This is a genomic window from Flavobacterium sp. IB48 (assembly GCF_016405855.1).
Taxonomy (GTDB): Bacteria; Bacteroidota; Bacteroidia; order Flavobacteriales; family Flavobacteriaceae; genus Flavobacterium; species Flavobacterium ginsengisoli.
The window spans coordinates 115,343-157,288 of record NZ_JAEFCA010000010.1 but is presented as its reverse complement, the minus strand read 5'-3'; the positions used below and the strand labels follow the sequence as shown (position 1 = coordinate 157,288).

The following is a 41,946-nucleotide window of genomic DNA, read 5'->3' as shown; positions in this document are numbered from 1 at the left end:
TAAATCCTGTTACAGCGGAATGCGAAGTGGCTTCAATAGCACCTCCGACCACGACAGACAACTGCGCGGGAACGGTTACGGGAACCACTTTAACAAGTTTCCCAATCACGGCGCAGGGCACGACAGAAGTGACCTGGACATTTGATGACGGAAACGGAAACATTGAAACGGCCATTCAGCAAGTGGTCATTAAAGACATCACCAAACCTGCAAAACCTGTTTTGGATCCTGTTACGGCGGAATGCGAAGTGGCTTCAATAACACCTCCGACCACGACAGATAATTGCGCTGGAACGGTTACGGGAACCACTTTGGCAAATTTCCCAATCACGGCACAGGGCACAACAGAAGTGACCTGGACATTTGATGACGGGAACGGAAACATTGAAACGGCGGTTCAGAATGTTATTATTAAAGATGTTACAGCGCCTGTAGCGCCTGTAGCACCTGTTTTGGTAGATATTACAGATCAATGTTCTGTAACTTTAGAGCCACCAACTGCAGTTGATAATTGCGCAGGAATTATTATTGGAACAACAACAACGACGTTTCCAGTGACTGAAGCAGGAACAACATTGGTAATCTGGACATTTAATGACGGAAACGGAAATATTTCTACTGCCGAACAGAAAATAGTTATTAATACAATTGTATTAGAAGAACCAGAAAAAGCAACTTGTTTGACTAATAAACCCGAATATGTAGTTACTTTATCGGTATCTGGAAAAGCACCATTTACTGTTGTAGGAACAGGTGCTCCAGGAACGTGGTCGGGTAATAATTGGACTTCAAATGTTATAAGTGGTGGTACAGATTATAATGTAAATATCCAAGATCATTACAAATGCAATACTCTGAATGTAGCAGGTGTTTCGCCTAATTGCTGTGTTTTTGATGTTGTTTGTCCAACGTTTCCTGCTCAAACTGTTTCTTGTGCTGATGAATTGCCAACAGCAACGAGTTTAACAATTGCTCAGTTTGAAGCATTAGGAAATAGAAATGGAAAAATTACCAATAATTGTGGAATCATTGATATTACAGCTGAAAATAGTCAGAATCAAGGATGTAATACTAATGTAGTACGAACTTATACAATTACGGAATATGCAGATGATAATAATAATGGTATACATGATGCAGGAGAAAATACAATTTTAAACAGTTCAAAATGTACGGAGGTTATTACGGTAAATGATACAACAGCTCCCGTATTTACAGAAGCATTGCCACCTGCTGTTATAAATGCAGATTGTGATACTATTCCTGACCCAGTAATTCTTACAGCAACTGATAATTGTAGTATAGCAACAGTAACATATAATGAAGAAAAAACAGATGGTGATTGCAGCGGTAGATATTCGTTGGAAAGAACTTGGACAGCAGTCGACGAATGTGGCAATAAAAATGTATTTAGTCAAAAGGTCAATGTTTCTTGTATGGAAACTATTTATAATGCTTTGTCTCCAAATGGAGATGGTATAAATGATACATTTGTAATTAAGAATATTGATTGTTTTCCAAATAATACAGTTGAGATTTATAACCGATATGGTGTGCTGATTTACAGTAAAAAAGGGTACGATAATATTACTGATCCTTTTGATGGATTTTCTTCTGGACGTGCTACTGTTTTAAAGAAAGACATGATTCCTACTGGAACTTATTTCTATATTTTAGAATATGAGAATAATGGGAAACAAATTAAAAAATCAGGATATTTATATGTAAGCACTCAATAATTTTGATAATAAAAAGGACCTTAAATTTTTAAGGTCCTTTTTATAAAATATGATTTTCAATTATTTTTTAACGCAACAAGATTTTTTATCTTTTTTATCTGCTGTTTTTTTGCAGCAAGATTCTTTTTTTGTTTTGTCTTTTGTAGCTGGTTTTGTTTCTTGAGCCATTACTCCGATTGAGAATAAGGCTGCTGTCATTACTGTGATAACTTTTGTCATTTTAATTAAATGTTTTTTGTGTTAGAGATTATAATTGGTAGTCAAATATAGAAAGATTTCGTTGAGTTGATTCTTACAAAAAAGTTAATGTTTTTATAATTAATAATTCAAATTCACTCCAAATCCAATACCCATATCACTATCGTAATGTGTTGTGATTCCGAAGTTTCGGGCAACAATATATTTTAAACCAGCCATATATTCTTTATCGGTATTCCACATTAAATTCATACGAAGACGTTTTGAAAGAGGAATGTCTTTTCGTTCAAATTGCAGGCGGACATTTCCATCTGTATATACTTCGACTTGCGCTTTTATGAGCATTGGCAAAGTATATTCAAGACCAGCGCTAAAAACCGAACGATTATCTTTGGTATTTTTCTGTCCGAAAAGATTTTGTTCCTGTTCGTCTATTCCCATTCTTCGGTATCGCCAGTCAAAACCAATAAAAGGCATCAGCCATTGATTTTTTCCAATATATCTTCCAATGTGAGTTTCAGTTTCGTAACCATGTTCGTTATTATAACCCAATCTCCATTCGGTTCCAATACTCCATCTGGTATTGCTGAACATTGCTTCACCGTCGTTTCCATTAGATGCAAAATCATTTTCTGCTCTAAAATGAAACATTCTGTCGTCCATTTTCAGCATTTTAAAAGCCATTTCTGGATGATGAATTAGCGGATTTGGCGCTGAATTTTCATAACTAAAAATCCTTCCCATTCCAGCCATCATATGATATAAAATATGGCAGTGAAAGAACCAGTCGCCATCAGCATTTGCCTGAAACTCGATCGTATCGGTTTCCATTGGCATAATGTCAATTACATTTTTAAGTGGAGAATAATCTCCGTGTTCATTTAAAATTCTAAAATCATGTCCATGTAAATGCATTGGGTGGCGCATCATCGAACCATTGTATAAAACGATACGAACGTTTTCTCCTTTTTTAATTAAAATTTTATCCGTTTCAGAAACTACTTTATTATCCAAACTCCAGACATAACGATTCATATTTCCAGAAAGCGTAAAACGCAATTCTTTAACAGGAGCATCTTTTGGAAGATTGGTTTTAAAAGGAGATTTCAGCATTCCGTAATTTAAAGTCACGATTTCAGAAGTTTCTGTGCTGTCACTTTTCATTTTCATCTCTTCCATATTATGATTCGAATGATCCATTGCAGGTTTTGCATTTTCATCTTCCCCCGAAATTTCTGGATACATTACGGCGTTCATGTCCATTTTGTTCAGAGACATATTCATACCCATATCGTTCATTTCGCCGTTCATCTTCATCATATCATTCATCATTTTCATGCCTTCAAAATATTTTAATTTCGAAAGATGATGAACAGGCTGTTTTTCGCCATTTCCTAAAAATAAAGAAGCAGATCCCGTTCTGTCTTCGGCTGTAGCCAAAAAAGCAAAAGATTTATTGTCTTCAGGAATTGTAATGACAACATCATAAGTTTCAGAAACCGCAATAATCAAGCGATCAACTTCTACTGGTTCGACATCGTTTCCGTCACTGGCAACAACGGTGATTTTTCCTCCGCCATAAGTCAGCCAAAAATAACTTGATGCGCCTCCGTTGGCAATTCGTAAACGGACTTTAGAGCCTGGTTTAAAATCAGAAAGCTGTTGCTCATTTTTCCCATTAAGCAGAAATTTTTCATAATAAACATCGCTGACATCCATCGCGTTCATTCGTTTCCACTCGTTGGTCACTTTGGTCGAAAAATGTCCTTGTTTTACAGCTTCGGCATAACTTTGTGTTGTTCCTTTTTTAATTGCAAACCAATCATTGGCATTGTGCAGCATTCGCTGAATATTCTCTGGTTTTAGATCTGACCATTCACTTAAAATAACTGGAATAGTAGGTAAATCGTCAATGTCTTTTCTAATAGTTGAATCGTCTTTTTTCTTGTTGATGATAAAAAGTCCGTATAAACCAATTTGTTCTTGTAATCCCGAATGACTATGATACCAATACGTTCCATTCTGAATAATCGGAAACGAATATTTATGAGTTGTTCCAGGCTCAATTGGCATTTGAGTTAAATAAGGAACGCCGTCTTCTTTATTGGGAAGAAATAATCCGTGCCAGTGCATTGAAGTAGTTTCCTTTTTTAATTCGTTATGAACATAAATTTCAGCAATATCGCCTTCAGTAAAAGTCAAAGTCGGCATCGGAATTTGTCCGTTTACAGCAATCGCACGTTTTTCTTTACCCGAAAAATTGACGATTGTATCACGAACATACAAATCGTAACGCACTACTTTTTGCGCCTTTAGCTGAAAAGCGATTAAAAAAAGGACAAGTATATATTTGATCTTAACCATTAGCTTATAATTTTAAATTTCTTAATCGCAAAGCATTTACGATTACGGATACAGAACTCAAGCTCATTGCCACTGCAGCCAACATTGGCGAAAGCAAGATTCCTAAAAACGGATATAAAATTCCTGCTGCAATTGGAACGCCCAAAGTGTTATATATAAAGGCAAAGAATAAATTCTGTTTGATATTTGACATTACAGCATGGCTAAGGTTTTTAGCTTTTACAATTCCGTTTAAATCGCCTTTAACCAAAGTAATTTTAGCGCTTTCTATTGCGACATCTGTTCCTGTTCCCATTGCAATTCCGATGTTAGATTGCGCTAAAGCCGGTGCATCATTGATTCCGTCTCCCGCCATGGCAACAATTTTTCCTTGAGCTTGGAGACGTTCAATTTCTTTTAATTTATCGTGTGGAAGGCAATCTGCTTTAAACGAACTCAAATGCAAATGTTCAGCAACTGCTTTTGCTGTATTGTGGTTATCTCCCGTCATCATGATAACCTCAACGCCTTGATCGATTAATTCTTTGATCGCTTTAGCACTGTTTTCTTTAATGGCATCAGTAATGGCAACATAACCTAAAACAACATTTTCAATTGCGATGTACGAAATAGTTTTTCCTAAATTTTGTTCAACAGTTACTTTCTGTTCTAAATCAGAAGAAACAGAAGCGCCGATTTCGTCCATTAATTTTTTATTTCCTAAAGCTACTTTTTTGCCTTCGATAGTTCCTAAAACACCTTTTCCTGCAATAGTTTCAAAACCTTGAACTTCTTTGAATGAAGTATTTTTTGCTTTCGCGAAATTAACTACGGCCTGCGCCAATGGATGTTCACTATGCTGATTTAACGAAGCAATATTTTGAAGCAGAAAATCTTCCTCATTAGTAACCGAATAGACTTTTTCTACAGATGGTTTTCCTTCGGTAATGGTTCCGGTTTTGTCAGTAATTAAAACATCAATTTTATTCATGTTTTCTAGAGCTTCAGCATTTTTGATTAAGATTCCGTTTTGTGCTCCTTTACCGACCCCAACCATAACCGACATGGGAGTTGCCAACCCAAGCGCACAAGGACAGGCAATAATTAAAACAGCAATTGCATTAATTAATCCGTAAACATAAGCGGGTTCAGGTCCGAATTTTGCCCAAGCAAAAAAGGTTAAAACCGAAATAATAACAACGGTTGGAACAAAATATTTAGAAACGCGATCGGCTAATTTCTGAATTGGAGCGCGAGATCTGCTAGCGTCATTTACCATTTGAATAATCTGCGAAAGCATGGTTTCTGACCCCACTTTTTCGGCAATCATTACAAATGACTTTGTTCCGTTTATTGTTCCAGAAATTACGGCATCGCCTGTTTTTTTATCAACAGGAATTGGTTCTCCAGTTATCATTGACTCATCGATACTGCTTTCGCCAGTAGTTATTTTTCCATCAACCGGAATTTTTTCTCCTGGTTTTACACGAAGTAAATCGCCTTTTTTAATGTTATGAATAGAAATTACTTTGTCAATTCCGTTTTCTACCAAAGTAGCCTCAGTTGGCGCTAATTTTAATAGTTCTTTTATGGCTCCATTTGTTTGTCCGTGGGCTTTAGCTTCCAATAATTGTCCTAATAAAACTAAAGTGATAATTACGGTCGCTGCTTCAAAATACAAATGAATCGTTCCGTGATGAGATTTGAATTCGGATGGAAAAATATCAGGAAAAAACATTCCGACAATACTGAAAAGGAAAGCAACGCTAGTTCCTATTCCGATTAAAGTAAACATATTTAAATTCCATGTCACAATGGATTTGTAGGCACGAACAAAAAACATCCAGCCAGCATAAAACAATACTGGAAGCGAAAATAGAAATTGAACCCAATTCCATTTTTCGATAGACATTATATTGTATAGCGGATTATTCGGAATCATTTCTGACATTGAAATGATGAAAATTGGAAGTGTAAACAAAATCGCGATTTTCATTTTCTTCAATAAATCAGTGTAAGTTTTATTTTCCTCACTTTCTGAAGCTTGAATTGGAACCAGATCCATTCCGCAAATCGGACAGTCGCCAGGTTCGTTCGAAACGATTTCTGGATGCATCGGACACGTAAATTGTGTGGACGTTATAGCAACTTGAGGTACTAAATCCATTCCGCAAACGGGACAGTCTCCGGGTTTGTTATATGTTTTGTCGCCTTCGCAATGCATTGGGCAATAATAAACGCCATTTGCACTGTGTACATGTACTTTTTTAGTTTCTGTTTTATGATGGTCGTGATTGTGACCGTGATGTTCTTTTTTATGACCAGAATAGCAAGATTTAACGGCTGTTTCTCCATGGTTTTTAGGAGAATCCATTTCGATAGTATAATTTCCTGTAGCAGACAAAACCTCTTGAAATTTTTCTGTCGGCACATGTTTGTCCATTGTTATTGTAGCAGTTGGCGGATTTAGAGTTACTTCTGCCTGAACGCCTTCAACTTCATTTAAAGTTTTTTCTACTTTTTTGCGGCATCCGTCGCAAGACATCCCTGAAATTATATATTGATGAGTCATTGTATTGGTTTTTAAGTATTACAATGCAAATTTCTGAACTATCTGTGAGTTCGGTTTGTAGAATTTTGGGAATGATTTGTAAGATTTACTAAATGCTGTTTTTTAACGCAAAGAGCGCAAAGAATTTACGCAAAGTGCATTAAGTTTTGTTTGTTTAAAGATTAGAGAGTTCTCAAAGCTTTGTGTATAAAAAGTTAGCCACAGATTAAAAAGATTAACACAGATTTTTTTTTAAAGTTGATATTAATCTCGCAAAGTCGCAGAGACGCGAAGTTTTATAATTAATAAGATAATTAAAAAATAATCTCCCGCAGATTCAGCAGATTTAACAGATTTAAATTTTAATACTTACAATTAATTTATCTGCTAAATCTGCTGAATCTGCGGGAGACAAAAAAACTTTGCGCTTCTGCGACTTTGCGAGAGATTAAATATTCTCGATCTGAATACGCATTTTATCTTTTGATTGTTTGAAAGAAGTAGGAGTGTAGCCAGTAATTTTTTTGAATTGATTGCTCAAATGCGCTACATTACTGTAATTAAGAATATCAGCAATTTCGCTTAATGAAAGCTCATTATAAATCAATAATTCTTTTACTTTTTCGATTTTCTGGCTTATGAAATACTTTTCGATTGTTGTGTTTTCGATTTCAGAAAATAAATTGCTTAATGAATTATAATCTTGATTTAAATTTTCTGCGAGATATTCTGATAGGTTGATTTTTAAATCATTGTTTTTATGATGAACCAAATCTACAATCAGGTTTTTTATTCTTTCGACTGTTTTTGTTTTTTTATCATCGAGTAGATCGAAACCCAAAACTTGCAGGTTTTCTAATAAAATCTCTTTTTTCGAATCGCTGATTTCTTCCTGTAGTTCAACTTCTCCTAATTCTACAGAAATAGGTTGAAGTCCGAGTTTTTCGAACTCAGACTTCACTACCATTTTGCATCGGCTGCACACCATATTTTTGATGTAAAGCTTCATATTTATTTGATCGTTTCTACCACATTTCCGCAAGTCAGCATCGAAGAACCGTAATATGGATTCTTAACCGCTTTTTCTTTGCTTAACCAATCAGCGTCTGCCATTGGGCAATATTGTTTGTAGATTGGCTGTTCTGGGCTTGAAACTTTTATTAAATCGTAAGTGCTTTTAGACAATGATTTAAAAGTCTCGCGCTGTTTTTTAAGATCTGTTGTAGCTGAAATACTTTTGGCATCGGCAGTTAATTTTTTTACCACTTTCATCCAAACGGTATGTTCGTTGCTTTTTAATTTGTCCATTTTTACGGCAGTAATGGCAGTCAATAAAGTTGCAGTTTTTGCCGAAGTTAATTTGCTATCACTTTTTATAAGTGCATCTTTAACATCAAAATAAGCGTCATAAACAGATTGAAGCTGATTTGTGTCAACGACTTCTGTCGTTCCTGATTCTAATTTTATTGTATTTGCCTGAATATTGTTTGCACTAATTAATGCGGTTAGTACAGTTGCTAAAGCTATGATTGATTTTTTCATTGTATATAATATTTGGTAAAGGATTTATTTTCCTTTAAAATTAATTAAAAATTTCGTTTAAAAAAAGGCCCAATATGGGCTGTCATAAATGCGATAATTATATTTTCGGCTTCAGCCAAATAGAAGTAAATCCCGCAGAAATAGTAGAATTACTGTAAGATGAAATTGCGTTTTTTAAAGAAAAATTGAAAACGTCATTTTGCAAATCAAGATCGGTTGAAGTTAAAATAACGAATTGTAATGCAGAAGTTGTACAGCCAGAATGACTGCATTTTCCATCACAATTGTGTTTTTCTTGTTTTGAAGTTTTCTTTTCGCAGCATTTTTTAGAACAGCTGTTTTCTTCTTTAGAAGCAATTTCTTTGTGATTCCCGATATTACATGCGTAGGTATAACTCGGATTCAAAAAGAAACTAAGTGTTATAAAAAGCAATATTATGTGGGTTTTCTGTTTCAAAGAAATTGTTTTTGAGGTACAAATTTAGATAAAAATGCGTGAGGAAATCACTTTTTAAGATTTCGCTAACTACAGTTTCTTAAAATCAGTCGGTTTCATGTTTTTACGTTTTTTGAAATAATTAGTCAAATGACTTTCGTCTGTAAAGCCAAATTCGTACGCAATTTGTTTAATCGGCAATTGATTGTTATGAAATCTTTTTTCGATTAAAGTCGTTCTCAAATTATGAATGTATTCTCGATAACTAATGCTGAAAGTTCTTTTGAAATAAGCACTAAAATAAGTTTGGGCGATATTAAAATGTTCTGCAATGACTTTTACTTGAACTAGTTTTGGCTGATATATATTTTGATGAATATAATTGGCAATTTGCTCATTATCCAAATGTGTCGATTGCATCTGTAGATTCATACCGCGAATCGTTTCTTTAATTAAGCCAAAAATGGAAAGAATCTGATAGAAAACAATTGGAGAAGAAGTAACGTCAATATAGCGATCGTATGTTACAATGTTTTCAACCGTATTTTTCAAGATCGTTTTGCAAGGTTCATCAAACTTTAAAACCGTTTCTTTTAAGATTTTATCTCGCATGAAACTTTCGGGAGTATTTACGAGAAATTCATCACAAGTTAGATTTTGTTTGGAATTGAAATAATTATCAGTGAATTTGATAAAAATGAATCGTGTACTTTTCTTTATATCGAAATAATGTTCGTCGTCTGGCGAAATCACAAATAAGTCTCCAGCTTTGTATGGAAGCAGATTGTTATTCAAATGATGAATGCCACTCCCTTTCTTTATATAAATGATTTCATAATAGGTATGGGTATGTGGAGGAAGATGAAATTTCTCTTCTTCAAATTCATCAAGAACAAGTGTTTTAAACTGATTTAATTTAGGCATAACTTAAATGTACAATTTTATGTCACAAATTTACAATTTTTTTAAAGGTTAACGGTGTTAATTTTGCATCGTAGAAATCTATTCCTTTCTACAATAAATCAAAATGAAAAAAAGTCTTATTGCACTCTCTTTAGGAGGGTTAACTATTGGTATTACAGAATTTGTAATGATGGGATTACTCCCAGATATTGCTTCAGATATGAAAGTCTCGATTCCGGTTGCTGGATATTTAATTTCGTCTTATGCACTTGGAGTTGTTATTGGAGCGCCTTTATTAGTAATCGCAGGAAGAAATTATGCGCCTAAAAAAATGCTTTTAATTTTGGCTTTAATGCTGGCAGTTTTTAATGCATTATCAATTATAGCTCCTGATTATAATGTTCTATTTGCTTCTCGATTTTTATCTGGATTGCCGCACGGAGCATTCTTTGGAGTGGGAGCGGTAGTCGCAAGCCGTTTGGCAGACAAAGGAAAAGAAGCGCAGGCAATTTCTATAATGTTTGCTGGTTTAACGATTGCTAATTTAATAGGTGTGCCAATTGGTACTTATATAGGTCACCATTTTATTTGGCGTTATACCTTTGTATTAATTGCGATTGTTGGTTTGTTGACCTTTTTGGCAATTTATTTATGGATGCCGAATCTTGAAAAAGGTGAAAGCGTGAATATGAAAACACAACTTCAGTTTTTTAAAAAAACAGAAGCATGGTTAATTATCGGAATTACGGCAATTGGTTTTGGAGGTCTTTTTGCTTGGATCAGTTATATTGCTCCTTTATTAATTAATGTATCAAAATTTTCACCAGAAGATGTTTCTACAATTTTAATCTTAGCAGGATTAGGAATGGTTGTCGGTAATTTTGTCGGAGGAAAATTGGCAGATAAATATTCGCCAGCACCAACCGTACTTGCGTTACTATTTGTAATGGTACTTGATTTGTTGATGGTTTACTTTTTCTCTTTCAATCAATATATTTCATTGTTTTTGACATTCTTAACAGGAGCAATTTCTTTCTCTGTTATTGCGCCAATTCAGATGCTTATGATTAAGACAGCCAAAGATGCAGAGATGATTGCATCAGCAGCGCTTCAAGGAAGTTTTAATATCGGGAATGCTTTAGGAGCTTTCTTAGGAGGACTGCCTTTAGCAGCTGGTTATAATTTTGCTTCGCCTAATCTTATAGGTATTGCAATGGCTATGACCGGAATGGTGATTACATTTATATTGATGAGGTTACATCAAAAACAAGTGCACGTACAAGCTGCATAACTTTAAAATATATTCTTTTTAAGGCCCTTAACGTTTGTTTAAGGGCTTTTTTTATGTCTTCAATGAATCAATTAGCTTAAGAATGTCTTTTCATGAGCAAATGATTTTACTTCTATAGTCAGAAAATACTCTTTAAAATAAATCTCATCTTTATTCTGTATTTAAATTTTTTTAGGATCTTTTTAACTTTTTAAGTGTAAAACTAACACATAATAAATTTTGTAATTTATATTCATGTAATCGATTGTTTTTTTTGTAAAAATCGAATCAAATGAACGATTAATAATAATATTATTAATATTTTATATTGATATAAATTACATATGTTACATAAAAAAGCAATAAAATTTCTAATATGTAATTTTTTTTATGAAATTTTTGGGAAATTTTATTTTTCGTTTAAAAAAAATATCTATGTTTGTGTAATCGATTACAACTTTTTTTACATAGTTCGAAAACGATTAAGTAAAAGAGAAGTAAAATGGGCAAGAATAAAGATTTACTTCGGTGATAAATAAAATACTGTTAAAATAAAAACCACAAAAATTAACCATAAATGAATTGAAAGTAACCACAAAAAACCACTTAAACCACAAAGAAAAACCATTTAATAACTTAAACAATCAACCATGAACTTTAAAGAATTATTAAACAAAGGAGCAAACTTTTGCTTTAAACTTGTTTTCTTACTGTGCTTATTGATCGGTAGTCAGATACACGCGCAGGGCACAACGATAGAGGGAACCGTGAAGGATGCCGCGGGACTTTCTCTTCCTGGGGTAAACGTCTTAGAAAAAGGAACTAAGAACGGAACTTCTACCGATTTTGACGGGCATTATAAATTAAAGCTTACTAATCCGAAAGCAGTCTTAAGCTTTTCTTTCATAGGATTTAAAAGCATTGACATTTCTGCAGACGGAAAAACAAAAGTAAATGCAACAATGTCTGAAGATTCTAATAACTTAAATGAAGTTGTTGTAATTGGATATGGAACATCTAAGAAATCTGATTTGACTGGAGCAGTTGCTACATTTTCTGGAAGCGAAGTTCGTAAAATTCCAGTGCCAAACGTAGCTGAGGCATTAACAGGACGTATTGCCGGAGTATCGGTAAGCAGTTCTGAAGGTTCTCCAGATTCAAACGTTCAGATAAGAATTCGAGGAAATGGATCTTTAAGTCAAGATGCTTCTCCATTATATATCGTAGATGGATTTCCAGTAAATAATATCAATGATATTTCTTCTTCTGACATTGAAACGATGACAGTTTTGAAAGATGCATCATCTACTGCAATCTATGGTTCTAGAGGTGCTTATGGAGTTATTATCGTTACAACTAAAAAAGGTAAAGATGGTAAAATAGCAGTTAATTATAATATGTTCTACGGAATGAAAAAGTTGGCTAATACTATCGATGTTACATCTCCAGAAGATTACGTAAAATGGCAGTATGAGTATGCTTTACTAGATCAAAGCGATAAAACTATTTTGAGTAATCCAAGTTCTTATACTAAGTATTTTGGTAATTGGCAGGATTATGATATGTACAAAGGTATGAAAGGCAATAACTGGCAAAAGCAAGTTTTTGGACGTACCGGAGAAGTGCAAAGCCGTGATTTATCTATTCGTGGTGGAAGTGATAAAATGAACTATAACTTCAATTATGCACATTATGATGAAAAAGCAATTATGCTTGGATCAGATTTTAAAAGAAACAATTTATCTCTTGCTTTAAATAGTAAAGCTTCTGATAAAGTAGATTTAAGTTTTACAGTACGTTACTCTGATACTGAAATTAACGGTGCCGGTATGAATGAGCAAAATGAAGCTTCTTCTGCAGATTCTCGTTTAAAAAATATTGTGGGTTATGCACCAATTCCTATTCCAGGTTTAACGACAGACGATACAGACGAAGCGGTTGCTAACAACTTAACACATCCTTTTGTTGCTATTACAGATAACAACCGCCAGCAGTTTAGAAAGAACTTTAATACATTGGGAAGTTTTTCTTGGAAACTTACTTCAGATTTAATATTCAAAACAGAATTAGGTTTAGATAATTACAACTTCCAAGATTATCGTTTCTATGGTCGTACAACGTATTATGTGAAAAATAATCCTGCAGCCGAAAGACAAGGTATGCCTGCATTGATAATGTCAGATAGAAAAGATACTCGCTTTAGAAATGCAAATACTCTTAACTATGATTTGAAAAAAATAATGGGAGAAAACCATAGTTTAAAATTACTTTTAGGAGAAGAGTCTATTAATTATAATAGAAATGATTTGACAAGTACAATTCACGGATTTCCATTATCTTTCGAGTTAGATGAGGCAAAAAAATTAACTACACAAGGAACGCCAGTTTCAGTTGATAATTTCTATTTCCCAGATGATAAATTACTTTCTTTCTTCGGACGTGCAAATTATGATTACAAAGATCGTTATCTTTTAACAGCGACTTATCGTGCCGATGGTTCAAGTAAGTTCTTAGGAAGTAATAAATGGGGATTTTTCCCAGCAGCAGCAGCAGCTTGGAAAATTTCGGGAGAAGAATTTATGAAAAATGCTTCATGGGTTAATTTGCTTAAATTAAGAGTAAGTTATGGTGAAGCAGGAAACAATAATATTCCGACAGGACAAATGGTTCAAAGTTTTGCATCTACTACATCTACATGGATTAATGGAGTAGATAGCTATTGGGCAGCTTCAAAAACAATGGCTAATCCAGATTTGAAATGGGAAACTACTGTAACGCAAAATATTGGTTTAGATTACGATCTTTTCAAAAATAAGGTAACAGGATCTGTTGAGTTTTATAAAAACAAAACAAAAGACTTGCTAATGAATTTCCCAATTTCTGGAGGTTATGACTATCAGTATAGAAATATGGGGGAAATTCAAAACAGCGGTGTAGAGGCAACTTTAAACCTTAACTTAATTGAAAGACCTAAATATGGAGTAAGCGTATCATTTAACGCTGCATTCAATACTAACAGAATTAACTCTCTTGGTGTAATGAAAGATTTTACATGGTCAAGTGGATGGGCTTCTTCTTCAATCACAGCAGATTATCTTGTAAACGTAGGACAACCTCTAGGGATTATGTATGGATATAAAAGCGATGGACGTTATGAAGTTTCAGACTTTGATTATAATGCAGGAACTTATACTTTAAAAACAGGAGTTGCAGATGCTAAAACTGTCGTTGGCCCAATGAAGCCAGGTGCTATGAAATTAAAAGATATTAATGGTGACAATGTTGTAGATAGCAAAGATCTTACTGTTATAGGAAATGCGAATCCAAAAAGCACTGGAGGTATGGTGTTAAATGCTAATGCTTACGGATTTGATCTTTCTGCAGCTTTTAACTGGAGTATTGGAAACGATGTATACAACGGAAATAAAACAGAATTTTCTACTTCAGTTCCTAACGGACAATATAGAAATTTAGGTTCTGAAATGGCAGATGGAAAAAGATGGACAAATCTTGATCCTAATACAGGACAACTAGTAACCGATCCTGCTCAGTTAACTGCTTTAAATGCCAATACTACAATGTGGTCTCCATACATGCCTCGTTATGTTTTTACTGATTGGTCTGTTGAAGATGGGTCTTTCTTAAGACTTAACAATTTAAGTTTAGGTTACACTACGCCAGATGCGCTAACTTCTGCTCTAGGAATTTCTAAGTTAAGATTTTACTTAACAGCTAGTAATGTTTTTGTTTGGACTAAGTACTCAGGTCAAGATCCAGAAGCTTCAACTAGAAGAGCGACACCGTATACTCCAGGAGTTGATTATTCAGCTTATCCAAGAAGTAGACAGATGATATTTGGTTTAAACCTTAATTTCTAATTCAGTTAAATTTTCACAAGATGAAACATAAAATATTAATAGCAGGAATGTTTGTTGCAAGCTTTTTTACTTCTTGCTCAGATGATTACTTAGATGCCCCAGCAAAATCAACATTAGATGAATCAGTTATTTTTTCTAATCCAGGATTGGCTGAAGGCGCAATTGATGGAATAAAAATTCCTTTTGCAGAAACGAATTCTTATAGAGGCCGTTATCTTCCTTTTTATGGTTTGAATACAGATACAGAATGGTATAACTCTTCTCAAACTGTAAGTGATGCGTCAGATTTGTGTACTTATGATGCGCAATCGATTAATTCTCAAATGAATACAACTAATAATGCGTGGGCAATGATGTACTCAGGTATCGAACGTGCTAATATTGCTATTAGAGGTTTGCGTACTTACGGAAATCCAACTCCTGGATCGGAGCTAGGATATTTATTAGGTGAGGCATTAACTCTAAGAGCTATTTATTATGCCGATTTAGTAAAAGCATGGGGAGATGTGCCGGCAAGATTTGAACCGTTAAATAACGAAACTTTATATGTGTCGAAATCAAGTCGTGATGTGATTTACAAGCAGATTATTGCCGATTTAGGAGAAGCTGCAACATTAGTGCCTTGGCCAGGTGGAAGCGCAGCAACAAGTAGCGTAGAAAGAATTAATAAAGCGTTCGTAAAAGGATTCCGTGCTCGTTTGGCATTGGCTGCCAGCGGTTACCAGCAATATCCTGACGGTATTAGAAGAAGTATAGATCCTGAATTGTCTGTTGCAAATATGTATGCTCTAGCATTGGCAGAATCTCGTTCTGTTATTGCAAGCGGTTCTGCACATTTAGAGTCTTCATTTGAAACATTCTGGAAAAAATACAATCAAGAATATATTGTTGCAGGCGGAGAATCTCTATGGGAAATACCTTTTTCAGATGGTAGAGGACGTATGTTGTTTACTTTTGCTGTAAAACATACTACAAACGACCAGTTTCATGCAAATGGAGCGAATCGTGGAGGAACTGCAGGACCACTTCCTACTGTTTTTTATGATTATGATCAGGAAGATACAAGAAGAGATGTAACATGTGTTCCTTATAAATATGGTACAGCGGTAAATAATGTTGCTAAGCAAGAATTAGGAGCATTAAATACTTGGTATTTTGGAAAATATAGATACGAATGGATGACTCGCTTTGTGACATCAACAAATGATGATGGAGTGAATAAAATTTATATGCGATACGCCGAAGTTCTTTTAATAGCAGCAGAAGCAGCAAATGAGTTAGAAGGTCCAGCAGCAGCAGCTCCATATTTAAAAGAAATTAGAAGAAGAGCGTTTCCAGTAGCATCTCAGAATGAAAAGGTTGATAACTATGTGAATTTACTAACTAGTAAAGTAGCCATGTTTAATGCTCTTGTTGATGAAAATAAGTACGAGTTTACAGGAGAAATGGAGCGTAAACAAGCACTGATCCGTTGGAATTTACTTAAGACAAAAATGGATGAAGCTAAAGCTGATATGAAAGATTTGTCTAATCGTTCAGGAAATTATAAAGACGTTCCTACTACATTGTATTATAAATACAAAGCAGATAATGTTAGTCTTGATATTTATGGTTTGAACCGTGGAGAAACTACAAACCCGGGAGCAGATTATTCGCAATTTACATGGACTTGGACAGGTGCAACAGCAGATACTAAAATCAATACTTTATACAAACCTGGAGTAGATCCAAACAATAGACAATTCTGGCCAATTTGGAAAGTGTTTATTGAGAGTAGTAATGGAATGCTAACAAATGATTACGGTTATTAATAACAAGTGATTATAGTTAGTAACGTGAAAATTAATAAAGTATAATTATGAAAACAAAATATAAAGTAAAAGGATTTATTGCTGTAATGTTGCTGGCTCTGGCGGTTTCAAGCTGTGAGAGTTACAATGAAGCGGTTATTGACAGTTTAGATGTAAATAGGGCTTTTTCGCCAGTAGGCATCTCGGCCGTGGTTAGAAATAAAACTACAGTCGAATTAAATTGGACAGTTAAAGATGATGCAGATCATTATGTAGTAGAAATTAGTGCCGATGATGCTAATTTCGGTACAATTTATAAAACTTTAAATGTTGCTCCAACAGAACTTCCTGTGCAAATTGCATTAGAAGGAGAAACAGTTTATTCGTTTAGAGTAAAGGCAATTAGCGCTACAGGTCTAGAAGATTCTAAGTGGTCTCTTGCTACTGCCACTACTTTGGCAGAAGATATTTATCTTGCTACGGTAGATGGAGATATTGATGCTAAACAGGTTACTTTAAGATGGCCTGCAAATAGCACTGTGACACAAATTGTAGTTAACCCAGGAGCAATAACACATGTTATTACGCCAGCAGAAAAAGTTAGTGGTGTTGCAATAGCAACAGGATTAACAGGAGAAACTTCTTATACAGCAGATTTGTATAACGGAACTAAAAAGAGAGGATCTAAAGCTTTTACAACTGGAATTGATATTGGAGATGGTATTTTGGTTAAATCAACAGATGATTTAATGCAGAAAATTGCTGATGCAGAATCTGGAGCTATACTTGTTCTTGAACCAGGAGATTATACTGCTGATAACCAAATAGGAGCAATTACCTTAAACAAATCAATAACACTAAGAGGTTTACGTAGTTTTAATAAACCAAAGCTTCATGTTAATTTTGTAATGACAAACGGAGCAGCTAATTTAAGCTTAATAGATCTTGACTTGAAAGGAGATAGTTTTGCTAGCGGTAGCAATATTTCTGTTGTCAAATACAACGATAATAATACAACTTATGGTGCACTTTTAATAAGTGGTTGTAATATACATGATTACGCAGTTTCATTAATAAGTGCTGGTTTATCAGCTTCTAAGATGACTTCAGCAATAATCGAAAACACAATTGTAACCAATATCTTGACTACTGGAGGAGAATTTATTGACTTTAGAGGATCAAACTTAGGACAGCTTACTCTTAAAAACAGTACGTTTAACAACTGCGCAACAGCAAGATATTTCATTCGTATGGATGCCGGACTTACCGGAAGTTCAAATGTGTTAATAGATGCTTGTACGATTTCTAATCCAAATATGCTTGCAGCAACAGGAAATGCAATTTTGTATACACGTTTTGCTACTACATCAATAATTGTACGTAATACATTGTTTGCAAATACACCAGCACCATATACAAGAGAAACGGCAACTCCAAATCCGACATTTACAAATAATAATTATTTCAATTCACCAAACTTAATTGGTAATCCTAATTCGCTTGCTAATAATAGACCAGATGCATCTGGAACTTCATTAGATCCTCAATTTGGAACTACTTCTGGTGACTTTACGATTAAAGATCAAACCTTAATCGATCGAAAAGTTGGAGATCCACTTTGGTACGGTGGCAGATAAAAAAATCGTGGTTGATTAAATAGAGAAAAGCGGGATGCAATTGAATTTGCAATCCCGCTTTTTATCTTTAGATGGAATTGAATAAAACTAAAAACTACTCAATAGATAAATCAAATTTTTGAAGTAAACCTGCAAGTGCCGCGTGCGAAACCTTTGTTCCTTTAATCTTATTTTCTGACGGATCAAAAGCATAATTTCGAGAACTTCTGAAATCTGCTTTTTCTAGAATACTTTCCACGAAAGTGGCACCAGAAAGATCACAATTCTTAAAAACTGCCAGAGACAAATCGGTATTAGAAAAATCAGTTTCTTTTAAAAAACAATCTGCAAAAGTAGTTTTCTTTAGCTTTTTGTAAATGAAAGTAGAATAGTCTAAAATGCAATCTTCAAAATTCATTGAAAACAGAAAACTATTGCAAGCACTAAAGTCCAATCCCATTAATTTACAGCCGATAAACTTGATGTTTTTCAATCCGGTGTTTCTTAAAGTTGCCAAAGAAAGGTTGCAATTTTTAAAAGTACAATCTAAAAAGTCGTTATGGCTTAAATCACTTTTAGAGAAATTACAGTTTATGAATTCGCAGTTTACAAATTCAGTATGGGCTAAACTTTGTTCCGAATAGTCGATCGTTTCAAAAGTGCGGTTTTGATATAATTTTGATTCCATTATAATTTTTAGGAAGGTATATAAAGTTTTATTCTAATTCGATGCATTCAAAAACAGTATTGTTTTGAAGCAGTTCTACAGCATTCAATTCGCTATCAATTCGTAAAATATTATCACAATCTTCGAGGTCGAAATTCCACTGAGATTCTGGTAATAATTGATTTAGTAATGCAGAAGCCGATTCGAATTTGGTCTGATTATCAACGGAAGTTTTAAAAACATAAATCATAATTTGCATTTTGAGGTAGCAAATTTCTGAAAAACACCCGCATATTTGTTAGGATTCTATAATCAATAATTAGGACTTATCAATCATTTTTCGATATCGTATAGGAGAGATTCCTTCTGCTTTTTTAAAAAATCGGCTAAAGTAAGATTGATCTTCAAAGCCTACTTGCGTTGCAATTTCGCCCACAGAAAGTGTAGTTTGAAATAGTAAATATTTGGCCTCTAGTAATATGTTTTCGTCAATCCATTTAACAGCAGATTTTCCTGTTACGGTTTTAACGCATTTGTTTAAATGGTTTGGAGTAACATTTAATAAAGAAGAGTAGTAATTAACTTGGTGTTGCGTTTTAATGTGGTCATGAATCATTTCTTTGAACTTTGCTGTAATTGCTTCTGCTGCCGAAATGCTTTTAGAAGTTTTTACCGCATTTTTATTCATTTCATAAAACAGCGTAATCAAGTACGATTGCACAATATTCAAATCTGTAACAGTTGTTTCAGAATATTCCTTTTTCAATCGTTCTAAAATATTGGTTATTGGAGCAATATCTTCAGGGGCAAGTTTTATTTTTGGATTTCCCGAAATTTTTAAAAAATCAAAATCATTAAGAAGCTCGCGGCTTCCATACTTTCGAATCAAAATATCAGGATGAAACTGGCAGATGTAACCTTTATGAATATTGTTAACATTATCAAGCGAAAAAATTTGACCGGCCGGAACCATAATCATTTCGTTATCGGTTGTGATGTATTCTTGATAACCTAATTTCATAACATGCTGGCCAGAAGAAATAAAAATCAAAGTATGGCAAGAATGTTTAGAAGGCGGAACTGGATGCTGCATTTGCATCATTTCTTCGATTTCAAGACAGAAAAAATGATCAGAATTCGACTTGAAAAGCAAATGAATAGGATTATCTTCTCCTAAAAACTTCTCTCGAAATCCTTTTGGGCCATAGGTTTTTATTTTCTCTGCTTGCTTCTTTTTCATTTTTAATAATATAATCTAAAATCAAGCAGTTTACACAGATTATAATGTTTGGTATAAAGATCTTCAACAACTTCAATTAGGTTGTCGTTTTCCTGATACAAACTAAAAAAAGCTTTGTCGATCGTGCTGCAACTTGCAATTTTATTGTAAGTCGAACCATATCCAGAAATAGCTCTAGCGCCAGTAATATCTAAAAAATATTGGGCTTCTTCTTCGTTTAAATCCAAAACCTTCAGATTAGCAAAGTGAATGATTTTACCTTTCATTTTACCTTCAAACAATTCGGCAATTTCTTCAATGCTGTAGTAATAATCGTGAAGACAGATATTGTTTTCCTGACCTGGCATTGCCAAATAAATAATTTCATAATCTTTGAAATTATGATCTTCATAAAGCAAAATGTTCAGACTTTCTTCTAAACCTTCGATTGTGTCGCAAGTTTTATGAATGCTCGAAATACCTTGGTCAATAGCCAATTCTTCCAAACATTTTACCACATTGGTCTGGGTATGATCGTCTATATCTTTAACGCCTTCAAGGCAGAAAATAAATTTTTCATTATCCATGCAGTTATTCTTTCTGGTTTTAAACTTTTTTACTGGTTTTAGCAAATGTATTTTTTATATCATAAAATCCAATAGAGAAAACAGACTTTAACGTGTTTTTTTGATTTTAAATTTAGGTTACAGCTGCGTAAATTTTTAAGCGTATTTTTGTAAACCAAAAATAAATTACGCATGATACAAATTAACCAAACGGCATCTTTTGCTGTTGAAGATATATTATTCTGTTTTGCTCTTGAATCTGAAGCAGCAGAAGTTTTTAAAGGGCATAATATTTTATTTACAGGAATTGGAAAAGTAAATGCAGCTTACGAATTGACAAAAGCGATTCAAAAGAAAAGACCTTCTATCATTATAAATCTAGGATCGGCAGGAAGTGGTTGCTTTCAAAAAGGCGAAGTAATTTGCTGTACCAAATTTGTACAAAGAGATATGGATGTTCGCGGTTTAGGTTTTGCATTATACGAAACGCCACTTTCTGGTTTATCGCCAGTTTTAGAATATGGTTTATTAATGGATAATCTTCAAGAAGGAATTTGCGGAACTGGAGATAATTTCGAAATGGAACATTGTTCAGATGTCTACAATATAGTTGATATGGAAGCCTACGCTTTGGCGATGATTGCCATGAAAGAGAATATTCCGTTTTTAAGCTTAAAATATATTTCTGACGGAGCCGATGATAATGCTGCCGAAGATTGGACGGTTCAGGTTCATAAAGCGGCAATTGCTTATGGGAAAATTTTGGGATTGATTGAAGAGACAGAAGAAGCGGTTTAAAAATTGAGATAATCGCTTTTAAGAAAGTGCTCCAGCGGAGCAAAATATTTCTAGCAAATTAAGACGAAAGTATAAAAAGCTCCAGCGGAGCGAGAGATAAGCCATTTCTTAATTGAAATGGTTTTTTTATTTTTAAGAGAAGTTCCAGCGGAGCACAATATTTATAGCATAATTTAAATCCTCAAAAAACAAAAAGCTCCAGCGGAGCGACACATTAATTTTTATCGAGACACATAGTTTTTATGAAAATACAATCCACAAACAGCAAGAATACTTGTTCCAAGATAAAACTGATAAGTATTTGATGGGTTATTTTGACCAATCAAAAGACAGTAGTTTACCTCTGCATTAGAGAAACTTTTTAACTTTATAGTTTTCATTTTTTAATGAAAAACGAATTAACTATTGAAACCAAAATGATTTTATTATGAAGAAAATTGCAATGCTGTGCTGTACTTTTTTGTTGATGGGAAAAACAATAGCTCAGGAAATTCCATTAGTAACTAATATTTCAGCTAGAAACAATATTACTTTAAACGGAAAATGGAGATATATTGTAGATCCTTTAGAAAACGGATATTTTAATTACCGTTTAGAACCTTTTAAAGACAATGGATTTTTCGAAAATAAAAAATGGAACACCACAGAATTAAGCGAATATAATTTTGCAACCTCAGCAGTTATGGATATTCCGTCTGATTGGAATTCGAAAGATCAAAGACTGTTTTTTTACGAAGGAACGGTTTGGTTTCAGAAAGACTTTAATTATAAGAAAGAGGCAAAATCGAAAGGAATTCTTCATTTCGGGGCAGTCAATTATGATGCAAAAGTCTACGTGAACGGAAAAATGGCAGGAACTCATATTGGAGGTTATACACCTTTTAATTTTGATGTAACCGATTTGTTAGTTGACGGAAACAATTTTGTAGTAGTAAAAGTCGATAACAAACGCCATAAAGACAACGTGCCAACGGTAAATATGGATTGGTGGAATTACGGCGGAATCACAAGAGACGTAACTCTGGCTCAAGTTCCGAATACGTATATCGAAGATTATTTGGTTCAATTGGATAAAAAAGAAAAAGGAAAAATTTCGGGTTGGATAAAACTAAACAGCGAATCGGCAAATCAAACGGTTTCGGTTTCCATTCCAGAATTGAAAATTAAAAAAAGCGTTACGACCGATGCTAAAGGAATTGCCTCTTTTGAAGTCAAAGCCAATCCTGTTTTATGGACACCTGAAAAACCAAAATTATATGATGTAACCATTTCTAAAGCAGACGAAAATATTGCTGATAAAATTGGTTTTAGAACCATTGAGACAAAAGGCAAAGAAATTCTATTAAACGGAAAAAAAGTCTTTTTACGCGGAATTAGCATTCACGAAGAAGCGCCATTTAGATCCGGAAGAGCTTGGTCTCAAAATGATGCGATTACGTTATTGACTTGGGCAAAAGAATTAGGCTGTAATTATGTTCGTTTAGCACATTATCCTCATAATGAAAATATGGTAAGAGAAGCTGAAAAAATGGGATTAATGATTTGGTCTGAAGTTCCTGTTTATTGGACTATTTCGTGGACAAATCCCGAAACTTATGCCAATGCAGAACATCAATTGCATGACATGATTTACCGTGATAAAAATCGTTGCGGAATTGTAATTTGGTCAATTGCAAACGAAACTCCGCATGGAGATGATAGAGATGTGTTTTTAAGCAAATTGGCAAAATACGCACGCACACAAGATAATTCTCGTTTAATAAGTATGGCAATGGAGGTTACTTCGAGTTCGAATAACATCAATACACTTCATGATAATATGAATGAATATGTAGATATCGTAAGTTTCAATCAATATTTGGGGTGGTACAGAGGAACTAACGAATCTTGCAAAGACATGCAATGGGTAATTCCGTATAACAAACCCGTTATTATAAGTGAATTTGGAGGCGAAGCGTTACAAGGTCTTCATGGCGATAAAAAAGAACGTTGGAACGAAGAATATCAAGAAGAATTGTACATTCAAAACACACAAATGTTCAACAGAATTGAAGGTCTAGCAGGGGTTTCTCCTTGGATTTTAGTCGATTTTAGATCGCCAAGAAGACAGTTGCCGAATATTCAGGATTTCTTCAATCGCAAAGGTTTAATTTCTGATCAGGGAATTAAAAAGAAAGCTTTTTATGTCATGAAAGATTGGTATGCACAAAAAGAAAAAGAATATAAGTAAACAAGATTTTTAAAATTTATTTTTGTCTGAAAAGTTGTATTTTTGGCATCATATAAAAATAAGTTTCTATTTACCGTTTTTCGGTATCATGCAGAACAAATTATGTAATCTACATATTTCTTATTTTTAAAGTCGTAATTATTATCTTTGAACTATGAGTACAGTAACTAGACCAAATCACATCGGGAGAAAAATTAGCCTCATTCGTGAGCTAAAAGACATGAAACAAGAAGCATTGGCAATTGCTTTGGGAATAAGCCAGCAAGCAGTTTCAAATATCGAAAATAGTGAAACTGTTGATGAACAAAAATTAATCGAAATTGCAAAAGCTTTAGATGTAACTGTTGAAGCTATCAAGAATTTTTCGGAGGAAGCTGTATTCAATTATTTCAATAATTTTTACGATAATAGTCAAGGAAGTGTCGGAAATCATGATGGAAACCATCACTGCACATTTAATCCATTAGATAAATTAATAGAATCTGTTGAAGAAAATAAAAAGCTTTACGAACGCCTTTTGCAAGCTGAAAAAGATAAAATCGAATATTTAGAAAAACTATTGAAAGGAAAATAGTTTTTGTATAAAAACTTAAATAGAGAGAACCTTCAAAGTCATTTTGATTTTGAAGGTTTTTTTGTGTTTTTTATGTAATTTTATTTGAAAAAATAGAAGACTTTAATGGAACTAGAAATTATCATAAGATTGCTTTTAGCAGCATTTTGGGGCGCTTTAATTGGTGCCGAAAGAGAATACAGAGGAAAAGCAGCTGGACTTCGCACGACAATAATGATTTCTGTTGGAGCTTGTTTTTTTACCTTAATGTCACAATGGATCGGAGGATCTGGGAATCCAGACCGTATAGCTTCTAATATTGTTACAGGTTTAGGTTTTCTTTGTGCGGGAGTAATCTTTAGATCAGACAATCATGTTTCGGGCATTACAACGGCAGCGACAATATGGTCGGTTGCGGCGGTTAGTATGGGAGTAGGAGCGGGTTATTATTTTGCTTCGGCTTGTGCGGCACTTATGATTCTTATAATTCTAACAATGCTTACCATTCTTCAAGATAAAATTGACCTCATCAACGAACATAAAACGCTTAGAATAACCTTTAAACGTTCAGACGCAGGACACGCAAGATGCAAAGAACTTTTTTCGACTTATGGTATAAAATCTAAACTGTTAGTGCAACACCGTAATATAGACCATATTATTTTAGAATGGCAAATACATGGTTCTAAACACGCCATAGAATCCTTATATGCTTCGCTTTTGCAAGATCCTATTTTTGAAGAATTAGTTTTATAAAAAAATAAGAATAATGAATTTTAATTTACAACCCGTTTTAGAAAATGATCTTTGCATTGTATATCCTTTAGAAGAAAAAGATTTTGATGCATTATATAAAGCAGCTTCCGATCCTAAAATTTGGGAACAGCATCCAAACAAAGACCGATGGAAAAAAGAAGTCTTTCAAAATTTTTTTGAAGGAGCCATGAAAAGTAAAGGCGCTTTTAAAATTATAAACAAAGAAACCGGAGAAGTTATCGGAAGTACACGATTTTACGATTTTGATCAAGAAGACGATAGTATTTTTATCGGCTATACTTTTTATGCTGTTTCGTGCTGGGGAAAAGGCGTGAATCAAAGTGTAAAAAAGACCATGCTGGATTATCTTTTTCAATATGTATCCAAAGTGAAATTTCATATTGGTTCAGAGAATATTCGTTCGCAAATTGCAATTTCGAGAGTAGGAGCAAAAAAAATAGCTGAAGAAGAAGTGGCTTATTTTGGAGAAAAACCAAAGTTGAATTTTGTTTATCAGATCGAAAAAACAAATTGAACACTGGTTCTAATACAGCAAATTACTGGTGTCTTTTGATTTTTTGTTTTATCACAAAACTATTTTATTTAAAAAGTTAAATTAAGATTACAATTCTTACATTAGCCAATTCAAAATTTGGACTATGGAGAATTTTATTCTTTTATCATTAATTGCATGTGTTGTCATTTTATTTAATAATTTTTCGAAATTAAAGAAGGAGAATGAATTTTTAGATTCTTCTTATTCAAAGATTAAGGAAGATTATAAATCTTTGAAAAAAGAAATTGAAGAAATAAAAAATCAGCTGATTCAACCTGATTTTAAACCTGGAGACTTGACTTCTACAGCAGAAGAGATTGAAATAATTTCTGAACCTATACCCGAAAATATACCTTTAATTATTCCAGATGCTGCTTCTCTTATTGACGATATTTCTCAAGAAAGCAATATTGTAGCAGCAGAAATTTCAGAAAGTCCAATATTAGTTTCAGATACTTTAACAGCTGATTCCTATAACGAAATTGAAGCAAACGAAAATTCTCAGTTTGTAGAAAATTTTGAAACGCTTCCTGTAAATAAAGAGACTCTAAATGATGATTCGAAAGAATTTGAAGAAGAGAAAATTTATGTAGAAAGCGCTTTTTCAGTTTTAATCAAAAAATTAGAACAGCAATTTGCCGAAAACTGGACCGGAATTCTTGGAACCGCAATTATGGTGTTAGGAATTGGTTATCTGAGTATTTATACAGCATTGAAAGTTTCGCCAATGTTCCGTGTATTAATTCTTTGGTTGTATGCTGGAATTTTAGCTGGATCTTATTATTTTTTAAAGAAGAAAGAAAAATGGTTCAAAACAGGACTTTGGCTTCGTAGCGCTGGAGCAAGTTTATTCTTGTTTGGCTGTTTTGGTGCATCGCAGATTCCAGCTCTTACATTTATAGATAATATTCCCCTTGCGTATTCGCTTATTGGAATCGGAATCGGAATCAATTTGTTTGTGGGATATATTATTAAGCAGCAAACTTTTTTATCGCTTCATACTATTTTGAGTATTTTAATTCTCTGTGTAATTCCCGAAAAACTATTAATTACATTTTTACTAGCGTCAGTCACTGCAACAGCGGGAATTATTTTATCGTACAAAGAAAAATGGGAGTATCATTTGTTAATTGTTATTTCTGGTTTTATAATATTTGATATTTGGTTTACACAAGGCACAAATGCGTTAAGTAAGTCTCAAAATATCTTCGCTATAATCGGTATTGTTTTGGTTTCGGTTAGCTGTATGTATATGCAATACAGAAGTATTTATGCCAATACAAGATTTGATAAAATTGCCTTTGTAACGCATTTAACCAATTGGATTTTATTTGCTTTAGGCCTGGTTTTGCATTCAACCGGAAGCAGAATCAAAATCTTTGTTTTGCTGGCCGCGGGTATTCTTTGCCTTTTTGCAACACTATTTGCCAGAAAGAAAAAGATTTTTTGGCTGTATCATCTTGACGGAATGGTTTCGTTTGTACTTTTTGCTTTAACCATTTTTATGCTTAATGATTGGAAAGTAGGTTATGATATAATCGCATGCGGATTGTACTTCTTAGTGGTTACATGCCTAATAATTGTTTACAAAAGCAAGGAAATTTTATTGCATAAAATATTTTTAGGACTCAATCATGCTTTAGGGATTTTTATTTTAGGATTCTTTATTTTGCACATCAATCCATCCTCAGTACAAACCAATATTACAAATATCTTTGCTTCCTTAATTGTGATGATAGTGGCAACATTGTCAGTTTCTGTTTTTTGTGTTGCAAGAAAAGAATTTTTAGAAACAGATGCTTTCGTTTTAAAGAAAGATTTGAGCTTAAATGGAATTCTCTCTATTCTGTTTTCAATGTTCTTTTTCATAAGCTGGTATCATACAATCGAAATTTCGTTCTATTATCCGCTTGTGTTTATTGCTTTATTGTGGTGTCTTTTGCGCTTCAAATTCAAAACAAACACATTTGATATAGGAAGATTTACTTTTTTAAACATTGCTATTGTAGTAGGTGTAGTATTAATTGCTATAGAAGCAAAATCTAATTTAGATATTTTTTATGCTCTAGGAATTATTGCTGTAATTATAGCAAACTGGTTTGTAAAGGAATTTTATACAGATAAAAGCATTATTAAAACAATTAGCATTGTGGGGGCAAATGCGTTACTTGTTTCGCTTTCTTATAAATATCTGTTTTTAGGAAATATTGTTCAAATTTTGCCTTGGATTGCTATTGCTATATTAAACCATGAATTTCTTTGGCTTCAATTTAAGCGAAAAACACTTTCTTCAGACAACCAAATTCTGCTGTATCTTTTTTGTGCGGTTTTTTTAATCTTCGGAAATGCTTTGTTTTTATATAACACTCAATTTTTAAATACTATCGAAATTGGATTGATTGCTTTGGGACTTTCTGCTGTCGAAGTTTATATTTTGTTTGCAGATAAAATAAGAAACAAGTCAAACGAGGTTATTTCTGGATGGGGAAGTTTCCATACATTAAATTGTGAGCTGATACTTCTTAATGCTTTAATTTTTGGTTTCTCTTGTATTGAACTTACCTATATTCCAATATATTTAGGAGGTTTGGCTATATTAATTTTTTGGATTTTTCAGAAAATTGAAAAATTTGGGCGTTACAACATTTATTCGTTTGTACTATTAATTGGAACAATATTTTTAAGTATTTATCAGGCCATTTTTGATGCCAATCCTGATAATAGAATTATACTTTATAGTGTGCAAGCCTTATGCGTTTTGCTATCTGTAGTTTATTATTATTTGCAAGTAAAAAGTACAAGAGAAGCAGGTAAAATGTTTATTTCAGTTTTACCGATTGTTCAAAACTTATGGATCATAACTTTATTATTTATTCAGGTAGAAATTGCTTATTTGCCAACTATATTTATGCTTTTGGCCATCTTGAATTTCGGTCTGATTTTATACAGAAAGATAAATTTAGCTCCAGAATCGATTTTAATTATTTCACTTTTGTCCATTTTAGTTTCTGCTTTTTACAGCGTCAAAAAGCTTAATGATTTTGATTTGATCGATTGGGGATTACAGCTATTGAGTGTGGCTTTATTGATTGTCTTAGTTATCCTGATCAAGAAAAAAGATTTCATAAAAGAATTGAAAGTAGATTTTCAAATTGTCATCAATCTTTGGCTTTCTACAATTATGTTTGCGCAATTAGAGCATAAATGGCTTCCTGTGTTTTGGGTCTCAACTGCTATTGTAAATAGTATTCTTTATTATAAAAAAATAGGAAACAAAAAGGAAATCAGTATTGTGTATTACTTACTGGCCAATTTTCATTTGGCTTTTGTAAGTTTCAATTATTTTGAATCTAGATTCGAATTTGTATACCTTATTATATTTGCGTTACTGGCACTATACATTTTTATTGTCTATAAATATATCGAAGATTTCGAATTTAAAAACAGCATTATTATTTATCCAGCCACTTTTAGTATTGGTTTATTTTTGTTCCTTACATTCGATAAAGGAATCTTAACCTTCTTCTGGATATTAGAATCTCTAGGATTGCTTATATTAGGTATTCTTCTTAAAGAAAAATATTTTAGATATGTATCATTGTCTTTGGTAGGAATTTGTGTTATACGACTCATGTTTTTTGACTTATCAAACGCAGATTTCCTAATCAGAGCTATGGTTTTATTAGGAGTTGGAATAGTACTTTTGATTATGAATACGCTATTTAAAAAATACAAAGAGCGATTTGATTAACATAAATCTTTCTCAATAAAAAGAACCACAAATTCATTTATTTGAATTTGTGGTTCTTGTGTTTTAGACCCTGATTTAATTTGTTTTTTTAGCTAAAATATCATTTCCTAAGTTTTGGTTTTTCTTGAATTATATTAAAATAAGAAGCGCTAAAAGCAGATAGACTTTTATAACCAACCAAATGAGCAATCTGACTTAAAGTATATTGTTTGGCATCTAAAAGTTCAATGCTTTTTAGAATACGAATTAGCTGCAAATATTTTTGAAGCGTAATATTTGTTTTCTGTTTAAAAATCCTTTGCAAACTTCGAACCGACATTTGGGCTAGATTGGCCAATTCGTCAATTTCAAAAGCATATTGATAATTTTTGTTGATGTAATCGCAAACAGGAATCAAACGGTCATCTGCAGGAACTGGAATTTGTAATGCATTGTTTTCTTTGCAAAAGTTAGGAAGACTCGTTAAAATCGCTTTTAAGAAATTGGACTGTTCTTCATTTTCTGTTAAAAGTTTATCCCATTTTTGAGCATAAAGAATCATTTCTTTTAAAACATTGGGAGCCGAGAAAACATGCACATTTTGAAAAAAATCTTGCGTGGGAACAGATTTGAATAAAGCAATTATCAAGTTTACGGTTTTAGATTCCGAAGAAATGCGATGTTCTTTTTTGGTCGGAATCCAGATAACATGGTTTTGCGGAACGAGATAAGTCTTTTCTTCAATATGAAAATATTGATAACCCTCTTCTACATAAGTTAATTGGTAACGTTCGTGCGTGTGCAGATATTCGTCATGCTGCCAGTTTTGGTCGTACCAAACATAAGCGTTTGTTGATATATTGTCTAGAAATTGACCTTCCGTTGGTTCAGATAAGCCACATTTTAAATTGGCGTTTTGCATGTACTTTTTGGCAAAGTTAATAAAAACGTCATCGCTAATTTTGTAAATGAATATAATTTACAATAACATGAATAAACTACATCTCTTTTGGATCGGTATTTTGACATTATTAGTGATCCATACAAGTGAAGCGCAGAATAAAAAAACGAACATATTGGTACTTATACATTCTGACAATGGCGGAACTTACGAATTGGCAAAAGAAATTGCTAAAGGAATCGAGAGTGATCAAAATGCTACAGCAATTATAAAACAGGTAAAAACGGCAACTAATTCAAAATTAAAAGAAATTCCAGTTGCAACGGTTGAGGAGTTGCCATCGTATGACGGAATCGCGTTTGGTTCTCCTGTTTATTTTGGAAATATTAGTACTGCCATGAGTGAGTTTCTCTCTAAAACAGTCAATTTATGGACGAATCATGCTTTAGAAGGAATGCCTGCAATGGTTTTCATGTCGGCAGGAAGTGGCGCTGGAAAAGAATTGGCTTTACAGTCTTTTTGGAATAGCTTGGCTGTGCATGGAATGGTTTTGGTTTCAAACGGAATTAGAGGTAATGAAAAAATCGACAAGAAAATTCCGCAGGGAAATTCTGTTTTAGGAACCACAAGTTTGGCTTCCTTAAAAGATGTTGAAAGACCAACAAAAGATGAACGTTATTTAGCCGAATTGCAAGGAAAAAATTTTGCTAAAGTTGCTTCTGCTTTAAAAGGAACTTTTGCTAAGAAAGAAATAACAGTAAAACAAGAATCTTCAATTAATGCTATTTTAAAATCGAAGAATATTGTATTGCCGCAAGTTCCTAAACCAGCAGGAAATTATCAGCCATATGTTCGTACAGGAAATTTGATATTTATTAATCAAGTGGCTTTAAAAGATGGAAAAATCCTGAATCCAGGAAAATTAGGAGTGAATGTTGATGAACAGCAAGTTAAAGACGCAACCGAACAGACAATGCTAAACGTAATTTCGGTTTTGAATGAAGCAGTTGACGGAGATTTAAACCGTGTAAAACGTTGCGTACAATTGACAGGAATTTTTAACACCAAAGACGATTATACCAAACACGCCGATTTAATGAACGTTGCTTCAAATCTTACTGTTGAAATTTTTGGCGAAAAAGGAAAACATGCTAGAGCGACTTTCGGAGCTTCTTCAATTCCGGTAAATTCTTCAGTAGAAATACAAGCTGTTTTTGAGGTAGAATAAAATTAGCTTAAAAAGAAAAACTCCTTAAATGTTTTATTTAAGGAGTTTTTGAATTTATGAAATGGTTGTTTATTTATTTCACCAAGTAAGGAACCTGATCTGCTTCGCAAAGTCTAAAATAGCCCAAAGCAAAATTAGTAGCATCGGTTGTATTTACAATGTTTCCTCTAATATTTCCAGGAGGAATAGAAAACGGATTAGAATTTGAAGCTTCTAGAATTAATTTCCAATAATTATAGAAATTTTTAGAAACACCTCTATGCGTAATTGTTACAGTCGTTCCCGTTTTTATATCGTCTTCATGAGAATATCTTGTACTGATTTCGTTTCCGTTATAAAATTCATCATTTGTGATTTCATATTCTGGATAAATCAAAAATGAACTTTGATAATCAGTCACATAATAATTGGTTTGATCTGCAGGATCAGTGTAATAAAAAGTCAATTCAATGATATCTGTTCCGTCAAAATCTTTAACAATATTTTGCTCCACTTTATTAATTGGAGTTACAGAAGTCAATTTTTCAACAGCTGTAAAACTTTGGCCTTCGGCATCAACAAATAATTTATAATCAGCATTAAGTACAGGAACAAAATTGGTGCATTTGTACACTCCAGCTTCGGTTTCGTTAAAAGTAAAAGTATCGCCATTACCGTTTTCTACTCGTACCTGCGCACCCGAAACTTTTGGCGTCGAGCCGCTGTAGTAAGGAGCTGTTTTACTAATTTTTATAGTTTGTTCTTTCCCGTCGGTTCCTTTTTTCCAAATAATTTCAGCATCAATAACCAGTTTGGTTTCACCAGTTGGCAAATCAAGATTGACCACATCTTCGCATGAAGCAAAAGAAAAAACAAAAAGTAGAGTTATTAATGCCAGTGCTTTGTTCATTATGTGTTTTTTTAATTTATTCATAGCATTAAAATTTAAAATTATAAGTAACTCCAGGTACAATTCCGAAAATAGAAAGTCTTCGGGTTTCATTTGCTCCTGTGTCTTCATTGGTTGTAAAACTCATAGAAGCTGCATTTTTTCTGTTGTAAACGTTGTAAAGGCTAAATACCCAATAGCTTTGCCACCCTTTCTTTTTGTCTGGTTTTGGCGTATAAGTCGCTGCGAGATCAAGATGGTGGAAAAGTGGTAATCTGTTTTCGTTTCTTAAAGAATAATTTGGAACATGGATGCCGCCCATTTCATAATAACCATTAGGATACGTTACTGGCTGACCAGATTGTAAAGTGAAATTACTATTGAAAGACCATTTCGGATTCAATTCATAACTTCCCACAATGCTTAAATTATGCAATTTGTCATATCCAGATAAATACCAATTACCGTTTGCAATTCCCGGTTCTTCAGGAGTTCTTCCTGGTGTTTTTTGTTCGGCTCTAGATAAGGTATATGAAACCCATCCTGTGAATACGCCAGTATTTTTTCTAAACAGTAATTCCATTCCATAAGATCTGGCTTTCCCGTTTAGAATAACTTGCTCAATGTTGTTGTTAGCCAAAACATCAGCACCGTCAATATAGTCAATACGATTTTGAACATTTTTATAAAATAATTCAGTTTCTAAAGAGTAATCTCCGTCTTTAAAATTTCTAAAATAACCCATCGCATACTGATCCAAAAGCTGAGGTTTTGTAAAAGGTCCGCTTGGAGTCCAGATGCTCATTGGTAAAGGAGATTGTGTGTTTGATAAAATATGAATGTACTGCGCCATTCTGTTGTAACTTGCTTTTATAGAAGTTTCGTCATTAAAGGCATAAGATAAAGCAGCTCTAGGTTCAAAATTATTGAATTTGCTGATAGTTTTTCCTTTTCCGTAAGTAATGCTTCCGTTTGGCGTTCCTTCTTCATAAATATTGTATAACGGATTATACACTACTGCCTGACCATTTTCGTAAGTGCTTATTGTTTCATCTCCTAAACGATAAAACATGCTGTAGCGAAGTCCGTAACGGAAATTCAATTTCTCAGTAATCTGATTTTCGAAATCAACAAAAGCAGATGCTTCTAAAGCATATTTTTTATCCAATTGCATATAATTGAACTGAGAATCTGGGCTAGTTGGTTTTACAACTCCCGGATTGAAATTATAATACAAACCATCAACACCATAATTGATTTTAAATTTCTCAGACTGCTGAAGATTCCAATTGTATTTCAATCCGTAACTCTGAATGTTGCTGTCCCATTTAAAGCTTTCAATCGGAATTTCTAAATTAAATCTGTAATCACTATAGAACGTTGATAAATTACTGCTTAAGCGATCAGAAAATTTATGTTTCCAGCTCAAAATTCCCATTGTGCTTCCATAAGTGCTTGCAAAACGATCATTAATATCGAATACGTCATTTCCGAAATAACCAGAAAATGAAAGCGTGTTTTTGGCGTTAAAACGATAGTTCAGCTTTGTATTCAAATCATAAAACATTGCTGAGTTATTATTATCAGCCAATTTCATAAATAAATGTGCATAAGAAGCACGCCCAGAAAGAATAAAAGAACCTTTTTCTTTTTGCAACGGACCTTGAACTAAAAGACGGCTCGAAATAATCCCGATTCCTCCATTAACTTTATACTCTTCAAAATCTCCCGTTTGTTGCGTAACATCTAAAACAGAAGAAACGCGTCCTCCAAATTTTGACGGAATTCCTCCTTTGTATAAATCTAAACCGTTTACGATATCAGCATTAAAAATAGAAAAGAACCCGAACATATGCGAATCTGCATAAACAGGAGCACCATCTAAAAGAATCAAATTCTGATCGGCAGCACCACCGCGAACATTAAAGCCAGAAGAAGCTTCTCCAGCATTGGTAACTCCAGGCAAAGTCAAAATCGATTTTAAAGGATCGGCTTCTCCCATTGCAACTGGAATTTTTTTGATTTCCTGCATAGAAAGCCTGTTAACACTCATTTGGGTTGTTTTAATGTCAACTGCTTTATTATTCATTACAATAACTTCTCCCAATTGCTGACTGTCAGAATCGATGTTGAAATTAACCTTAGTGTCATCAGAAACAGAAACTCGTTTTTCTTCATTTTTAAATCCAACATAACTTACCTGAACGGTATAATTTCCATTTGGAACATCGATGCTATATTTTCCGTTAGGATCTGTTACAACACCAGTTTCGAGTTCTTTAATGTAGACATTAGCGCCAATAACAGGTTGTCTTTCGTCATCAAGAACGTGGCCGGTCAGCTTGCTTTTTTTTTTGGCAGGCTTTTGAGTTTGTTGCGTTTTCTGCTTAACAAAAATATTATTGCCAACTATAGAAAATTGTACAGACGAAATTTTATTCAATTCCGTAATAAGACTGCTGATTTCAATATTCTTAAAAGTATTTTTCTGAGTAAAATACTTTTTATTGGTATCAATTTGATCAGTAAAAGCAAATTTAAGATCGGTTTGATTTTCGATCTGTTTAAAGAATTCTTTTAAAGTTACATTTTGGTCAACAGTTACGGTAACGCTTTGAGCGGACATACACAAACTGAATAAAAAAAAGCATGCTGAAATTATATGCTTCATGAAATTTTGTATTTTTGAATATTATTAAATGGATAACTTAATGTTATCCTGAACATTAAGGAGGATGTGGAGTTTCGCGGCTTACATCCTTTTTTGTCTTCATTGAAAAGTAATCTGCTTTAAATCTTCATTTATTTCAAAGTTTAGGTTATACATTTCTGATAGTAATTGTAAAATCGTTTTTAAATCTTCTTTTCTATTGATTCGAATTGTGATTTTCTGATTTTGGTTTTCTTTCGGAAGAACCACTTTATAGCCATAATTCTCTTCGATGTAATGGCTTATCGCAGAAAGATTTTCATTATCAAAATCTACAAAACGGCTAAATTCTGATACCGAAGCGGTTTGGTTTCCGTAGGTGAATTTTTCTCCCGGTTTCAAAATCCATTTTTGATTTTGACCTTTCACATTCATCTGAACGCTTCCTTCAAATAATTCAACAGTAATTTCTTCATTTTTAGATTCTTTCACTATAAAGGAAGTTCCTAAAACGGTAGTTGTTGTTTCATCGCAAAAAACCTGAAATGGATGCTGTTTGTCTTTCTTAACTTTAAAATAGGCCTCGCCATCCATTTGGATTTTTCTATTTAAAGCAAAATCGTTTCCATAAATAATTTTAGAATTTGGAGCCAATTCTACTTTTGAGCTATCTGGCAAAACCACATATTTTATTGTTGAGGTTTTATTTTCGATTACATTTTCAGAAAGAACTACATTTTCAGCTGAAGGGTTTTCTGTAAAATAAAATCCAGTTCCAATAAGAGCAAAAAGTAAAACCGAAGCCGCCGCATAAAGATGCCAAGGCTTAAATTTTCTTTTCTTTTTTGAAAATGTTATAGAATGAAATTGTTCCCATGAAGCTTCTTTTTCATCTTCGGAGTGAGAAAGGGGAGACTCTTTCCATAATTTTTTAAATTCTTCGTCAAATTTTTCCTGATCCATCTTTTCTAGATATTAAATGATTTGACAATGAAATCCTTGTTTACTGAAAACACGATAAACCATTTCTTTAATATCACGGTTGGTTTCGATTTTGAGGATGTTTTCGCGTCCCTGACGATCAAAATTGATGATACAGTCAGAAATGACAAACTGAAGATAAGCTACAAGCAAGCTGGCATCTTTCTTTGTTTTTACATTAGTTTTATACGCTTCGATATGCATTTTTAGTTCTTGTTTTATAGTATAACAAACGAGAACTAAAAAGTTCCTAATGGTTTTCGATTTTTTTTCGAATAAATTTACTGGCGAGATAAATATGATTGGCAATGGTCTTTTCAGAAAGATCCGTTATTTCTGCAATCTCCTTATAGCTAAGGTTTTCCAGTTTATGTAAAGTGAAGATTTTTTGTTGCTGTTCTGGAAGCTGATTAATGAAATTTTGTAGTTTTTCTTGCCTTTCTTCAAAAATTCCAGAGTCTGATTCTTCCTGTGGCACGTCAACTTGATTCGGATCAAGCTGAATTATTTTATTTTCTCTGTTAACGTGATTGATAATAATGTTTTTGCAGATAACAAATATCTGTTTGTCAAACAAAACATCTTCGTTAAGCAGTTCTCTTTTATTATATAGTCTTATGAAAGTTTCCTGAACAAAGTCTTCAGGAGTAAATACAGAAGAGTTAAATCGTTTGGCAATATTTATTAGTTTATCGTAGTAGCTGAAGTAAACTTCCTTAAAAGCCGCTTCATTACCTTTTTTTAAACTTAAAATAAATTTTTTATTGTCCATAACGAAAATATCGTAACTAGCTTCCTAGTCTAAACTCATTGGTATCAATATTATTGTATTCAGAAATTTGAGCAATTTCAAATCAGAAATGTAATAAGTTGCAAAGAACTGTAATTAAATTTAAGATTTGACGCTTTTGCAGCAGAAATGTTACAAATAGGGGGAAGCTTTTTTTTCTGGTGGAGTAAAATTAAGAAGAATGTTTTGGAGTTGAGGACTTTTTTTTAGTAAAAATGGAAAGCAATTATTCTCTTTTTATTGCTGAAAATGTATCGTCAATTTGACACTGCTTATAAAAGCATTTTATAAGCAGCTGTAAGTTTATCTAAAAAAAGAAAAAGCTTTTCGTTCATTTCTGTATAATTATGAGAAAGAATTTCTTCAGGATTTTGAACAAATGGATATTTTTTGCTTTTGGCTAATAAATCAGTTTCACTTTCAATTAAAAGAGAAACGACTTTGGTTGTGAGTTCCATATGACATTGAAAGCCATAAACAAGATCAGAATAAGAAACAATCTGAACAGGACACCCTTCGCTAAAAGCTAAGACTTTACTTTCTTTGGTTAAACCTGGCATATCGTTGTGCCAATGGCCAACATTTAAAGTGGTGCCAAAATGATTTATTTTGTCGTCTATTAATCCTTCTTTGGTTAAAGTAATCGGAAAGACTCCAATTTCTTTTTCTGGACTATGACCAAAATTTGCTCCTAAAGCTTCGCTAATAAGTTGCGATCCTAAACAAACTCCCACAACTGCTTTTCCTAGAGAAATGCATTTTCGAATCAAAGCAATTTCAGCTTCAGCATTAAAATAACGACATTCTTTAAGAGTCATGTTTGGACTTTGAGGTCCGCCCATTACAATCAGCATGTCTATAAAATCAGCAGAATCTGGCAAAGCTTCATTTTTATAAACTTTAGAAAAAGTTATTTTGTGATTTCTGCTTTCTGCCCAATTCAAATACGCGCCTGGAGCTTCGTAAGTTTCGTGTTGTATAAAGTGTATGTTCATTCGATCTAAAAAAATTACAGCAAATATATTAGGATAAAGAGCGTTTTTGATAGTCCACTTTTTCTTTTACTGAAATAGTCCAGATTTAAGAATTTAGCATAAGAATCATCTGAATATCAACTCTATCATAAGCTGACGAAAGGCCTGTTACTTCTTTAAATCCTAATTTCTCATACAATTTAATAGCTGGTTTCAATTTGGTATTGCTTTCTAAATAAATTTTAGAAGCTCCTTTTTCTTTAGCCCATTTTATCGCAGATTCTGCCAATAATAATCCAACACCTTTTCCTTGCGCTTTCGGATTAACGGCCATTTTGGCTAATTCGTAATCGTAATCTTTTCCTTCACTTTTTATTAATGCGCAAACGCCTAAAACTTCCTCGTTTAAAACTGCAGCAAAAATTTCTCCGCCTTTGTTTATAATGTAATCTTCGGCATGATCAAGCGCTTTTACATCATTTGGTTCAACTACAAAATAATTTGAAATCCATTCTATGTTTAAATCCTTGAAATCTTTTTTGTATTTCGGGTTATAAGTTACTATTTCTACTTGTTCGTTATTTTTCATAATGCTATTAAATACTATTTTTTATTATTCTGCCCAATTTTTCCAGATCAGAATTTACGCGTTCATTCCATTCTAAAACATAGGTTAATCTCATGCAGTTGTTGTATTGATTGTACTGCGAAAAAATTCTTCCTGGTGCAAAGACGATTTTTTGAGCGAGAGCAGTGTTGTATAATTCTGTTGTAGAAATTCTTTCATCTAATTCTATCCATAACATAAAACCGCCTTTTGGCTGTGCTATTTTGGTGTTGTCTGGAAAATAAGATTCTACAGCACGGCTAATCTGAAGATAATTATTGTAAAGCTTATTTCTAAAAGACCTCAGATGATGATCGTAACGTCCATGTTCTAAGAAATCTGCAATGACATCTGAATATAAAGAAGAATTGCAAACCGTTTGAACTAGTTTTTGACGTATGATTTTATCTTTAAATTTTCCGGGTGCAATCCATCCAACGCGATAACCTGGTGCAAGCGTTTTAGAAACAGATCCGATCCACAAAACCAAACCAGCTTCGTCATAAAATTTGCAAGGCTTTGGGCGTTCTGAACCAAAGTAAAGATTGCCGTAAATATCGTCTTCAATTAATGGAATATTATATTGTGTTATCAGTCGTACCAGTTCTTGCTTGTTTTCATCAGGCATTTGAAACCCCATTGGATTATTAAAATTAGTAACAAAACAACAGGCCTTTATTTCAGGCATTACTTTTTTTAAAGCGTCGAGATCTATTCCATACAAAGGATGGGTCGGAATTTCAACAGCTTTTAAACCTAATGCCTTAATGGCTTGAAGTATTCCAAAATAAGCAGGACTTTCTACAGCAACACTGTCTCCTGGAGATGTCACGGCCATAAGTGCATTGTACATAGCATGCATAGCGCCAGAAGTAATTACAAGATCGTCTTCGGTAATTTTTCCTTCCATAACAAGTGCCCATTTTGCAATGGCACGTCGAAGTTCTTCAGATCCTTGAACGGGTTCGTAGGTTGTGCCGGCGTCACTTCTATTTCGTACAGCATTGATGATTCCTTTGTTAAGTTTTGCAATTGGAAGAAAATTTTTTCCAGGTAATCCAAGTGCAAATTGTGTTACATCGGTTTGATTGATGGTACCGAAAACTTTATCAATAAGATCTTCGGGTGTATTTTCTGTTTCGTGATTGTTTATACTCGCAATTGTTGGAAGTGCCGTTGTGCGTTGTGAACTTTTGCTTACATAGTATCCCGTTTTTGGACGAGATTCTATAAGAGAACGGCTTTCGAGTTCTAAATATGCTTGTTTAATAGTATTAAGACTAACATTATATAGTTTTTGTGCACTTCGTACAGAAGGCAGTTTGTCGCCAAGCATTAATGTTTCAGTGTGAATTTGATCTTCAATGATTTTGGCAATTTTTAAATATAATGTTTCTTGATTCTTCATTGTGCTTTTTCTTAAGCGTTTAAAGGTTGAGATAATGAATAAAATGTTCGGTACTTTTTTTTAGTTGTTCAGCATTATTGAAATTGGCACTTCTTTTTTTCGTTAGAAATTTTTTGATGTATTCATTAAATGCTGCTTTATCTTCATTTGTCAAACTTCCGTTATCATAAATTTTAAATCCGATTTCATTATTTTCATCCAATACTAAACTTGCAAACGAATTTATTTCATTGTCTTTTTCGCAGAGAAGAAAAGGCATTCCAAAAAGCATTTTATCTTCAGCTTTTTCACGCATGTTCTGAATGAAGATGTTTTGCAAAATCTCCATATCAAATACATAAACTTCTCTAAATGTTGTTTTTTTCTGTGTTGCTGCTTTAGATTCCATATCTTTTTTTAGCAAAATTATTGCTATCGGGTTTATGGGTACAGATACAGAAAAAACTTTTTTTACGGGTACAGATTAAAATTACTGTTTTTTGTTGAGAGGAAGAAATAATTGTAAAAAGAAAGTCCCTGAATGCAATTCAAGGACTTTAAATTATAAAGAAGAAAAGGGAATTAGTTATTGATTTTCCTTTTCTAAATCGGCAGCAGAAATCTGATCTAATATATTCGTTTGATTTGGCGAAATATAGTTTTTATTTTCGATCGTTGCTTCTTTCTTAAAAAGAAGATCTAAGGCATTATATAGTTTTAATAAAACATCACGATCTGCTTTATCAATTTCTAAAGCAGTGTTAAAGTTAAAAACATAATTATTCGAATTGCGTACTTCGACTTTTATTGTTTTTGATGTGATCTTAAATTTAACTATATCCATATGTTTGTAAATTACCTTTGCAAAATAACTATTTTAATGGCAGTTTTTGCGGATATTTTTTGATTTTTTAATTACAAATATTTTTTATTCTCCTCTTTTAATTTTAGCAATACATCCATTGCTTTTTGCGCGTCATTTTCATCAACAAATATATGGTCGTGCAAATAGGCAGCAACTACATTGCAGCTTATATTGGCTTTTCCTAAAGCTTGAGAAAATGCAGCAGTTAAACCTACTGCAGCCAAAGAAGAATGAACTTCTAAAGTAATCCAAGAAGCAACATAAGAGAAGTTAAGATTAAGTTCTTCTGCAAAGTATTTTTCTAGTACAACTGTAATTCCTTCTTGCTCTTTAAATAGAAATAAAATTTTAGAAAAAGGAATTAAATCTAAAGAATCTACTTTGGTGAAAACATACTTTCCGTTATTAAGAAGAGGATTAAGATTCTCTAAAATAGTGCTCAAATTTGTTTCGCCTTCCATAAAAATAGGGTTGATTTTTATTTAAAAATAATAAAAAACCCTTAAACATTTCTGCTTAAGGGTTTTACCTTCTAGTAGCGAGGACGGGAGTTGAACCCGTGACCTCAGGGTTATGAATCCTGCGCTCTAACCAACTGAGCTACCTCGCCTGGACTGCTATCATGAATTCGTGATTGCGGGTGCAAAGATAGAAATAATATTAAAGCGTGCAAGCATAAATTGAAGAAAAAAAAATATTTTTAAAAATGCATTGTTTTTGGACATATATTCTTATATTTCGAAAAAATTAAAAGTAGCACATGGATTCAAAAATACGTTACGAAATCGAGTTTCCGATCAATTCTTCGCCACAATTATTGTATCAATATATATCAACGCCGTCAGGTTTACAAGAATGGTTTGCTGACAATGTTAATTCAAGAGGTGAAATTTTTACTTTCATCTGGAATGATTCGCAGGAAAAAGCACGTTTGGCTTCAAAAAAATCTGGAGAAAAAGTAAAATTCAAATGGGTTGATGATAGCAGTAAAGATACCGAGTACTTTTTTGAACTTCATATTTTAGTTGATGAGTTGACTAAAGATGTATCGCTTATGGTAGTCGATTTTGCTGATAAAGAAGAATTAGGCGAGGCTAAACAATTGTGGGAGAACCAAATCTCAGATCTAAAACATCTTATAGGATCTGTTTAGTAAAAGTCTATTTTATACCTTATATTTGCCCTGAACAAAATTCAGGGTTTTTTTATGATTAATTTTAACGGAAACATAGCGCAAGAAGATACAATATTAACTCAAAACCGCGCTTTTTTATACGGAGACGGTATCTTTGAAACAGTAAAAATTATCAATGGAAAAATCTTGTTTCTTGAGGATCATTATTTTAGGCTAATG

At 33.3% G+C, this 41,946-nt stretch carries 38 protein-coding genes and 1 tRNA gene (1 of these 39 running past the window's edge); 14 read left to right on the top strand and 25 right to left on the bottom strand.

The features are described from left to right. A partial coding sequence (locus tag JC605_RS22135) for a gliding motility-associated C-terminal domain-containing protein (protein ID WP_198858258.1) occupies positions 1-1,739 on the top strand: 1,739 nt, incomplete at its 5' end. 60 nt (positions 1,740-1,799) lie between these two features. Here the strand turns inward: JC605_RS22135 and JC605_RS22130 are convergent. The 7 genes from JC605_RS22130 to JC605_RS22100 form a co-directional block, all read right to left on the bottom strand. After that, complete coding sequence (locus JC605_RS22130) at positions 1,800-1,958, bottom strand: hypothetical protein (protein WP_198858257.1); 159 nt, start codon at positions 1,956-1,958, stop codon at positions 1,800-1,802. Between the two features lie 99 nt (positions 1,959-2,057). Further along, positions 2,058-4,301 carry a multicopper oxidase family protein gene (locus JC605_RS22125; RefSeq protein ID WP_198858256.1) on the bottom strand — a complete coding sequence of 748 codons (2,244 nt, stop codon included), beginning with the start codon at positions 4,299-4,301 and terminating at the stop codon, positions 2,058-2,060. A gap of 4 nt (positions 4,302-4,305) precedes the next feature. Then, complete coding sequence (locus JC605_RS22120) at positions 4,306-6,852, bottom strand: heavy metal translocating P-type ATPase (protein WP_198858255.1); 2,547 nt, start codon at positions 6,850-6,852, stop codon at positions 4,306-4,308. 427 nt (positions 6,853-7,279) lie between these two features. After that, positions 7,280-7,840, bottom strand: a complete 561-nt coding sequence (locus JC605_RS22115; protein WP_198858254.1) for an AraC family transcriptional regulator — start codon at positions 7,838-7,840, stop codon at positions 7,280-7,282. Between the two features lie 2 nt (positions 7,841-7,842). Then, positions 7,843-8,373 carry a DUF3347 domain-containing protein gene (locus JC605_RS22110; RefSeq protein ID WP_198858253.1) on the bottom strand — a complete coding sequence of 177 codons (531 nt, stop codon included), beginning with the start codon at positions 8,371-8,373 and terminating at the stop codon, positions 7,843-7,845. Between the two features lie 97 nt (positions 8,374-8,470). Next, positions 8,471-8,830 carry a hypothetical protein gene (locus JC605_RS22105; protein ID WP_233074207.1) on the bottom strand — a complete coding sequence of 120 codons (360 nt, stop codon included), beginning with the start codon at positions 8,828-8,830 and terminating at the stop codon, positions 8,471-8,473. 69 nt (positions 8,831-8,899) lie between these two features. Next, entirely contained in the window at positions 8,900-9,733 is an 834-nt protein-coding gene (locus JC605_RS22100; RefSeq protein ID WP_198858252.1) for an AraC family transcriptional regulator, read from the bottom strand. A 103-nt stretch (positions 9,734-9,836) separates the two neighbouring features. On the opposite strand from JC605_RS22100, the gene JC605_RS22095 reads away from it, so the two are divergent. The 4 genes from JC605_RS22095 to JC605_RS22080 all read left to right on the top strand — a co-directional run bounded on the left by JC605_RS22095 (position 9,837) and on the right by JC605_RS22080 (position 18,287). Then, the gene (locus JC605_RS22095) at positions 9,837-11,003 is read left to right on the top strand and encodes an MFS transporter (protein WP_198858251.1); all 1,167 of its coding nucleotides are present in this window, start codon (positions 9,837-9,839) and stop codon (positions 11,001-11,003) included. A gap of 629 nt (positions 11,004-11,632) precedes the next feature. Then, complete coding sequence (locus JC605_RS22090) at positions 11,633-14,860, top strand: TonB-dependent receptor (protein ID WP_198858250.1); 3,228 nt, start codon at positions 11,633-11,635, stop codon at positions 14,858-14,860. A 20-nt stretch (positions 14,861-14,880) separates the two neighbouring features. Further along, complete coding sequence (locus tag JC605_RS22085) at positions 14,881-16,671, top strand: RagB/SusD family nutrient uptake outer membrane protein (protein ID WP_198858249.1); 1,791 nt, start codon at positions 14,881-14,883, stop codon at positions 16,669-16,671. Positions 16,672-16,718: 47 nt separating this feature from the next. Continuing rightward, positions 16,719-18,287 (top strand): DUF4957 domain-containing protein, encoded by a 1,569-nt coding sequence (locus JC605_RS22080; RefSeq protein WP_198858248.1) that lies wholly within the window; start codon positions 16,719-16,721, stop codon positions 18,285-18,287. Positions 18,288-18,381: 94 nt separating this feature from the next. On the opposite strand, the gene JC605_RS22075 is transcribed toward JC605_RS22080, so the two are convergent. From JC605_RS22075 to JC605_RS22060, 4 genes are all read right to left on the bottom strand, one after another. Further along, a complete protein-coding gene (locus tag JC605_RS22075; RefSeq protein WP_198858247.1) occupies positions 18,382-18,954 on the bottom strand; it encodes a pentapeptide repeat-containing protein in 573 nt (190 codons plus the stop codon). A gap of 28 nt (positions 18,955-18,982) precedes the next feature. After that, a complete protein-coding gene (locus tag JC605_RS22070; protein WP_198858246.1) occupies positions 18,983-19,183 on the bottom strand; it encodes a hypothetical protein in 201 nt (66 codons plus the stop codon). A 69-nt stretch (positions 19,184-19,252) separates the two neighbouring features. Further along, complete coding sequence (locus JC605_RS22065; RefSeq protein WP_233074206.1) at positions 19,253-20,173, bottom strand: AraC family transcriptional regulator; 921 nt, start codon at positions 20,171-20,173, stop codon at positions 19,253-19,255. 2 nt (positions 20,174-20,175) lie between these two features. Further along, entirely contained in the window at positions 20,176-20,739 is a 564-nt protein-coding gene (locus JC605_RS22060; RefSeq protein WP_198858245.1) for a DUF6642 family protein, read from the bottom strand. Positions 20,740-20,910: 171 nt separating this feature from the next. Between JC605_RS22060 and JC605_RS22055 the strand changes: the two genes are divergently transcribed. Beyond that, on the top strand, positions 20,911-21,516 hold the full coding sequence (locus JC605_RS22055) for a nucleosidase (RefSeq protein WP_198858244.1): 606 nt from the start codon (positions 20,911-20,913) through the stop codon (positions 21,514-21,516). Between the two features lie 221 nt (positions 21,517-21,737). Here the strand turns inward: JC605_RS22055 and JC605_RS22050 are convergent, their stop codons facing one another. Next, positions 21,738-21,896 (bottom strand): hypothetical protein, encoded by a 159-nt coding sequence (locus tag JC605_RS22050; RefSeq protein WP_198858243.1) that lies wholly within the window; start codon positions 21,894-21,896, stop codon positions 21,738-21,740. Positions 21,897-21,943: 47 nt separating this feature from the next. On the opposite strand from JC605_RS22050, the gene JC605_RS22045 reads away from it, so the two are divergent. The 5 genes from JC605_RS22045 (at position 21,944) to JC605_RS22025 (ending at position 29,362) form a co-directional block, all read left to right on the top strand. Next, complete coding sequence (locus JC605_RS22045) at positions 21,944-23,746, top strand: glycoside hydrolase family 2 protein (protein ID WP_198858242.1); 1,803 nt, start codon at positions 21,944-21,946, stop codon at positions 23,744-23,746. 154 nt (positions 23,747-23,900) lie between these two features. Next, positions 23,901-24,320: a helix-turn-helix domain-containing protein gene (locus JC605_RS22040; RefSeq protein WP_198858241.1), complete on the top strand. Its 420-nt coding sequence runs from the start codon at positions 23,901-23,903 to the stop codon at positions 24,318-24,320. Positions 24,321-24,425: 105 nt separating this feature from the next. Then, on the top strand, positions 24,426-25,055 hold the full coding sequence (locus tag JC605_RS22035) for an MgtC/SapB family protein (RefSeq protein WP_198858240.1): 630 nt from the start codon (positions 24,426-24,428) through the stop codon (positions 25,053-25,055). A gap of 13 nt (positions 25,056-25,068) precedes the next feature. Next, positions 25,069-25,590 carry a GNAT family N-acetyltransferase gene (locus JC605_RS22030; RefSeq protein WP_198858239.1) on the top strand — a complete coding sequence of 174 codons (522 nt, stop codon included), beginning with the start codon at positions 25,069-25,071 and terminating at the stop codon, positions 25,588-25,590. A 124-nt stretch (positions 25,591-25,714) separates the two neighbouring features. Next, positions 25,715-29,362 (top strand): DUF2339 domain-containing protein, encoded by a 3,648-nt coding sequence (locus tag JC605_RS22025; RefSeq protein ID WP_198858238.1) that lies wholly within the window; start codon positions 25,715-25,717, stop codon positions 29,360-29,362. A gap of 100 nt (positions 29,363-29,462) precedes the next feature. On the opposite strand, the gene JC605_RS22020 is transcribed toward JC605_RS22025, so the two are convergent. After that, positions 29,463-30,263: an AraC family transcriptional regulator gene (locus tag JC605_RS22020; protein WP_198858237.1), complete on the bottom strand. Its 801-nt coding sequence runs from the start codon at positions 30,261-30,263 to the stop codon at positions 29,463-29,465. 67 nt (positions 30,264-30,330) lie between these two features. On the opposite strand from JC605_RS22020, the gene JC605_RS22015 reads away from it, so the two are divergent. Beyond that, a complete protein-coding gene (locus tag JC605_RS22015; RefSeq protein ID WP_198858236.1) occupies positions 30,331-31,470 on the top strand; it encodes an Atu1372/SO_1960 family protein in 1,140 nt (379 codons plus the stop codon). A gap of 73 nt (positions 31,471-31,543) precedes the next feature. On the opposite strand, the gene JC605_RS22010 is transcribed toward JC605_RS22015, so the two are convergent. The 12 genes from JC605_RS22010 to JC605_RS21955 all read right to left on the bottom strand — a co-directional run bounded on the left by JC605_RS22010 (position 31,544) and on the right by JC605_RS21955 (position 41,202). Then, positions 31,544-32,359, bottom strand: coding sequence for a DUF4249 domain-containing protein (locus tag JC605_RS22010; RefSeq protein ID WP_233074205.1), 816 nt, complete (start codon positions 32,357-32,359; stop codon positions 31,544-31,546). Positions 32,360-32,387: 28 nt separating this feature from the next. Further along, positions 32,388-35,009, bottom strand: coding sequence for a TonB-dependent receptor (locus JC605_RS22005; protein ID WP_198858234.1), 2,622 nt, complete (start codon positions 35,007-35,009; stop codon positions 32,388-32,390). Positions 35,010-35,108: 99 nt separating this feature from the next. After that, positions 35,109-35,951, bottom strand: a complete 843-nt coding sequence (locus tag JC605_RS22000; RefSeq protein ID WP_198858233.1) for a FecR family protein — start codon at positions 35,949-35,951, stop codon at positions 35,109-35,111. A gap of 12 nt (positions 35,952-35,963) precedes the next feature. Further along, the gene (locus tag JC605_RS21995; RefSeq protein WP_198858232.1) at positions 35,964-36,173 is read right to left on the bottom strand and encodes a hypothetical protein; all 210 of its coding nucleotides are present in this window, start codon (positions 36,171-36,173) and stop codon (positions 35,964-35,966) included. A 46-nt stretch (positions 36,174-36,219) separates the two neighbouring features. Continuing rightward, complete coding sequence (locus JC605_RS21990; RefSeq protein ID WP_198858231.1) at positions 36,220-36,741, bottom strand: RNA polymerase sigma factor; 522 nt, start codon at positions 36,739-36,741, stop codon at positions 36,220-36,222. A gap of 290 nt (positions 36,742-37,031) precedes the next feature. Then, positions 37,032-37,754 (bottom strand): type 1 glutamine amidotransferase, encoded by a 723-nt coding sequence (locus JC605_RS21985; protein ID WP_198858230.1) that lies wholly within the window; start codon positions 37,752-37,754, stop codon positions 37,032-37,034. Positions 37,755-37,839: 85 nt separating this feature from the next. Beyond that, the gene (locus JC605_RS21980) at positions 37,840-38,322 is read right to left on the bottom strand and encodes a GNAT family N-acetyltransferase (RefSeq protein WP_198858229.1); all 483 of its coding nucleotides are present in this window, start codon (positions 38,320-38,322) and stop codon (positions 37,840-37,842) included. A 7-nt stretch (positions 38,323-38,329) separates the two neighbouring features. After that, a complete protein-coding gene (locus JC605_RS21975; protein ID WP_198858228.1) occupies positions 38,330-39,748 on the bottom strand; it encodes a PLP-dependent aminotransferase family protein in 1,419 nt (472 codons plus the stop codon). A 19-nt stretch (positions 39,749-39,767) separates the two neighbouring features. Continuing rightward, the gene (locus JC605_RS21970; protein WP_198858227.1) at positions 39,768-40,136 is read right to left on the bottom strand and encodes a hypothetical protein; all 369 of its coding nucleotides are present in this window, start codon (positions 40,134-40,136) and stop codon (positions 39,768-39,770) included. Between the two features lie 177 nt (positions 40,137-40,313). Further along, complete coding sequence (locus JC605_RS21965) at positions 40,314-40,571, bottom strand: hypothetical protein (protein WP_198858226.1); 258 nt, start codon at positions 40,569-40,571, stop codon at positions 40,314-40,316. Between the two features lie 71 nt (positions 40,572-40,642). After that, on the bottom strand, positions 40,643-41,053 hold the full coding sequence (locus tag JC605_RS21960) for an ACT domain-containing protein (RefSeq protein ID WP_198858225.1): 411 nt from the start codon (positions 41,051-41,053) through the stop codon (positions 40,643-40,645). 75 nt (positions 41,054-41,128) lie between these two features. Beyond that, positions 41,129-41,202: transfer RNA gene (locus JC605_RS21955), tRNA-Met, on the bottom strand. 150 nt (positions 41,203-41,352) lie between these two features. Here JC605_RS21955 and JC605_RS21950 point away from each other — a divergent pair. Both JC605_RS21950 and JC605_RS21945 read left to right on the top strand, forming a co-directional pair. After that, on the top strand, positions 41,353-41,745 hold the full coding sequence (locus JC605_RS21950) for an START-like domain-containing protein (RefSeq protein ID WP_198858224.1): 393 nt from the start codon (positions 41,353-41,355) through the stop codon (positions 41,743-41,745). A gap of 54 nt (positions 41,746-41,799) precedes the next feature. After that, a protein-coding gene (locus JC605_RS21945; RefSeq protein WP_198858223.1) for an aminotransferase class IV crosses the window boundary here: on the top strand, positions 41,800-41,946 show its 5' end (the start). Its footprint extends 690 nt past the window's final position; 147 of the gene's 837 nt are visible here — the first part of the coding sequence; it begins with the start codon at positions 41,800-41,802; its stop codon lies beyond the right edge, outside the window.

What these genes read in the sequence shown, in the direction of transcription:
- JC605_RS22130 (WP_198858257.1), bottom strand. Translation starts at nt 1,958, where the DNA reads ATGACAAAAGTTATCACAGTAATGACAGCAGCCTTATTCTCAATCGGA.
- JC605_RS22125 (WP_198858256.1), bottom strand. Translation starts at nt 4,301, where the DNA reads ATGGTTAAGATCAAATATATACTTGTCCTTTTTTTAATCGCTTTTCAG.
- JC605_RS22120 (WP_198858255.1), bottom strand. Translation starts at nt 6,852, where the DNA reads ATGACTCATCAATATATAATTTCAGGGATGTCTTGCGACGGATGCCGC.
- JC605_RS22115 (WP_198858254.1), bottom strand. Translation starts at nt 7,840, where the DNA reads ATGAAGCTTTACATCAAAAATATGGTGTGCAGCCGATGCAAAATGGTA.
- JC605_RS22110 (WP_198858253.1), bottom strand. Translation starts at nt 8,373, where the DNA reads ATGAAAAAATCAATCATAGCTTTAGCAACTGTACTAACCGCATTAATT.
- JC605_RS22100 (WP_198858252.1), bottom strand. Translation starts at nt 9,733, where the DNA reads ATGCCTAAATTAAATCAGTTTAAAACACTTGTTCTTGATGAATTTGAA.
- JC605_RS22095 (WP_198858251.1), top strand. Translation starts at nt 9,837, where the DNA reads ATGAAAAAAAGTCTTATTGCACTCTCTTTAGGAGGGTTAACTATTGGT.
- JC605_RS22090 (WP_198858250.1), top strand. Translation starts at nt 11,633, where the DNA reads ATGAACTTTAAAGAATTATTAAACAAAGGAGCAAACTTTTGCTTTAAA.
- JC605_RS22085 (WP_198858249.1), top strand. Translation starts at nt 14,881, where the DNA reads ATGAAACATAAAATATTAATAGCAGGAATGTTTGTTGCAAGCTTTTTT.
- JC605_RS22080 (WP_198858248.1), top strand. Translation starts at nt 16,719, where the DNA reads ATGAAAACAAAATATAAAGTAAAAGGATTTATTGCTGTAATGTTGCTG.
- JC605_RS22075 (WP_198858247.1), bottom strand. Translation starts at nt 18,954, where the DNA reads ATGGAATCAAAATTATATCAAAACCGCACTTTTGAAACGATCGACTAT.
- JC605_RS22070 (WP_198858246.1), bottom strand. Translation starts at nt 19,183, where the DNA reads ATGATTTATGTTTTTAAAACTTCCGTTGATAATCAGACCAAATTCGAA.
- JC605_RS22065 (WP_233074206.1), bottom strand. Translation starts at nt 20,173, where the DNA reads ATGAAAAAGAAGCAAGCAGAGAAAATAAAAACCTATGGCCCAAAAGGA.
- JC605_RS22060 (WP_198858245.1), bottom strand. Translation starts at nt 20,739, where the DNA reads ATGGATAATGAAAAATTTATTTTCTGCCTTGAAGGCGTTAAAGATATA.
- JC605_RS22055 (WP_198858244.1), top strand. Translation starts at nt 20,911, where the DNA reads ATGATACAAATTAACCAAACGGCATCTTTTGCTGTTGAAGATATATTA.
- JC605_RS22050 (WP_198858243.1), bottom strand. Translation starts at nt 21,896, where the DNA reads ATGAAAACTATAAAGTTAAAAAGTTTCTCTAATGCAGAGGTAAACTAC.
- JC605_RS22045 (WP_198858242.1), top strand. Translation starts at nt 21,944, where the DNA reads ATGAAGAAAATTGCAATGCTGTGCTGTACTTTTTTGTTGATGGGAAAA.
- JC605_RS22040 (WP_198858241.1), top strand. Translation starts at nt 23,901, where the DNA reads ATGAGTACAGTAACTAGACCAAATCACATCGGGAGAAAAATTAGCCTC.
- JC605_RS22035 (WP_198858240.1), top strand. Translation starts at nt 24,426, where the DNA reads ATGGAACTAGAAATTATCATAAGATTGCTTTTAGCAGCATTTTGGGGC.
- JC605_RS22030 (WP_198858239.1), top strand. Translation starts at nt 25,069, where the DNA reads ATGAATTTTAATTTACAACCCGTTTTAGAAAATGATCTTTGCATTGTA.
- JC605_RS22025 (WP_198858238.1), top strand. Translation starts at nt 25,715, where the DNA reads ATGGAGAATTTTATTCTTTTATCATTAATTGCATGTGTTGTCATTTTA.
- JC605_RS22020 (WP_198858237.1), bottom strand. Translation starts at nt 30,263, where the DNA reads ATGCAAAACGCCAATTTAAAATGTGGCTTATCTGAACCAACGGAAGGT.
- JC605_RS22015 (WP_198858236.1), top strand. Translation starts at nt 30,331, where the DNA reads ATGAATAAACTACATCTCTTTTGGATCGGTATTTTGACATTATTAGTG.
- JC605_RS22010 (WP_233074205.1), bottom strand. Translation starts at nt 32,359, where the DNA reads ATGAACAAAGCACTGGCATTAATAACTCTACTTTTTGTTTTTTCTTTT.
- JC605_RS22005 (WP_198858234.1), bottom strand. Translation starts at nt 35,009, where the DNA reads ATGAAGCATATAATTTCAGCATGCTTTTTTTTATTCAGTTTGTGTATG.
- JC605_RS22000 (WP_198858233.1), bottom strand. Translation starts at nt 35,951, where the DNA reads ATGGATCAGGAAAAATTTGACGAAGAATTTAAAAAATTATGGAAAGAG.
- JC605_RS21995 (WP_198858232.1), bottom strand. Translation starts at nt 36,173, where the DNA reads ATGCATATCGAAGCGTATAAAACTAATGTAAAAACAAAGAAAGATGCC.
- JC605_RS21990 (WP_198858231.1), bottom strand. Translation starts at nt 36,741, where the DNA reads ATGGACAATAAAAAATTTATTTTAAGTTTAAAAAAAGGTAATGAAGCG.
- JC605_RS21985 (WP_198858230.1), bottom strand. Translation starts at nt 37,754, where the DNA reads ATGAACATACACTTTATACAACACGAAACTTACGAAGCTCCAGGCGCG.
- JC605_RS21980 (WP_198858229.1), bottom strand. Translation starts at nt 38,322, where the DNA reads ATGAAAAATAACGAACAAGTAGAAATAGTAACTTATAACCCGAAATAC.
- JC605_RS21975 (WP_198858228.1), bottom strand. Translation starts at nt 39,748, where the DNA reads ATGAAGAATCAAGAAACATTATATTTAAAAATTGCCAAAATCATTGAA.
- JC605_RS21970 (WP_198858227.1), bottom strand. Translation starts at nt 40,136, where the DNA reads ATGGAATCTAAAGCAGCAACACAGAAAAAAACAACATTTAGAGAAGTT.
- JC605_RS21965 (WP_198858226.1), bottom strand. Translation starts at nt 40,571, where the DNA reads ATGGATATAGTTAAATTTAAGATCACATCAAAAACAATAAAAGTCGAA.
- JC605_RS21960 (WP_198858225.1), bottom strand. Translation starts at nt 41,053, where the DNA reads ATGGAAGGCGAAACAAATTTGAGCACTATTTTAGAGAATCTTAATCCT.
- JC605_RS21950 (WP_198858224.1), top strand. Translation starts at nt 41,353, where the DNA reads ATGGATTCAAAAATACGTTACGAAATCGAGTTTCCGATCAATTCTTCG.